Source organism: Streptomyces sp. NPDC048560 (assembly GCF_040650955.1).
Lineage (GTDB): Bacteria > Actinomycetota > Actinomycetes > Streptomycetales > Streptomycetaceae > Streptomyces.
In genome coordinates, this window is sequence record NZ_JBEZIJ010000001.1 from 553,759 (window position 1) to 611,281 (window position 57,523).

General features: G+C 71.3%; 48 protein-coding genes and 2 tRNA genes (1 of these 50 cut by a window edge). 16 read left to right on the plus strand and 34 right to left on the minus strand.

Annotation, left to right across the window (positions count from 1 at the left end):
• The 6 genes from AB0C82_RS02400 to AB0C82_RS02425 all read right to left on the minus strand — a co-directional run.
• Positions 1-784: the 5' portion of an HD domain-containing protein gene (locus AB0C82_RS02400; RefSeq protein WP_362835455.1), read on the minus strand. 482 nt of this gene lie to the left of the window's left edge; the window shows 784 of its 1,266 coding nt (coding positions 1-784); the start codon lies at positions 782-784; its stop codon lies off the left edge, out of view.
• Positions 781-2,346, minus strand: coding sequence for an HD-GYP domain-containing protein (locus AB0C82_RS02405; RefSeq protein WP_362835457.1), 1,566 nt, complete (start codon positions 2,344-2,346; stop codon positions 781-783). The genes AB0C82_RS02400 and AB0C82_RS02405 overlap by 4 nt, the downstream gene beginning before the upstream one ends.
• A 176-nt stretch (positions 2,347-2,522) precedes the next feature.
• Complete coding sequence (rsrA, locus tag AB0C82_RS02410; RefSeq protein ID WP_362835459.1) at positions 2,523-2,843, minus strand: mycothiol system anti-sigma-R factor; 321 nt, start codon at positions 2,841-2,843, stop codon at positions 2,523-2,525.
• Positions 2,840-3,496 carry a sigma-70 family RNA polymerase sigma factor gene (locus tag AB0C82_RS02415; protein WP_362835461.1) on the minus strand — a complete coding sequence of 219 codons (657 nt, stop codon included), beginning with the start codon at positions 3,494-3,496 and terminating at the stop codon, positions 2,840-2,842. Before AB0C82_RS02415 ends, rsrA begins: the two co-directional genes overlap by 4 nt.
• Before the next feature lie 273 nt (positions 3,497-3,769).
• A complete protein-coding gene (locus tag AB0C82_RS02420; RefSeq protein WP_362835463.1) occupies positions 3,770-4,411 on the minus strand; it encodes an alpha/beta family hydrolase in 642 nt (213 codons plus the stop codon).
• A 25-nt stretch (positions 4,412-4,436) separates the two neighbouring features.
• A complete protein-coding gene (locus tag AB0C82_RS02425) occupies positions 4,437-5,252 on the minus strand; it encodes an SOS response-associated peptidase (RefSeq protein ID WP_362835465.1) in 816 nt (271 codons plus the stop codon).
• A gap of 53 nt (positions 5,253-5,305) precedes the next feature.
• On the opposite strand from AB0C82_RS02425, the gene AB0C82_RS02430 reads away from it, so the two are divergent.
• From AB0C82_RS02430 to AB0C82_RS02445, 4 genes are all read left to right on the plus strand, one after another.
• On the plus strand, positions 5,306-6,019 hold the full coding sequence (locus AB0C82_RS02430) for a M50 family metallopeptidase (RefSeq protein ID WP_362835467.1): 714 nt from the start codon (positions 5,306-5,308) through the stop codon (positions 6,017-6,019).
• Positions 6,020-6,121: 102 nt separating this feature from the next.
• Positions 6,122-7,456 carry a 3-phosphoshikimate 1-carboxyvinyltransferase gene (gene aroA / locus AB0C82_RS02435; protein ID WP_362835469.1) on the plus strand — a complete coding sequence of 445 codons (1,335 nt, stop codon included), beginning with the start codon at positions 6,122-6,124 and terminating at the stop codon, positions 7,454-7,456.
• Positions 7,457-7,460: 4 nt separating this feature from the next.
• Positions 7,461-8,477 carry a ribosome small subunit-dependent GTPase A gene (gene rsgA / locus AB0C82_RS02440; protein WP_362835471.1) on the plus strand — a complete coding sequence of 339 codons (1,017 nt, stop codon included), beginning with the start codon at positions 7,461-7,463 and terminating at the stop codon, positions 8,475-8,477.
• A gap of 102 nt (positions 8,478-8,579) precedes the next feature.
• Positions 8,580-8,903, plus strand: coding sequence for a multidrug efflux SMR transporter (locus AB0C82_RS02445; protein ID WP_145803350.1), 324 nt, complete (start codon positions 8,580-8,582; stop codon positions 8,901-8,903).
• Here AB0C82_RS02445 and AB0C82_RS02450 read toward each other — a convergent pair.
• Positions 8,795-9,544: a TetR/AcrR family transcriptional regulator gene (locus tag AB0C82_RS02450; RefSeq protein ID WP_362835473.1), complete on the minus strand. Its 750-nt coding sequence runs from the start codon at positions 9,542-9,544 to the stop codon at positions 8,795-8,797. The genes AB0C82_RS02445 and AB0C82_RS02450 overlap by 109 nt on opposite strands.
• 141 nt (positions 9,545-9,685) lie before the next feature.
• On the opposite strand from AB0C82_RS02450, the gene hisN reads away from it, so the two are divergent.
• The gene (hisN, locus tag AB0C82_RS02455; RefSeq protein ID WP_362835475.1) at positions 9,686-10,486 is read left to right on the plus strand and encodes a histidinol-phosphatase; all 801 of its coding nucleotides are present in this window, start codon (positions 9,686-9,688) and stop codon (positions 10,484-10,486) included.
• Between the two features lie 211 nt (positions 10,487-10,697).
• A complete protein-coding gene (locus AB0C82_RS02460) occupies positions 10,698-11,099 on the plus strand; it encodes a CBS domain-containing protein (RefSeq protein WP_362835477.1) in 402 nt (133 codons plus the stop codon).
• A gap of 84 nt (positions 11,100-11,183) precedes the next feature.
• Here AB0C82_RS02460 and AB0C82_RS02465 read toward each other — a convergent pair whose 3' ends face one another.
• On the minus strand, positions 11,184-12,653 hold the full coding sequence (locus AB0C82_RS02465; protein WP_362835479.1) for a catalase: 1,470 nt from the start codon (positions 12,651-12,653) through the stop codon (positions 11,184-11,186).
• Positions 12,654-12,796: 143 nt separating this feature from the next.
• On the opposite strand from AB0C82_RS02465, the gene AB0C82_RS02470 reads away from it, so the two are divergent.
• Positions 12,797-13,216 (plus strand): Fur family transcriptional regulator, encoded by a 420-nt coding sequence (locus AB0C82_RS02470; protein ID WP_362835481.1) that lies wholly within the window; start codon positions 12,797-12,799, stop codon positions 13,214-13,216.
• Positions 13,217-13,349: 133 nt separating this feature from the next.
• Here the strand turns inward: AB0C82_RS02470 and AB0C82_RS02475 are convergent.
• The 4 genes from AB0C82_RS02475 to AB0C82_RS02490 form a co-directional block, all read right to left on the minus strand.
• Positions 13,350-13,423: transfer RNA gene (locus tag AB0C82_RS02475), tRNA-Met, on the minus strand.
• 89 nt (positions 13,424-13,512) lie between these two features.
• On the minus strand, positions 13,513-15,585 hold the full coding sequence (locus tag AB0C82_RS02480; protein ID WP_362835483.1) for a tetratricopeptide repeat protein: 2,073 nt from the start codon (positions 15,583-15,585) through the stop codon (positions 13,513-13,515).
• A 211-nt stretch (positions 15,586-15,796) separates the two neighbouring features.
• Positions 15,797-15,870 (minus strand) — tRNA-Met (locus AB0C82_RS02485).
• A 43-nt stretch (positions 15,871-15,913) separates the two neighbouring features.
• On the minus strand, positions 15,914-18,871 hold the full coding sequence (locus tag AB0C82_RS02490) for a UPF0182 family protein (protein WP_362836989.1): 2,958 nt from the start codon (positions 18,869-18,871) through the stop codon (positions 15,914-15,916).
• A gap of 135 nt (positions 18,872-19,006) precedes the next feature.
• On the opposite strand from AB0C82_RS02490, the gene AB0C82_RS02495 reads away from it, so the two are divergent.
• Complete coding sequence (locus AB0C82_RS02495) at positions 19,007-19,567, plus strand: PPA1309 family protein (RefSeq protein ID WP_362835485.1); 561 nt, start codon at positions 19,007-19,009, stop codon at positions 19,565-19,567.
• 94 nt (positions 19,568-19,661) lie between these two features.
• On the opposite strand, the gene AB0C82_RS02500 is transcribed toward AB0C82_RS02495, so the two are convergent.
• The 4 genes from AB0C82_RS02500 to AB0C82_RS02515 all read right to left on the minus strand — a co-directional run bounded on the left by AB0C82_RS02500 (position 19,662) and on the right by AB0C82_RS02515 (position 22,911).
• Positions 19,662-20,750 (minus strand): PDZ domain-containing protein, encoded by a 1,089-nt coding sequence (locus tag AB0C82_RS02500; protein WP_362835487.1) that lies wholly within the window; start codon positions 20,748-20,750, stop codon positions 19,662-19,664.
• Between the two features lie 101 nt (positions 20,751-20,851).
• Positions 20,852-21,022, minus strand: a complete 171-nt coding sequence (locus tag AB0C82_RS02505; protein WP_362835489.1) for a hypothetical protein — start codon at positions 21,020-21,022, stop codon at positions 20,852-20,854.
• Positions 21,023-21,150: 128 nt separating this feature from the next.
• Positions 21,151-21,612 carry a molybdenum cofactor biosynthesis protein MoaE gene (locus tag AB0C82_RS02510; protein WP_362835491.1) on the minus strand — a complete coding sequence of 154 codons (462 nt, stop codon included), beginning with the start codon at positions 21,610-21,612 and terminating at the stop codon, positions 21,151-21,153.
• Positions 21,613-21,768: 156 nt separating this feature from the next.
• Positions 21,769-22,911, minus strand: a complete 1,143-nt coding sequence (locus tag AB0C82_RS02515) for an SDR family oxidoreductase (protein WP_362835493.1) — start codon at positions 22,909-22,911, stop codon at positions 21,769-21,771.
• A gap of 190 nt (positions 22,912-23,101) precedes the next feature.
• Here AB0C82_RS02515 and AB0C82_RS02520 point away from each other — a divergent pair, with 190 nt between their 5' ends.
• Entirely contained in the window at positions 23,102-24,556 is a 1,455-nt protein-coding gene (locus tag AB0C82_RS02520) for a zinc-dependent metalloprotease (protein ID WP_362835495.1), read from the plus strand.
• Entirely contained in the window at positions 24,553-25,098 is a 546-nt protein-coding gene (locus tag AB0C82_RS02525; protein WP_362835497.1) for an NUDIX hydrolase, read from the plus strand. The genes AB0C82_RS02520 and AB0C82_RS02525 overlap by 4 nt, the downstream gene beginning before the upstream one ends.
• Positions 25,099-25,172: 74 nt before the next feature.
• On the opposite strand, the gene AB0C82_RS02530 is transcribed toward AB0C82_RS02525, so the two are convergent.
• The 4 genes from AB0C82_RS02530 to AB0C82_RS02545 form a co-directional block, all read right to left on the minus strand.
• Positions 25,173-25,928, minus strand: coding sequence for an AIM24 family protein (locus AB0C82_RS02530; RefSeq protein WP_362835499.1), 756 nt, complete (start codon positions 25,926-25,928; stop codon positions 25,173-25,175).
• An 18-nt stretch (positions 25,929-25,946) separates the two neighbouring features.
• The gene (locus tag AB0C82_RS02535) at positions 25,947-26,627 is read right to left on the minus strand and encodes an AIM24 family protein (protein ID WP_362835501.1); all 681 of its coding nucleotides are present in this window, start codon (positions 26,625-26,627) and stop codon (positions 25,947-25,949) included.
• Between the two features lie 11 nt (positions 26,628-26,638).
• Entirely contained in the window at positions 26,639-28,264 is a 1,626-nt protein-coding gene (locus AB0C82_RS02540; protein WP_362835503.1) for a TerD family protein, read from the minus strand.
• A gap of 107 nt (positions 28,265-28,371) precedes the next feature.
• A complete protein-coding gene (locus AB0C82_RS02545; protein WP_362835505.1) occupies positions 28,372-28,995 on the minus strand; it encodes a M48 family metallopeptidase in 624 nt (207 codons plus the stop codon).
• A 181-nt stretch (positions 28,996-29,176) separates the two neighbouring features.
• Between AB0C82_RS02545 and AB0C82_RS02550 the strand changes: the two genes are divergently transcribed.
• Positions 29,177-30,322 (plus strand): ThiF family adenylyltransferase, encoded by a 1,146-nt coding sequence (locus AB0C82_RS02550; protein ID WP_362835507.1) that lies wholly within the window; start codon positions 29,177-29,179, stop codon positions 30,320-30,322.
• A 59-nt stretch (positions 30,323-30,381) separates the two neighbouring features.
• Entirely contained in the window at positions 30,382-31,812 is a 1,431-nt protein-coding gene (locus AB0C82_RS02555) for an AarF/ABC1/UbiB kinase family protein (RefSeq protein ID WP_362836991.1), read from the plus strand.
• 65 nt (positions 31,813-31,877) lie between these two features.
• On the opposite strand, the gene AB0C82_RS02560 is transcribed toward AB0C82_RS02555, so the two are convergent.
• The 5 genes from AB0C82_RS02560 to AB0C82_RS02580 form a co-directional block, all read right to left on the minus strand.
• On the minus strand, positions 31,878-32,078 hold the full coding sequence (locus AB0C82_RS02560) for a hypothetical protein (RefSeq protein WP_362835509.1): 201 nt from the start codon (positions 32,076-32,078) through the stop codon (positions 31,878-31,880).
• Positions 32,079-32,247: 169 nt separating this feature from the next.
• Positions 32,248-32,607, minus strand: a complete 360-nt coding sequence (locus tag AB0C82_RS02565) for a hypothetical protein (RefSeq protein ID WP_362835511.1) — start codon at positions 32,605-32,607, stop codon at positions 32,248-32,250.
• Positions 32,604-32,972, minus strand: coding sequence for a WhiB family transcriptional regulator (locus AB0C82_RS02570; RefSeq protein WP_033298139.1), 369 nt, complete (start codon positions 32,970-32,972; stop codon positions 32,604-32,606). The genes AB0C82_RS02565 and AB0C82_RS02570 overlap by 4 nt, the downstream gene beginning before the upstream one ends.
• A gap of 167 nt (positions 32,973-33,139) precedes the next feature.
• A complete protein-coding gene (locus AB0C82_RS02575) occupies positions 33,140-33,484 on the minus strand; it encodes a hypothetical protein (protein WP_362835513.1) in 345 nt (114 codons plus the stop codon).
• 166 nt (positions 33,485-33,650) lie between these two features.
• Positions 33,651-35,879: an ATP-dependent DNA helicase UvrD2 gene (locus AB0C82_RS02580; RefSeq protein ID WP_362835515.1), complete on the minus strand. Its 2,229-nt coding sequence runs from the start codon at positions 35,877-35,879 to the stop codon at positions 33,651-33,653.
• A gap of 257 nt (positions 35,880-36,136) precedes the next feature.
• On the opposite strand from AB0C82_RS02580, the gene AB0C82_RS02585 reads away from it, so the two are divergent.
• Positions 36,137-36,379: a mycoredoxin gene (locus AB0C82_RS02585; RefSeq protein WP_362835517.1), complete on the plus strand. Its 243-nt coding sequence runs from the start codon at positions 36,137-36,139 to the stop codon at positions 36,377-36,379.
• A gap of 79 nt (positions 36,380-36,458) precedes the next feature.
• Here AB0C82_RS02585 and nudC read toward each other — a convergent pair whose 3' ends face one another.
• The 5 genes from nudC to AB0C82_RS02610 form a co-directional block, all read right to left on the minus strand.
• Positions 36,459-37,406 (minus strand): NAD(+) diphosphatase, encoded by a 948-nt coding sequence (gene nudC / locus AB0C82_RS02590; protein WP_362835519.1) that lies wholly within the window; start codon positions 37,404-37,406, stop codon positions 36,459-36,461.
• 44 nt (positions 37,407-37,450) lie between these two features.
• Positions 37,451-38,845 carry a dipeptidase gene (locus AB0C82_RS02595; protein ID WP_362835521.1) on the minus strand — a complete coding sequence of 465 codons (1,395 nt, stop codon included), beginning with the start codon at positions 38,843-38,845 and terminating at the stop codon, positions 37,451-37,453.
• Positions 38,842-42,420 carry an ATP-dependent DNA helicase gene (locus AB0C82_RS02600; RefSeq protein ID WP_362835523.1) on the minus strand — a complete coding sequence of 1,193 codons (3,579 nt, stop codon included), beginning with the start codon at positions 42,418-42,420 and terminating at the stop codon, positions 38,842-38,844. Before AB0C82_RS02600 ends, AB0C82_RS02595 begins: the two co-directional genes overlap by 4 nt.
• A 56-nt stretch (positions 42,421-42,476) precedes the next feature.
• Positions 42,477-45,836, minus strand: coding sequence for an ATP-dependent DNA helicase (locus AB0C82_RS02605; protein ID WP_362835525.1), 3,360 nt, complete (start codon positions 45,834-45,836; stop codon positions 42,477-42,479).
• A 251-nt stretch (positions 45,837-46,087) separates the two neighbouring features.
• Positions 46,088-46,489 carry an MGMT family protein gene (locus AB0C82_RS02610; protein WP_362835527.1) on the minus strand — a complete coding sequence of 134 codons (402 nt, stop codon included), beginning with the start codon at positions 46,487-46,489 and terminating at the stop codon, positions 46,088-46,090.
• 221 nt (positions 46,490-46,710) lie between these two features.
• Between AB0C82_RS02610 and AB0C82_RS02615 the strand changes: the two genes are divergently transcribed.
• The 3 genes from AB0C82_RS02615 to AB0C82_RS02625 all read left to right on the plus strand — a co-directional run bounded on the left by AB0C82_RS02615 (position 46,711) and on the right by AB0C82_RS02625 (position 52,862).
• A complete protein-coding gene (locus AB0C82_RS02615; RefSeq protein ID WP_362835529.1) occupies positions 46,711-49,467 on the plus strand; it encodes a lysylphosphatidylglycerol synthase transmembrane domain-containing protein in 2,757 nt (918 codons plus the stop codon).
• A 122-nt stretch (positions 49,468-49,589) separates the two neighbouring features.
• On the plus strand, positions 49,590-51,188 hold the full coding sequence (locus tag AB0C82_RS02620) for an alpha/beta hydrolase (RefSeq protein WP_362835531.1): 1,599 nt from the start codon (positions 49,590-49,592) through the stop codon (positions 51,186-51,188).
• A 105-nt stretch (positions 51,189-51,293) separates the two neighbouring features.
• A complete protein-coding gene (locus AB0C82_RS02625; protein ID WP_362835533.1) occupies positions 51,294-52,862 on the plus strand; it encodes an alpha/beta hydrolase in 1,569 nt (522 codons plus the stop codon).
• A gap of 67 nt (positions 52,863-52,929) precedes the next feature.
• On the opposite strand, the gene moeZ is transcribed toward AB0C82_RS02625, so the two are convergent.
• From moeZ to AB0C82_RS02645, 4 genes are all read right to left on the minus strand, one after another.
• Positions 52,930-54,108, minus strand: a complete 1,179-nt coding sequence (gene moeZ, locus AB0C82_RS02630) for an adenylyltransferase/sulfurtransferase MoeZ (RefSeq protein WP_362835535.1) — start codon at positions 54,106-54,108, stop codon at positions 52,930-52,932.
• Between the two features lie 85 nt (positions 54,109-54,193).
• A complete protein-coding gene (locus AB0C82_RS02635) occupies positions 54,194-55,078 on the minus strand; it encodes a spherulation-specific family 4 protein (protein WP_362835537.1) in 885 nt (294 codons plus the stop codon).
• Positions 55,066-56,031, minus strand: coding sequence for an NAD-dependent epimerase/dehydratase family protein (locus AB0C82_RS02640; RefSeq protein ID WP_185298628.1), 966 nt, complete (start codon positions 56,029-56,031; stop codon positions 55,066-55,068). The genes AB0C82_RS02635 and AB0C82_RS02640 overlap by 13 nt, the downstream gene beginning before the upstream one ends.
• Before the next feature lie 147 nt (positions 56,032-56,178).
• Positions 56,179-57,228 carry a hypothetical protein gene (locus tag AB0C82_RS02645; protein ID WP_362836993.1) on the minus strand — a complete coding sequence of 350 codons (1,050 nt, stop codon included), beginning with the start codon at positions 57,226-57,228 and terminating at the stop codon, positions 56,179-56,181.
• Positions 57,229-57,523: the final 295 nt, after the last annotated feature.

A 57,523-nucleotide genomic window follows, 5' to 3' on the forward strand; every position in this document is an offset into this window, starting at 1 on the left:
CGATCTCCGTGGAACGGGCCAGGGAGGCGATGGTCTGCCGGTAGGTCGTACGGACAGCGGCGTACCGCCGGTAGGACACCTGGGTCAGCAGCAGCGGTACGCACAGGACGGGGAGCGCCCACAGCCCGGCGACCGCGACCCCGATGGCCATGACCGCGCCGGTCGCGCAGACCGCGGAGCCGATGCCGATGAGGGCCCGCAGCTCGTCGCGGAGGAGCGGTCCGTACGGATAGCGGGTGCGGGAGTGCAGGAGGAGGGCGGCGAGTACGGCGTCGCACAGCGCGGTGAGGGCCAGCAGCAGGAGCAGGAAGAACACGAAGTACGGGCCCTCGCCGAACCACCGGCCGGACTGGCCCGAGTTGTACAGCGGCTGGAAGCACACGGCGGCGAACCCGACGGTCAGGACACGGCGGGCGGCCAGATCGGGCCCGGGTCCGCTGCCGCGCGCCACGTGGGGCACGGCGGCGAGCAACTGGGCGGCGACGACGACGGCTACCACCTGGAGGGCCCCGTGCGTGGTGGGTTCCCCGCCACTGCGCCCGAGGAGTGCGTACGCGAGGGCCCCGGCGGTACCGAGGGGGGCGGGCTCCCGCTCCCCTGGCAGGGCGCCCCAGCGCGCCAGCTCGCCGGTCACCACGACGGCGGCGAAGGCGAGGGCGTGCCCGGGCTCGGCGATCCCGTACCAGAGGGTGTGGACGAAGGCGGCGACGGTGAGCACGACCGCGGCGCCCCGGACCGCCACGACGGCGGACCGGGCACCGGACCAGCCCGCTGCCCCGCTCACCCGGGCCGCTCCACGGACTTCCGGAGCCGGCTCAGCTCCCCGGAGCCTCCGGCGTCCCCTTCGGGCCCGCCCACCGCTGCGGGCCCGGCCCCACGCGTTCCCCCGCCGGTCCCACCCGGCACCTCACCACCGCCGGCACCCGGACCGAGCCCGTCCGGCTGAGGGCCGGGCGTCCGCGGCCCGGCCCCGGCGCCCGCGTCCACGCCCCCGTCCACGCCCTGCGCCCGGGCAGCCGGCACCCGCGGCCCGACCGCGACCTCGTCCGCCGTCACCGCGGTGGCCGCCCCCGACCACCCGTGCCGTGCGAGCCCGCGCGCCAGCGCCCCGACCATCCGCGGATCGAACTGGCTTCCCGCGCACCGTTCCAGCTCCGCGACGGCGGCCGGCACGGGCCGGCCCCGCCGGTAGGACCGGGTGGAGGTCATCGCGTCGAAGGCGTCGGCGACGGCGACGACCCGCGCGAACTCGGGAATCTGCCGCCCGCTGAGCCCGTACGGATAGCCACTCCCGTCGAGCCGCTCGTGGTGGTGCAGGATCGCCGCCCGCGCTTCGTCCAGGAAGCCGATGCCCCGGACGATCTCGTGTCCGTACTCCGGGTGCAGTTCGATGACCCGCCGCTCCTCCGGCGTGAGCGGGCCGTCCTTGCGCAGGACCCGGGTGGGCACGCCCAGCTTGCCCACGTCGTGCAGGATCCCGGCGAACCGCAGCGCTTCGAGCCGGCCCTCCTCCATGCCCAGCTCGCGGGCGATCAGTACGGAGGCCCTGCCCACCCGCTCGCTGTGCCCGCGCGTGTACTTGTCCTTGATGTCGACGGCCTGCACCAGCGCCCTGATCGTCGCCCGGTGGGCGGCGTGCTCGCGGTGGTACTGGGCGAAGACCCAGCAGGAGATGTACATGGGCAGCAGCACGAAGAGCGCGGACACGGGGCCGTACGAGCTGCGCCACAGGACGGCCATCATCAGCCCGGCGAGCGCGTGCACGAGGTGCGGCCCCACCGAGTGCGGCAGGAGTCCCCGCCAGGCGTGCCGGGCCGGCTGCCGCTCCGCCGTCACGAGGATGCAGCCGTCCAGCGCCGTCAGGACGAGGCAGAAGGCGAGAGCCGCGGCGCAGGCCGGCGCCAGGGCGTACGGAAAGTCGGGCACCCCCCGGGCCCCGCTCCCGCCGAGCGCTCCGGGCCCGCCGAGCGCGGCGTGCGCGCACGAGGCGGCCCACACGGTGAGCGAGAGCTGCGCGGCCCGCCAGAGGCGGCGCGCCACGAAGGGCGGCTGCTCCACCCGGCCCGCCAGCGCGCCGGGAACCGCGACCAGCGCGGCGGCGGCCGGCGGCAGCAGGAACGCGGCGGCGAGCAGGAGTGGGAAGAACGACCCCGTGCTGATCGGCACGGAGCTGCCGAAGAACGGAAATCGGCCGGGGAGTTCGCAGACGAGGTACAGCCCGGCGAGCAGGGCGAGGGTGCCCCACGGCGTGCCGGCGTCAGGACTCCACGCGGGCAGGGAGGACAGGACGGCGCAGATGACCGCGCCGAGGATGCAGGCGCGTGCCGCTCCCGGTGTGCTCCTCACCCGTACCGCCCGCCCCCCGCGTGGTCAATGGAGGCGCCAGGCTAGCGAGTTGGACGGTCGGCCGAGCCCCGATGAGTCCGATTAGCACATTCGGGTGACGGGTGCGTGGCAGCGGTGATACGCCGAAGGGCACGCCGTGTGACGGCGTGCCCTTCGGATACGACGGCGGTGCGCGGCTACTCCGCGGCGGGTGTCGGCATACCCGCGCTGTCCATCGACACGTCCTGCTCGGGGACGACCTGACCCGAGCGGATCAGGTCGATCCGGCCCATCACCTTCGAGCGCAGGTCGGTCGGGACGTCGTCCTGACCGCAGCAGCGCTTCACCAGCTTCTTCACGGCCTGTTCGAGGCCGTACTTCTCCAGGCACGGGGAGCACTCCTCGAAGTGCACCTCGAACTTCGTGCAGTCGCCCTCGGGCATCTCATGGTCGAGGAACTCGTAGAGATGATCGAGAACCTCTGAGCAATCCGTCTCGTGCGGCTCTCCGCAGCTCATGAGGCCGAGCCTTTCAGATCGTCCGACTCACCGGCGCCGGCGGGGACGAGCCCGCGCTCACGGGCGTAGTCCTCCAGCATGCCGCGCAGTTGCCGGCGGCCGCGGTGCAGTCGGGACATCACCGTACCGATGGGAGTCCCCATGATGTCCGCGATCTCCTTGTAGGCAAAGCCCTCTACGTCCGCGAGATAGACGGCAATGCGGAACTCCTCGGGGATCGCCTGGAGCGCGGCCTTCACGTCCGAGTCCGGCAGATGGTCGAGAGCCTGGGACTCGGCGGAGCGCAGACCCGTCGACATGTGCGACTCGGCGCGCGCCAGCTGCCAGTCCTCGATCTCCTCGGCCGCACTGCGCTGGGGCTCGCGCTGCTTCTTGCGGTACGAGTTGATGAACGTGTTGGTAAGGATGCGGTACATCCACGCCTTGAGGTTCGTGCCCTCACGGAACTGGTGGAAGGAGCCGTACGCCTTCGCATACGTCTCCTGGACCAGGTCCTCCGCATCGGCCGGATTGCGCGTCATGCGCAGCGCGGCCGAGTACATCTGGTCGAGAAAACCGAGAGCGTCCCGCTCGAAACGCGCGTTGCGCTCGGCGGTCGTCTCCTCCGCGCGGCCGTCGTCGGTCCCTGTGTCGGTCCCAGTGACCGGACCCACCTCCTCCAACGATGTGGCGGAGCCGAAACCGGACCCGCTCGAATCGGAGAATAGTCGACCTTGCTTCGAGGCGGGCTGTCGATCCGATCCGCTCAGTGCCCGCTCGGGAGCGGTCTTGGCCGCGTGAAGCACCGTCCACTCCAGGTCAGCGGTGTTCGAGCGGCGCGGGCAGATGGTCGAACCCATGCGACGGACTCCCTCTCCACAAACGACGTTGTTGTACCGACGTCCCGAATAACAGCGCTCTCCCACGCATCATTCCCGGGACGCGGGTCACACCAGGGACCCCACCCAGCGGGTCACGGCACCGGTGATGACGGACATCACCTGGTCCTCACCCAGGCCCGACCGCTTGGGTACGGCGAAGCCGTGGTCCCCGTACTCCACCTCGGCGAGCTCGTACTCCCCCGGCGGGAATTCGGCGGGCCGCCCGAACGGGTCGTTGCCGCCCTGGACGACGAGCGTGGGCACGCCGGCGCCGAGGAGCTCCTGCGCCCGGGACTTCTCCGGCCTGCCCGGAGGGTGCAGCGGGAAGCTGAGCGCGAGGACGGCGTGCGCGCCGAGGCCGGACGCCGTACGGCAGGCGACCCGGGCACCGGCGCTGCGTCCCCCGGCGACGACCGGCAGTCCCGGGGCGGTCAGCGCGGGCCACAGCCCCCGCCATCCGGTGTCCAGGGTCTTCGGGGCGGGCGCGAGCTTCTTGCCGGCCACCCGCCACGGCTGCTCCACCAGGGCGACGCCCACCCCCTCACCGGGCAGCACGGCGGCGAGGGCACGCAGGTCGCGGGCCTCGATGCCACCGCCCGCGCCGTGGCCGAGGGCGACCACGAGGCGGGCCCGGGGCGGAAGCGTCCAGGTGATCCGGGCGGTCCCGGCGTCCGTCTCGACCGTTTGCACGTTCTCTGAGCGACTCACGGGGCCATCCAATCAATCCCGGCTCTCAGAACAGCGTCGCCACCTCCGGCGCCGCCAGTTCCTCCAGCAGTTCCGGCCCGTTGTTGCGGACGTTGCTGACCTCCGTGGCCACCGGGTAGGCCCGCATCAGACCGCCGGGCGGCGGCGTGAGCAGCCCCTTCAGCTCGTCGACCTCGGTCCGCGAGGGGTCGAGCCAGGCGTCCCACCGGTCCGGCGTCAGCATCAGCGGCATCCGGGGGTGGATGTCGGCGAGCGCGGAGGGGCCTTCGGCGGGGGCTACGGCGAGGGGGGACGTCTCCGCCTCGGTCGTGATCACCGAGCAGGTCACCCACCACGCCTGGGGGTGGTCGTCGGGAAGGGTCCGGTCACGCCAGAACTCGTACAGTCCGGCCATCGCGAAGACCGAGCCGTCGGCGGGCGTCACGAAGTACGGCTGCTTACGGGGCCGCTTCTTCCTGCCCTTCTCCTCCAGCTGCCGCTCCTCCACGCCGGTGACCCACTCGTAGTAGCCGTCGGCCGGCAGGATGCAGCGCCGCGAGGTGAAGGGGCGGCGGAAGGACGGCTTCTCGTGCACCGTCTCGGCGCGGGCGTTGATCATGCGGGCGGCGCCCTCGGGCGACTTCGCCCAGGAGGGCACGAGTCCCCATTTCAGTGTGCGGAGCTGGCGAACCGGACGCTGGTCATCCGCGTCCTTCACAGGACGCTCCAGCACGGCGTAGACCTCCTTGGTCGGCGCCACGTTCCAGTCGGGCTCCAGGGCCTCGGCCGGCTCCCACTTCTCGATTCCGAAGAGCCCGGTCAGATCCTCGGGCCGCCGACTCGCTGCATACCGTCCGCACATAAGTGCCAGACTGCCACGACCTCCCGTCACGAACGCAAGGAGCCGCCCGGCCTATGGACAGCACCGATCTGGGCGATCTGTGGGATCGCGTCTTCGGCACCCAGCCGCTGCCCGAGCAGTGGCTGGTCGTCGTGACCGCCACGGTCGCGCTCGTCGCCGTCGTACCCAATCTCATATGGCGGCTCTCGCGGAACGCGATCACGATCGCGCACGAGGGCGGCCACGGGCTGATCGCCCTCGTCACCGGGCGGCAGCTCGCCGGTATCCGGCTCCACTCGGACACCAGCGGACTGACCGTGAGCCGCGGCAAGCCCACCGGCATCGGCATGATCCTCACGGCCGCCGCGGGCTACACGGCCCCGCCGCTACTCGGGCTGGGAGGGGCGTGGCTGCTGGTCAACGGCAGGATCACCCTGCTGCTGTGGCTGGCGACGGCCCTGCTGACGGTCATGCTGGTGATGATCCGCAACGTATACGGCGCGCTGACGGTGATCCTCACCGGATCGACGTTCCTGCTGGTGTCCTGGCTGGCGTCTGCCGCCTGGCAGTCCCTCTTCGCGTACACCGCTGTCTGGTTCCTGCTGCTGGGCGGCGTCCGTCCCGCGTTCGAGCTGCAGTCCAAGCGGCGGCACGGCGGCGCGCCGGATTCCGACGCGGACCAGCTGGCCCGGCTCACCGACGCACCCGCCGCGCTGTGGCTGTTCCTCTTCCACGCGGTGTCCCTCTGTTCGCTGATCGGCGGCGGGCGCTGGCTGCTCGGCCTCTGACGGCCTCCGGGGCCGCACGGCCTTACCACTCTCACGTTACGGCCCGGTTTCGGTCGATTTGATCAGGATCTGGGTTTGCGGAGAGCCACTAAAGTGAGCGCCATGACCGAAAGTTCCGTGCACCCCGCCCTCTGGCCCGCCCCCCACGCGAGCGGAGCCGTCGACGCCACCGTCACCGTGCCCGGATCGAAGTCGGTCACCAACCGGGCGCTCGTGCTGGCCGCCCTCTCCTCCGAGCCCGGCTGGCTGCGGCGCCCGCTGCGCTCCCGCGACACCCTGCTGATGGCCCAGGCACTGCGCACGATGGGCGTCGGCATCGAGGAGGGCATCGGCCCGGACGGCTCCGGCGAGGCCTGGCGGGTCATCCCGGCCGGCCTGCACGGCCCGGCCGCCGTGGACGTCGGCAACGCCGGAACGGTCATGCGCTTCCTGCCGCCCGTCGCCACCCTCGCCGACGGCCCCGTCCGCTTCGACGGCGACGCCCGCTCCTACGAGCGCCCCCTCAACGGTGTGATCGACGCGCTGCGCACCCTGGGCGCCCGGATCGACGACGAGGCCCGCGGCGCACTGCCGCTGACCGTCCACGGCGCCGGTGCGCTGGAAGGCGGCCCGGTGGAGATCGACGCCTCCTCGTCCTCCCAGTTCATCTCGGCGCTCCTGCTGTCGGCCCCCCGCTTCAACCAGGGGGTCGAGGTACGGCACACCGGCTCGACGCTCCCCTCCATGCCGCACATCCGGATGACGGTGGACATGCTGCGGACGGTCGGCGCCCAGGTCGACGAGCCGGAGACCGGGGGCGAGCCCAACGTGTGGCGGGTCGCCCACTCGGCACTGCTCGGCCGCGACCTGACCGTCGAGCCGGACCTCTCCAACGCCCAGCCGTTCCTGGCGGCCGCGCTGGTCACCGGCGGCCGGGTCACGGTGCCCGACTGGCCACTGCGCACCACCCAGCCGGGTGACGCGCTGCGCGAGATCTTCACCGAGATGGGCGGCGGCTGCGAGCTGACCGAGCGCGGGCTCACCTTCACGGGAACGGGCCGCATCCACGGCATCGACGTGGACCTCGGCGAGGTCGGTGAGCTGACCCCCGGCATCGCCGCCGTCGCGGCCCTCGCCGACTCCCCCTCGACCCTGCGCGGCGTGGCCCATCTGCGGCTGCACGAGACGGACCGGCTCGCGGCCCTCACCAAGGAGATCAACGAGCTCGGCGGCGATGTCACCGAGACCGCCGACGGTCTGCACATCCGGCCGCGCCCGCTGCACGGCGGCACCTTCCACACGTACGACGACCACCGGATGGCGACGGCCGGTTCGATCATCGGCCTCGCCGTGCCGGGTGTGCGGATCGAGAACGTGGGCACGACCGCGAAGACCCTGCCGGACTTCCCGGAGATGTGGACCGCGATGCTCGCCTCCACCGGAACGGCCGGGGCCTGACGACATGAGGCGCTACGGCAAGAACCCCGACGAGGACGACATCCGCGTCCGCCCGAACCCCAAGGGCAACCGGCCGCGCACGCACACCCGGCCCAAGCACGAGGAGGCCCAGGACGGCATGGTCCTGACCGTCGACCGCGGCAGGCTCACCTGCCTCGTGGACGGTCGTACGGTGGTGGCGATGAAGGCCCGCGAACTGGGCCGCAAGGCCGCCGTGGTGGGCGACACCGTCTCCATCGTCGGTGACCTCTCCGGTGAGAAGGACACCCTGGCCCGCATCGTCCGCATCGGCGCGCGCCACTCGGTCCTGCGCCGCACGGCCGACGACGACGATCCGTTCGAGCGCGTGGTCGTCGCCAACGCGGACCAGCTGGCGATCGTCACCGCGCTCGCCGATCCCGAACCGCGCCCCCGCATGATCGACCGCTGTCTCGTCGCCGCGTACGACGGCGGGCTCACCCCGCTCCTCGTCCTCACGAAGTCGGACCTGGCCTCGCCGGACGCGCTGCTGGCCGCGTACACGCCGCTTGGCGTCCCGTACATCGTGACGAACCGTGAGGAACTGGCGAGCGGGGACGCCGCCGAGCGGGTGCGTGAGCAGCTGAACGACCGGATCACCGCCTTCGTCGGGCACTCCGGAGTCGGCAAGACGACCCTGGTGAACGCCCTGGTGCCGAAGGACAGACGGCGTACGACGGGAGTGGTCAACGCCGTCACGGGCCGGGGCAGGCACACCACCACCTCGGCGCTCGCGCTCCCTCTTCCGGACGCGCGCGGATGGGTGATCGACACCCCCGGTGTGCGCTCCTTCGGACTGCACCACGTCGACCCGTCCCGGGTGATCCTGGCCTTCCCCGACCTGGAGCCCGGCACCGAGAAGTGCCCGCGCGGCTGCACCCACGACGACCAGCAACCGGAGTGCGCGCTCGACGCCTGGGTGGCGGAGGGCCACGCCGATCCGGCACGGCTCGACTCGCTGCGGCGGCTGCTCGCCACCCGGGAGCGGCGCGAGGGCGACTGACAGACGCACCCGACTCGCGCACGTTTGCGAGCCCCCACGACTGGTAAGTGCATAATCGCACCCAAGCGAGACGAAGCAGTCACTACGTGGGAGGAAACGTCGATGGCGTGGCTGCTGGTGGTGGTGGCAGGTTTGTTGGAGACCGGGTTCGCCGTGTGTCTCAAGCTCTCGCACGGTTTCACCAGGCTCTGGCCGACGATCGCCTTCTGCGTGTTCGCCCTCGGCAGTTTCGGGCTGCTCACGCTCTCGCTGAAGAAGCTGGACGTGGGACCCGCCTACGCGGTGTGGACCGGGATCGGCGCGGCCGGTACCGCGATCTACGGGATGGTCTTCCTCGACGACGTGGTCTCCACCCTCAAGCTCGTCTCGATCTCCCTGGTGATCGTCGGCGTGATCGGCCTGCAGCTCTCGGGCTCCTCGCACTGACCGGTGCCCGAGCGCCCTCCGGGGTGCCGCGCCACCACGTCGCGGACCAGCGGCACCAGGTCGCCGGGCGCGCCCTCCGCGGGGTCCGTGCGGTCCATGGGCAACGCGCGTTCCGGCGGCACGAGGGCGTACGAGAGCGCGAGTCTGAGCGCCGTCTCGCAGGTCACCGCCAGTTCCGCGGTGTCGTTCGCGGGCCGTCCGTCGCTCAGGACGGCCACCGCGCGGTCCCGGACCAGGGCGAGCAGTTCGGCCGGGGTCGACAGGGCGGCGTCGGACCGGGCACGGCCCGGCACGGCCGAGGTCGGCGCGGACCGTGCGGGGCGAGGCAGCCGCTCGCCCCACAAGCCCGTCAGTAACGCCTTGACCAGTACGTCCGCCCGTGCGCTGCGGACCGTCCAGAGCGCCAGGGCGACCGGCCCCCGCCCCTCTCCCAGCACCGTGTCGATCCCCGCGAGATAGCGGTCGGCGGCCCGCCGGACGAGCGCGCGGGCCAGTCCGTCCTTGTTGCCGAACTCGTTGTAGAGGGTCTGCCGGGACACACCCGCGTCCGCCGCGACATCGACCATCCGCACCGCTGCCCAGTGCCTGGTGGCGAGCGCCGCGTGCGCGGCGTCCAGCAGGGCTTCGCGCGCTGTGGCCATCGCCGCCTCCCACACCCGGGACCCGCGACTCAGGGTCGACGCGCCGCCGCACCCTGTCAATGGCCCTCGCGGGCCCTCTCACCAGGTGCTGCCGACCGGGGCCCTGTAGCCCTGGTGGGTGGCGGTGGATACTGTGACGACATGCCCGATTACCACGATGACCTGCGTCTCGCCCATGTACTGGCGGACGCCGCCGACGCGGCGACGATGGCCCGGTTCAAGGCTCTCGACCTGAAGGTCGAGACCAAGCCGGACATGACTCCGGTGAGCGAGGCGGACAAACACGCCGAGGAACTGATCCGCGGCCATCTGCACCGGGCGCGCCCCCGGGACGCGATCCTCGGCGAGGAGTACGGCATCGAGGGCACGGGCCCCCGGCGCTGGGTCATCGACCCGATCGACGGCACGAAGAACTACGTACGCGGCGTGCCCGTGTGGGCGACGCTGATCTCGCTGATGGAGGCCGGCGAGAACGGCTTCCAGCCCGTCGTCGGCGTGGTGTCGGCCCCCGCGCTGAGCCGCCGCTGGTGGGCGGCGAAGGGTGCCGGGGCGTTCTCCGGCCGCAGTCTGACCTCCGCGACCCGTCTCCACGTGTCCAAGGTGGAGCGGATCGCGGACTCCTCGTTCGCGTACTCCTCCCTGAGCGGCTGGGAGGAGCAGGGGCGGCTGGACGGCTTCATGGACCTCACCCGGGCCTGCTGGCGGACACGCGGGTACGGGGACTTCTGGCCGTACATGATGGTCGCCGAGGGCTCGGTGGACATCTGCGCTGAGCCCGAGCTCTCCCTCTGGGACATGGCGGCGAACGCGATCATCGTCCAGGAGGCGGGCGGTCGGTTCACCGGCCTGGACGGTGTCCCGGGCCCCGGCGGCGGCAACGCGGCGGCGTCCAACGGACTGCTCCACGACGAGCTGCTCGGCTATCTCAACCAGCGCTACTAGGGAATCCCAGGGATTCAGCCGTGCCTCGCGCGCCCCGGCCCACCGTGCCGCCGGGGCGCGCGAGGCCTGTGTGCCGCGCTCTCGCACGCCCTCGGCTCTTCCCGCCCACCCCTTGTTGACTCCGCCCAAGGATGCAACTCTGAGAGTCCCCCCACTTGTGAACTTGTGAATCGGCTCACAGAGTCGGCTCACGAAGGAGGTGGCTCTTTTCATGCTCGTCCGTGACGCCATGAGCACGATGGTCCTGACCATCGGCCCGACCCACACCCTCCGCCAGGCAGCCCGTCTGATGTCGGCTCGCCGCGTCGGAGCAGCCGTCGTCCACGACCCGGACACCTGCGGGCTCGGAATCATCACCGAGCGCGACATCCTCGACGCGATCGGCTCGGGGCTGAACCCCGACCTGGAGACCGCGTCCACGCACACCACCACCGACGTGGTCTTCGCCGCCCCCACCTGGACCCTGGAAGAGGCCGCGGAAGCCATGACGCACGGAGGTTTCCGGCATCTCATCGTCCTGGACAACGACGGTCCGGTAGGGGTCGTCTCGGTGCGCGACATCATCCGGTGCTGGGCACCGGCGAGGCGCCACCCGGCGGAGCTGGTGATCTGAGCCCGCCCTGGTACGGACGATGCCGGGCCGGACCCCCGCAGGAGATCCGGCCCGGCATCGAGAATCTGCCCCGGGGACCCGCGATCAGCCGCGCAGCGCCTGGACCGCTGCCTGCAGCCGCTTGCCGAAGTCACCGTCCGCACGGCGGAAGTTGTCGATCGCACGCTCGGCGATGTCGTCGCGCGAGACCTTGGCGATGAACCCGGAGAGGTTGTCGATCAGGCGGGCCTTCTCTTCCTCGGAGTACAGCCGGTAGAGGTTTCCGGCCTGCACGAAGTCGTCGTCCTCGGCGTGCACCGGGGCCTCGTGGTTGCCGGTGGCGCCGGTGACCGGGACGGACTGCCACAGGGGCCTGTCCGTCTGGAACGGGCCGCCGAAGCTGTTCGGTTCGTAGTTCTTGGCGCCCTTGTGGCGACCGTCGTACAGATGCCCGTCACGGCTGTTGGTGCGCGCCTCGGTGGCGTGCGGACGGTTCACCGGCAGGTGGTCGGCGTTGATGCCGACGCGGTAGCGGTGGGCGTCGCCGTACGCGAACAGCCGGCCCTGGAGCATCTTGTCCGGGGAGGGACCGATGCCCGGCACGAAGTGCGCGGGGCTGAAGATGGACTGCTCGGTCTCCGCGAAGATGTTCTCCGGGTTGCGGTTGAGCTCCAGCTTCCCGATCTCGACCGGCGGGTAGTCCGCGTGCGGCCACACCTTGGTGAGGTCGAACGGGTTGAAGCGGTACGTGGCCGCGTCGGCCGCCGGCATGATCTGGACCTGCACCGTCCAGGACGGGAAGTCGCCGCGCTCGATGGCCTCACGCAGGTCTCGCTGGTGGGAGTCGGGGTCCTCACCGGCGAGCGTGTTGGCCTCGGCCTGCGTCAGGTTCCTGATGCCCTGGTCGGTCTTGAAGTGGTACTTGACCCAGAAGACCTCGCCGGCCTCGTTGTTCCACTGGTAGGTGTGCGAGCCGTACCCGTTCATGTGGCGCAGCGTGGCCGGGATGCCGCGGTCGCCGAAGAGCCAGGTCACCTGGTGTGTCGACTCGGGCGAGAGGCCCCAGAAGTCCCAGACGTTGTCCGCCTCCTGCGAGCCGGTGTACGGGTCGCGCTTCTGGGTGTGGATGAAGTCGGGGAACTTGATGGCGTCCTTGATGAAGAACACCGGGGTGTTGTTGCCGACGAGGTCGTAGTTGCCCTCTTCGGTGTAGAACTTCAGCGCGAACCCGCGGGGGTCGCGCACCGCGTCGGCGGACCCGAGGTTGCCGGCGACGGTGGAGAAGCGCAGGAACGTCTCGGTCTGCTTGCCGACCTCGGAGAGGAACTTCGCACGCGTCCACTGCGAGACGTCGCGGGTCAGCGTGAAGGTGCCGTAGGCACCGGCGCCACGTGCGTGCACGATGCGCTCCGGGATGCGCTCACGGTTGAAGTGCGCGAGCTTCTCCAGCAGCGCCTGGTCCTGAACGAGGACCGGCCCGCCGACGCCCGCGGTCTCGCTGTTCTGGTTGTCGGCCACCGGCGCGCCGGCCTCCGTTGTGAGCGGTCCCTGCGTCACGTGCGCCTCCTGCGTCATGTCCTGCACAGCATCGTTTTCCGCACAGCCTGTCCCTGGCGTATGCCGGTATCGATCCTACAATGGACATTGTCTAAGTCAAGTGAGCATCCAAAGTCACACCTGTTCGGGATACGACTCCCCCCACTGTTAGGCTGAGCCCCATGAGTGACCTGCTGGAACGACTCCGTGGACGCGGCTGGCGCATGACGGCGCAGCGGCGTGTCGTGGCCGAGGTCCTCGACGGCGACCATGTGCACCTGACGGCCGACGAGGTCCACGCGAGGGCTGTCGCCAGGCTGCCCGAGATCTCCAGGGCGACCGTCTACAACACGCTGGGCGAGATGGTGTCCCTCGGTGAGGTCATCGAGGTCTCCACCGACCGCCGGGCCAAGCGGTACGACCCCAACGCCCACCGCCCGCACCACCACCTGGTCTGCGCGCGCTGCGGCGCCATCCGCGACGTACACCCGTCGGGCAATCCGCTCGCGGACCTGCCGGACGCCGAGCGCTTCGGCTTCACGGTCTCCGACGTCGAGGTCACCTACCGCGGCGTCTGCCCGAACTGCGCCGCGGCGGCCTGAGCACCGCGGAACGGATGAAGGGCCGCGGCGCATGACGCGCCGCGGCCCTTCATCCGTTTAATGGTCATGCGTTCGCGCGCATGAAAACGACCGAGGCCCGGATCCTTTTCAGGATCCGGGCCTCGGTCTTCAGTAGCGGGGACAGGATTTGAACCTGCGACCTCTGGGTTATGAGCCCAGCGAGCTACCGAGCTGCTCCACCCCGCGTCGATGAATGAAACACTACGTGACCACGCCGACCAGTGCAAATTCATTCGGACGGCCGATCGGGGCCGCCCGGGGACGGCCCCGATCCGCTACGCGGTCAGTTCCTGGTGCAGCGCTTCGAGCAGCCGCGCGGCCCGCTCGGCCACCTCGGCCGGCCCCAGCTCGACCGCACGCGCACACCAGCGCTGGCCTTCCGTGAGCTCGCCACGGCGGGCGGCGAGCAGGGCGAGGCGCAGGGCCGCCCGGCCGTGCCCCTCGTTCGCCGCCCGGCTCCACCACAGCGCCGCCTCGCGCTCGCTGCCCTCGCGGGCGAGCAGAAGCCCCAGGTTGAACGCACCGTTGCGGCTGCCCGACTCGGCCGCCTCCCGGTACCAGTGCGCGGCGCTCTCCATGTCGCCGCGCGCCGCCGCGAGCATCCCGACCCGGACCTGGGCACGGCGGTGCCCCTGCTGGGCGGCCCGCTCGTACCACTCCTCGCACTCCGTCTTCTCCGGCATCGGCTCCCCGAGCGCGGGCGGACCGGGCGGCGGCTGCCGCGCGTCCAGCACACCGGCCAGCCGGAAGGCGGCCTCGGCGCTGCCGCCGCCCGCGGCGCAGCGCAGATGGCGCTCGGCCTCCTGGCCCTTGCCGTCGCGCAGCAGCGCCATGCCCACCTGGAGGGACGCGTCGGTGTGCCCCGCCGCCGCGGCACGCTCGTACCAGGCCAGCGCCGTACGGTCCTCGTCACGCCCCGCGTGCAGGATGCCGAGGTTGAAGGCGGCGTCGACGCTGCCCGCCTCGGCCGCCTTGGAGAACCAGGGTTCAGCGCCGGTGTGGTCCCCGGCCTGGAGCAGGAGCACCGCCAGCGCGTTGGCCGCCTCGCGGTGCCCCGCGTAGGCGGCGCGGCGGTACCACTGCTCGGCCTGCGGCGTACGGTCCTGGGCGGCGCAGAGCAGCCCGAGGTTGTACGCCCCGTTGACGTCACCCGCGTCCATGGCGGCGCGGTACCAGCGCTCGGCGGTCTGCTGCTCGCCCCGGGCCGCGTGCAGGGCTCCCAGGGCGTTGGCGGCGTTGCCGTCGCCGTCCTGGGCCGCACGCAGCCACCACACGGCCGCGCTCTCCTCGTCGCCCGCGTCACGCAGCAGGAAGCCGAGCGCGCAGGCCGCGCGCGACTCGCCCTCCTTCGCCGCGTTGAGGTACCACCTGCCGGCCTCCTTCAGCTCTCCGCGCTGCTCCAGGATGGCTCCCAGGTGCAGGGCCGCACGCCGGTGACCGCGCGCGGCGGCCTGGCGGTACCACTGCTCCGCCTCCCCCATGCGCCCGGCGGCCGGACCCGCCACGGGGCTGTCACCGTTGCGCGCACGCTCGCCGTCGGCCTTGCCGTCGCCGGGCCGGGCCTGCTTGACGATGCCCGTACGCGGCCCGCTCGCGGTCCGCCCGGTCTCCGGCGCCCCGACCGTCGCGGGCGCCCCCAGCACCCGGCCGGTGGAGTGGGAGCCCGTGGCCCGTCCGAGGCCGAAGGCGTCGTGCGGATCGTCGAGTGCCTTGCGCTCGAGGGCGCGGGCCAGGCGGTACGCGGCCTCGCGGTGCCCCTGCTCGGCGGCGGCCCGCAGCCAGCGCTCGGCGCCGACGTCGCTGCGGTGCTCCAGCAGGTCGGCCAGGGCGTAGGCGCCCAGCGCGTGGCCCTGCTCGGCGGACTGGCGCAGCCAGTATTCGGCGCCCGGCTCGTCTCCACGCTCGCGGAAGTGCCGGCCGAGGGCGTGGGCGGCGGCGGCGGAGCCCGCGACGGCGGCGATCCGCCACCATCCGGCGGCCTCGTCCGCGTAACCGCGCTGGTGCAGCAGGACGCCCAGGTTGTTCGCGGCGGCCCGGTCGCCTTCCGCGGTGGCCGCGCGCAGGTACCGCTCAGCGGCGTCCAGATCCCCTCGGCGCAGCAGCAGCGCGCCGAGGACGCTCATCGAGGCGGTGTCACCGGCGTCGGCGGCACGGCGGTGCCGCGCTTCGGCCTCGACGCCGTCCGAGGTCTCGGCGGCATAGGCGGTGTCGACCGTGCAGGCGGCGTCGGCGGTCTCGGCGACGGCTGCGACAAACGCCGCATCCGACATGCTTTCCGTCTTCTGGACGCGCCGCTGCACAAACCGCCCTGTCTCCAACAGAGTTGCCCTGTCCCCCATAAATACCATCGTCGCACCACCTGTAACCCGCGTACACCTGGTATATCGCGGCCAGTGAGGTCAATTCAGCGTTTTGTCGACATGCCCACAGAGAGATAAGTCAAACACGCCGGAGCTCAACTCATGCCCCGCAAACCGCACTTCACGCGGATGGCGCCGGAAAGACCGACAACATGACAAAGGCCCGAATCCTGTTGGATTCGGGCCTTTGTCTTTTCAGTAGCGGGGACAGGATTTGAACCTGCGACCTCTGGGTTATGAGCCCAGCGAGCTACCGAGCTGCTCCACCCCGCGTCGTTGTGTTCAAACAGTACCACGACGCGGGGGTGGATTTTTCTCAGCTGCCCTGGTCAGTGCCCTTGTCGTCGGCCTTGTCGGCCGTCTCGGCACCGTCCGCCTTGTCCGGTGCCTCGGCACCGTCCGCGGCGCCGCCCTGCTTCGGCTGAGCCGCGGCCGCCCTCCTGAGAGCGTCCTCCAGATCCGCCTGGGCCTTGCCGTAAGCGGTCCAGTCCTGCTTCTGCAGGGCCGCCTCGCCCTCCGTGTACGCCTTCTGGGCGTCCGCGATGGCCTTCTTCAGTGCGGCGTCCCCGGTGGCCGGAGGCTCCGTGGTGTCGTCCGGCGGCTCCCTGGGATCCGTGGGTTCGGCCGGAGCGGTCTCCTCTACCCCGAAGACCGCGTTGAGCGCCTCACCGAGGCTGTTCTCGAAGACGATCTTCGAGCCGTACGAGGCGGCCACCTTGCGAAGCAGCGGGTAGTTCTGCGTGCCACCGCGCGTGTACACCGGTTCGATGTAGAGGAAGCCTCCGTCGAGCGGCACGGTCAGCAGGTTGCCGTACTCGATGTCGGAGTCGGTGCCCTTCAGGTTGCGCACGAACTCGGCGACGTCGTCGTTGCCGTTGAGCTCACTCTGTACCTGGCCCGGGCCCTTCACCGTGGTGGTGACCCTCAGCAGCCTCATGGTGCCGTAGTCCTTGCTGGCCGCGTCCGCGTCCACCGCCATGAACGCCCCGAGGTCGGGCCGCCCCTTCGGTGTGAACGTCGTGGTCAGTGAGAACTTCTGCGCGTCCTGCCCCGGCATCTTCATGCTCAGGTAGTACGGCGGAACGGCCCCCGGCTCCTTGTTGGTGGGGTCGTCCGGGACCTGCCAGGCGTCACTCCCGCTGTAGAACTGCGCGGGGTCCTGGACGTGATAGCGCGTGAGCAGCTCGCGCTGGACCTTGAACAGGTCCTGCGGGTACCGCAGGTGGTCCATCAGCGCGGCGGGGATGTCCCCGCGGGACTTCACCGTCCCGGGGAACGCCTTGCGCCAGGTCTTCAGGACCGGGTCCTCGGTGTCCCACTCGTAGAGCTTGACCTTGCCGTCGTAGGCGTCGACGGTGGCCTTCACCGAGTTGCGGATGTAGTTGACCTGGTTCTGCTGGGCGACGACCGCGCGCTGGTTGGTGGTCAGCGAGTCGGCCGTGGTGTCGCCCAGCGTCGTACGCGAGGCGTACGGGTAGCCGTTGGTCGTGGTGTAGGCGTCGACGATCCACTGGATCCGCCCGTCGACGACCGCCGGGTAGGCGTCCCCGTCGATGGTCAGCCACGGGGCCACTGCTTCGACGCGCTCCTTGGGCGTGCGGTTGTACAGGATCCGCGAACCGTCGCCGATGGCTCCCGAGTACAGGATCTGCGGCTCGCTGAACGACACGGCGTAGGCGGCGCGGTTGAACGCGTTGCCGAGACTGACGCCGCTGTCGCCCTTGTAGCTGGTGGTCTTCTCGCCGTCCTCCTCGTAGTCGAGCTCCTTCTGGGGCCCGCCGACGATGGAGTACTGCGCGGTCTTCTCGCCGTAGTAGATCCGCTGCTCGTACTTGCCCAGCTGGCCGCTGGCCGGCAGCCCCGACTCGGTGAAGTCCGGGGAACCCGCCGGGTTCGTGCCCGTGGTGGTCCCCCGGGCCGCGATCGCGCCGTAGCCGTGGGTGTACGTGAAGTGGTCGTTGATCCAGTTCCGCTTGGGCAGACCTTCGAGGTTGAGCTCCCGAAGACCGATGACGGTGTCCTGCTCCTTGCCGTCCGGGCCCTTGTAGCGGTCGACGTCCAGCGTCTTGGGGAACTGGTAGTAGTTCCTCTTCTGCTGGAGCTGCTGGAAGGCCGGGGAGACGACGTTCGGGTCCATCACCCGGTAACTGGCCGCCGCGTCCGCGTCGGTGCGCAGCTTGGCGTCGTCGGTTTCCGTGCTCTTGCCCGTGTAGTCGTCGACCTGCGCGTCATCGATGTCGTACGCGTCGCGTGTGGCGTCGATGTTCTTCGCGATGAACGGCGCTTCCTTGGCCTGCTCGTTCGGCTGGACCTGGAACTTCTGCACGATGGCCGGGTAGAGCCCGCCGATCAGGATCGCCGAGAGCACCATCAGCCCGAAGCCGATCACCGGCAGCTGCCAGGTGCGGCGCCAGAGCGTCGCGAAGAACAGCACGGCACAGATAGCGGCGATGCAGAAGAGGATGGTCTTGGCCGGGAGGTAGGCGTTCGCGTCGACGTACCGCAGGCCCGTCCAGTTGTCCGTGGCCTTGAAGTCGCTCGACTTCACCGCCAGGCCGTACCGGTCCAGCCAGTAGGCCACGGCCTTCAGGGACACGAAGATGCCCAGGAGCACCGACAGATGGCCGGTGGCCGCGGCGGTCGCCCGCGCTCCGGGGCTGGTGATCCGCAGCCCGCCGTACAGGTAGTGCGTCAGCGCGGCGGCGATGAGCGACAGCACGGCCGCCGCGAACCCGAAGCCGAGCATGAAGCGGTACCACGGAAGGTCGAAGGCGTAGAAGGACACGTCCAGTTTGAACTGGGGGTCCTTCTGACCGAAGGGCACGCCGTTGACGTACATCAGCCACGTACGCCACTGGCCCGAGGCGGACGCTCCGGCGATCAGCCCGACGAGCGCGGTGATCGCGAGCAGCACCCACTTCTTGTACGGGGCGACGCTCATCCGGTAGCGGTCCAGGCTCTGCTGCTCCAGCGACATCGCGCTCAGCGGCGGCCGGAGCCGGTGCGCGAGCCAGATGTTCACGCCGACGGCGACCGCCATCAGCAGTCCGAAGACGAGGAACAGTCCGATCTTGGTCCACAGAGTGGTGGTGAAGACGGAGGAATACTCGACCGACCTGTACCAGAGCCAGTCCGTCCAGAACCCCGCGAACATGACGAAGGCCATGGCGAGGACCGCCAGGACACCCAAAGTCATGAGCAGGGTACGGACGCGCCGGGACGGGCGGCCGACTCTGATCCGTGGCCCGGTCGGGCCTCCGCCGCGGTCCGGCATCTGGAAAGCCAACGTGCGCACCTCGAAGTTCGCGGTCGTGTGGAGCAGGCCCAGCGATCGTAGAGCCCACCTATGCAACTTACTGAGGCTTTACCTAGTTCCCGTTACCGGGGCGGAAGGAGGCAGGATATTGCCATGCCCAACGTTTCCCCCTCCGGCCCTCCGATGGCCGCGAGCCCCCTGACTGTCGCCGTACTCGAAATCGACGCCTATGCCGCCAACCTCGGCTGGGACCAGCCGGCCAGGCTCTTCGCCCTGGTCGACACCGCCCGGCTGCGCGTCCAGGAGCCGGGCCTCGCCGCCCAGCTCGGTCTGGACGACACCGGTTCCACGACCGCGACCCTCACCCCGGTCGAGCAGGACGAACTCCCCGCCGGCACCGCGCTGGACGAGTTCCTCGCCACCATCGCCTGGCCCGACGCGGTGGTCGGATGCGCGATGACCGTGGAGCGGCTGATGCTGCCGCCGTCCGCCGAGGCCTCCGTGCCCGAGGGGCTGAGCGATGCCCAGCTGACCAAGTGGGTGGCCAAGCACCCCGACCGTCAGGAGGTCCGGATGACGGTGGCCGTCCTGCGCGACGGGTCGCGGGACTCCGCGGTCCGTCTCCGGGAGAAGGACTCCCCGACCGAGGTGCTGACCGGTGCGGGGCTCGTGCCCGGGCTGGCCGAGGCGCTCGCCGCGACCTTCGAGTCGTGACGTTCCGGTCCTGACAGGGACATTCCGACCCGGCTCCGGGTCTTCGCGTCCGGCCCCGCAGGTCCCGTGATCACGGGACCTGCGGGGCCGGACGTCAGCTCGCCGAGCAGCTCGGCAGGGCGGCGGTGTCCCCTGCCCGGATCTTCTCCACCGACTTCTTGGCGTCGTCGAGGGTCTTGACGCGCACCAGCGTGAGACCGCCGGGGATGTCGGACGCGGCGGCGGCGCAGTTGGCGTCGGGGGTGAGGAAGTAGCGGGCTCCCGCCTCGCGTGCGCCGACCAGCTTCATGTTGATCCCGCCGATCGGGCCGACCTTGCCGTCGTCGTCGATCGTGCCGGTACCCGCGATGAACTTCCCGCCCGTCAGGTTGCCGGGCGTCAGCTTGTCGATGATGCCGAGCGAGAACATCAGACCGGCGCTGGGGCCTCCGACGTCGGCGAGCTTGATGTCGATCTCGAACGGGAACGTGTGGTCCGTTCCGGCCTGGATGCCGACGATCGCCCGGTTCTCCTTCGGCGCCTTCTTCGTCGTGATGACGATCTTCTCGGTGGAACGGGGCTCCCTGCCGGCCTTCTCGGCGGCAGCGGCCTCCTTGGCGGGGACGACCGTGAAGGTGACGTCCTCACCCGGCTTGTGCTTCGTGACGAGCTTGGCGACGTCCTCGGGCTGCTGGACAGGGGTCCCGTCGACGGCCTTGATCACGTCGCCCGCGTGCAGCCGCCCCTGAGCCGGGCTGCCCTTGATGACCGTGGACACGACGATGCGGGACGAGACGGGGATGTCCAGCTCCTCCAGGGCGGCGACCTTGGCGCTCTCCTGGGACTGGCTGAACTCCTCGGCGTTCTCCTGCGTCGACTCCTCTTCCGTCTTGCCGTCCGGGTAGAGGGTGTCGTGCGGGACGACGACGCTGTCGTGAGCCAGCCAGCCGTAGACCGCTTCCACGATGTTCATGTCGTAGTCGGCGCCGGTGACGCGGACCGTCGTCATGTTCAGGTGCCCGGTGGTGGGGAAGGTCTTGCGTCCCTTGATCTGGAGGACCGGCTCGCCCCGGGCTTCGCCCAGCGTGTTCACGGTGGGTCCCGGTGACATCTCGGAATACCGCACGGGAATCAGCACGCCTGCGCAGAGCAGCGCGATGAGGATCAGGGTGGAGGCGAGCATCGTCGCGGTGCGGCGTGGCATGGAACGACAGTACGGGAATGGCCTGTCAGTGCACCGTCGGGGCCGGTCCGTACGAGGACACCGGCGGGGGGACGTGCAGCGTCACGCGGAGCGACGCGGGGTCATGCGGCATCGGAACCGGAGTGCGATTTCTCCATCGCGTCACGGAACCTCGCGTAGCCGGCGAGTTCGGAGACATCGCCGGTCGTGCGGTTACGCGCGGCCCAGCTTCCCCATATCGCAGCGCCGACAGCAGCGAGAAGTGGAATCAGCAACCAAGCGAGTGCCGCCATGACGACCTCCCTACCCCACGAGTGACCGCAAGTGACCGATCAGCAGATTAACCATCCGGAAGGCCAACGCTCACGGCAGGGGGGCGGTTACGCAAATCGGGGCTGATCCTCCCCGGGGCGGTTTGCGCTCAGCAGGCCCCCACCCACTCCTCGGTGCCGTCCGAGAAGCGCTGGTGCTTCCAGATCGGGACCTCGTGTTTCAGGTCGTCGATGAGCTTCCGGCAGGCGTCGAACGCCTCTCCCCGATGGGCGCAGGAGACGGCGACGACCACCGCCAGATCGCCTACGGCCAGTTCACCCACACGGTGGACAGCCGCCAGCGCCCGGACCGGGAAGTCGGCGACGACCTTCTCGGCCACCTTCCGCATCTCGTCCTGCGCCGAGGGATGGCAGGAGTAACCGAGCGCTCCGACGTCCTGCCCCTCGTCGTGATTGCGCACGGTGCCGACGAAGAGCGCGATCCCGCCCGCGGCGTCGTCCCCCACCGCCCGGAAGATCTCGTCGACGGACAGCGGCGTGTCACGGATCTCCAGCAACCTGATGGGGTCGGGTGCCGCCTGCTCGCCGGGGTGGTCATGGGTGGGTGCCATGGGGTCCATGGTGCCGCACGCCACTGACATCGCGGAATAGCGTTTTCGACCGGCGGCCCCCGGGCCCCGTTGGAGCCTCCTACAGGCGTCCTACGTGGCCCGGGGCCTTTCGTTCGGATCAGGCGGGTCCGGCATGATCCGAACGACAGGCCCTGGCTAGATGCGGCGGCGCGCCTTCCGGGCGCGCCGGACGAGGGCGGCGGTGCCGAGCAGGGCGACGGTCGCGCCGGCCGCACCGGCGGCCGTGGCGTCCTTGCGGCCGAGGCGGCGCCCGGCGACGGTGTGCCGGCCCTCCACCTCTTCGAGGAGCGCTCCGAGTACCTCCTCGTTGGTCCACTTGGGCCGCCACCCGATGTCGTGCAGCCGGCTCACGCTGACCACCCAGGGGTGCATCGTGTAGGCGAGGTCGCCGGCCGGGGACGGTGTGAGGCCGATCCGGTGGAGCCGCGCCGCCGCGCCGAGCGCGACCGCGGAGGGGAGCTCCATGCGACGCACACCGCTCAGCTCCTCGACCTCCGGCTGCTCCAGCCAGCCGTCGCAGCCCACGGCGAACTCGCCGTCGATCTTCTCCAGGGCGGCGTACTCCAGGGCCGTGACCAGGTCTTCGACGTGGCAGAACTGCCAGGTGGGGCGCGATCCCGCGACGACCAGGAGCCGCGGCGACTCGAAGTAGCGGGTCAGCGCCGTGTCCGTACCGCCGACCAGGACGGTGGGCCGCACGACGGTGACGTTGAGTCCGGGATGCGCACGCGGTGCGCGGCGTCCCAGGCGCTCGATCTCCAGCAGGTCCCCGACCCCGGTGGCCTCCGCCGTGGCGCGCAGTTCGGCGTCCTCGGAGAGGGGGACGTCGTTGTCGGGAAGAGCCCCGTAGACCATCGCCGAGGTGCACAGCACGACACGGTGGACGCCTACGGCCGCGGCGGCCGTCAGCACGGTCTGGGTCCCGCGCACGTTGTACGCCGTACGGGCGGCGGGGTCGGTCTCCAGGTCGAGGTCGAGTGCCAGGTGCACCACGACGTCCGCCCCGCGGAGCTTCTCCGCGATGGCGGGGTCCCGTACGTCCAGGATGTGCCAGGTCGCCTCGGAGACGTCTCCCCGGCGCTCGTCGATGGCGATGACCTGCTTGATCTCGTCGGATGCGACGAGGTGGGCGGTCAGAAGTTCACCGATGCCGCTCGCGGCGCCGGTGACCGCGACCACGGGGCCCCGGCTCCTGGAGGGTTTCTTTTCGGGCTTGCTCTCGGACGATGGGTCGGCCAGGTTTCGCGCTGCGCGAACCTGCGGATCTGGGGAACTCACCGGGCGTCTCCAGCGGTTGTCTTCAGTACGTACCCGAATGACGCGTACGTACCAGGTGGCGTCCATCCTGCCGCAGGCCGGGAGCCGGCGGAGCACTGAGGCCCTAAGCGGGCTCGGTGTCTACGCTGGATGGTGATGTCGGGCAGTCGCCGTCGGTTCGAGCCGGCGGCCCTACGAGCCGAGGAAACCCGTGAGTGACACCCCATTCGGATTCGGCCTTCCGCCGGAGGAGCCGGAGAACGGCGACGAAGGCAAGAAGAAGGACCCCACCGGAGGTGGCCAGGGTCCGGGCGGTCCGGGCAACCCCTTCGGCTTCGGTCCCGGCGCGGGCGGTGACAATCCGTTCGCAGCCATGTTCGGTTCGATGAACCCGAACGACCTGGGGGCGGCCTTCCAGCAGCTCGGCCAGATGCTCAGCTACGAGGGCGGTCCCGTGAACTGGGACATGGCCAAGCAGATCGCCCGCCAGACGGTCTCCCAGGGCACGCCGGACGGCACCAAGGACGCCAGCGTGGGTCCTGCGGAGCGCACGGCCGTGGATGAGGCCCTGCGGCTGGCCGACCTGTGGCTGGACGGCGTGACCTCCCTCCCCTCCGGCTCGGTCTCGACCGTGGCATGGAGCCGCGCGGAGTGGGTCGAGGCGTCCCTCCCCGCCTGGCAGCAGCTCGTCGACCCGGTGGCCGAGCGGGTCGGGCTGGCCATGGGCGATGTCCTGCCCGAGGAGATGCAGGCCATGGCGGGCCCGCTGATCGGCATGATGCGGTCGATGGGCGGCGCCATGTTCGGCCAGCAGATCGGGCAGGCCGTGGGCGTGCTCGCCGGTGAAGTGGTCGGTTCCACGGACATCGGCCTGCCGCTGGGCCCGGCCGGCAAGGCCGCGCTCCTTCCGCTGAACGTCGAGCTGTTCGGCAAGGACCTGGGCGTGTCCCAGGACGAGGTGCGGCTCTACCTCGCACTGCGCGAGGCCGCTCACCAGCGGCTCTTCGCGCACGTGCCGTGGCTGCGCTCGCACCTCTTCGGTGCGGTCGAGTCGTACGCACGCGGCATCAAGGTCGACACGAGCAAGCTGGAGGACGTGGTCGGCCAGTTCGACCCGTCGCAGCCCGAGCAGCTCCAGGACGCCCTCCAGCAGGGAATGTTCCAGCCGGAGGACACCCCGGAGCAGAAGGCCTCGCTGGCCCGCCTGGAGACGGCGCTCGCGCTGGTCGAGGGCTGGGTGGACGCGGTGGTCCACGAGGCCGCCAAGTCGCGGCTCACCTCGGCGGACGCCCTGCGCGAGACCCTGCGCAGGCGCCGGGCGTCCGGTGGCCCCGCGGAGCAGACCTTCGCCACGCTGATCGGGCTCCAGCTCCGGCCTCGCCGGCTGCGCGATGCCTCGCGGCTGTGGGCCTCGCTCACGGACGCACGCGGTGTCGACGGCCGTGACGGGCTCTGGGAGCACCCGGACATGCTGCCGACGGCCCATGACCTGGACGACCCGGACGGCTTCGTGCACCACGAGCAGCTGGACTTCTCGGAGCTGGACAAGATGCTCGGTGAGGCCGCCCAGGGACACCGGAAGTCCGCACCCGAGGCGGACGGCGCCGAGGCGCCGGACACCGACGACAAGGGCGGCAAGGACAGCAAGGACGACACCGACCAGTGAGCCTGCACGACGACGCCGTCCTCGTACTGAAGGGCTACGCCCCCGAGGACCTGGCGCAGGACGACCTGCGCCAGGTCTACCTGGACCATCTGGCACAGCACGCGGACGGCATGTGGAAGGCGTGCGAGGCGGGGCACGTCACGGCCAGTGCCCTGGTGATCGACGCAGGCAGCGGCAGGGTGCTGCTGACCCTGCACAGGAAGCTGCAGATGTGGCTGCAGATGGGCGGGCACTGCGAGCCGCAGGACTCGGCCCTGGCCGCCGCCGCACTGCGTGAGGCGACGGAGGAGTCCGGGATCGACGGACTGACCCTGCTCGCCGGAGGGCCCGTACGGCTGGACCGGCATCCGATCCCGGCGCCCTGCAACTGGCACCTCGACGTGCAGTACGCGGCGCTCGCTCCGGCCGGGGCGACCGAGCAGATCAGCGACGAGTCACTGGACCTGCGGTGGTACGCCTACGACGAGGTCGCCGCCGTGGCCGACGCCTCGGTCGTACGACTGCTGGAGGGGACGCTCGCGGCGCTGGAACAGCGCGCGTAGCCGCACCCCGGGACGGTACGGCGGAAGGGGCGGCCTCCGAGGAGGCCGCCCCTTCCGAGATGCCTGGGTCCGGATCAGTTCCAGGCGTTGTTCTGGTTCTGCGCGTGCGCGCCCTGCTGACCGACGCCGAACTGGGCGCGAGCGCCCTGCCCGATCTCGGCGTGCTGCGGGGGCATGACCTCACTCGGCTGGACGAGCGCGAAACCCTGTCCCAGGAAGCTGAGCTCCCAGCCCTCGCCGGTGTTGCCGCGCCGCCGCCTGATCCCGGAGGAGTGCGTCTGGGCCTGCATCTGCACACGCAGCGAGCTGGACCACGCCACGATCGCGTCGGCGTCGACGTTCACGTACTTGTCCGGCGTGACCTGCATCATCAGCGGCTGGCCGGAGGTCATCAGCGCGACCTTGCCGGTGCCGGTGATGTTGAGCTGGTACTTCCCGGTGCCCGAGAGGCCGTACTGGCTGTCCACCGCGATGACCTCGGTGTGCAGCGAGGAGTCGAGGGCGAGGACGTAGGCGCTGTCCACCGTCATGCCCTCGTGGCCGACGTCCACGACGTGGATGTACTGGGCGAGGTTGGCCAGATAGACCGTGCCCTGGCCCGTGCAGCGCATCAGGTCGAGGCCCTCACCCGTGTTGGCACGGGCCCGGCGCTGTCCCTGGGAGACGTACTCCCCGTCGAACTCCATCAGTCCCTGGTACGCGACCATGGCGCCCTTGCGGGCGAGGATGTCGTCGTGCCCGGTCAGCGAGACCCGCAGGAGCTGCGGGTTCTGGATGGTGTACCGGTCCTGGGACTGCTGCTCGGTGTGAGCGAAAAGCGGACTCTGCATGGTGTGTTCTCCTCCCCCTCAGTTCCGGACCCGCAGGCGGTCGGTACTGTCCTCGCTCGGCTGGACGACGACGATGCCCTGTCCCGAGAACGCCATCTGGTACGCCTCTCCGCTGCCCCGCCCGATGAGCGAGGAGGCCTTGAAGCTGCGCTTGCCCTTCACCTTGAGGTTCGGGGACCACGCGACCAGGGCGTCCGGATCGACGTACGTCTCGTCCTCGCCCCGGCCGCAGTCGACGACGATCGGGGTACCGCGGGAGGTGATGGCCACCCACCCGGTTCCCTGGATGCCGACGTTCCACAGGCCCTGGCCGGCGAACTTGGCGAGCCCCTTGACCTTCTCGACGCCCCAGGTGAGGTGGGCGTCGAACGCCAGGAGGTTGGTGCCGTTGACCGAGAGGGAGTCGTTGTCCAGGTTGATCACGACCACGTCGGCGCCGTAGTCGGCGAGGTAGAGCAGCCCGTCACCGGAGCACTTCATGACGGGCGTGCCCTCGCCGGTGACCCACTGGGATGCGGCCTGCCGGACGGCGGGCGGATTGGGTTCGTACTGGATGAAGCCCTCGTACGCCACCATCGAGCCGGTGCGCGCGTACAGGTCCTGGCCCGAGGCCATGGCGACCTTGAGCATCGTGCGGCCGTGATTCTCCATGCGGGCCGTTACGGGGGTCGGGGCGAAGCCCGCGAGTTGCTGGTTCATGACGGGCTCCCTCACACCTCGTAGGGCTGGACGACGATGAAGTTTCCGGGCGCTCCCCGGAACTGGAGGTTCACGGTCTCTCCGCTGTGTCCCGGATACGCGTTGCGGCGCAGCCTGACCTGGCTGGAGAGGATCACCTGGGACGCCGCCGACCAGGCCACGACGGCATTGCAGTCGGCGAACGTGGTCGGGGTGACCGGCAGGACGACCGGGACGCCGTGGGTCTTCACGACCACGGTGCCCGTTCCCTGGAACAGCATCGTGAACAGGGCGCCGCCGGGGATGCCGTGGCCCTCGATCCTGCGGACCTCGTACTGGAGCGACTCGTCGAAGGCGAGAACGCTCTCGGCGGAGACACAGATGCCGTCACCCTGCAGCTCGATCGGGTGCAGGTGCGAGCCTTCTTCCGCGAGGAAGACCTGGCCCCGGCCCGTACAGCGCATCAGCTGCATTTCCTGACCGGTGGCGTTACCGACCATCCGGCCGGCGAAGCCCGCGCTCTTGTAGCCGAAGTCGACCTTGCCCTGGTACATCACCATGCTGCCCTGGCGGGCCAGCACGGGGTTACCGCCCATGGTCAGGTCGACCCGCATGAGCTGCTGGTTCTGCGGGGTCCAGCGCTGGCCGGTCGGCGTCTCCTTGTAGAGCTGGAGAGCCGCCTGCAGGCCGGCACCGCCCTGCGGCACCCCCTGGGGTACGCCCTGCGGCGCACCGGGAGGCTGCTGGCCGTAGGCAGGAGGTGCCTGCTGGCCGAACGGGGCGGGGGGCTGCTGGCCGTAGGGCGCGGCGGGCGGCGCGGCCTGTCCGGGAACCTGCCCGAACTGCGGCTGCTGCGGCGCCTGGGGCTGCCCGTAGGGAGACGGGGCCTGCGGTGCCATGGGGGCCGCCATGGTCGGCGCGGCGTGCATCGGCTGCTGCGGCGGCGCGGGTGCCGCCGCGGCAGGGGCTCCGAAGGCCGGTGCCGGCTGTGCCTGCGGTGCCGGGGCTCCGAAGGCCGGGGGCGCGGTCGCCTGTGCGGGCGGGGCTCCGAAGGCCGGGGGCGCGGTCGCCTGTGCGGGCGGGGCGAACGACGGGGCGGCGGCCTGCGGCTGCGGAGCGGCCGGGGCTTCCTCCGCGACCTCGCCTCCGAAGTTCTTCAGGAGCGCGTCCAGGCCACCGTCGAACCCCTGTCCGACAGCGGCGAAGCGCCAGACGTCCTTGAGGTAGAAGTCGCCCAGCATGACGGCGCGCTCGGTGGTGAACTCCGAGCCGGTGAAGGCGTACTTCACGACCTCTTCGCCACCGGCCACGATCCGGATGTACCCGGGTCCGACCTGCGACATCTGTCCCGCACCGTCGAGAGTCGCGGTGAACGACAGCTTGTGGATGTTCGCCGGAATGCGGTCGAGCGTGACGCGGAACGACTCGGTGTCGCCGGCCTGGGCGCCGAGCAGCTGAATGGACTCCTCGGGCGACTTCGGCTGGTTGAAGAAGATGAAATACCGGTCGTCCGAGAGCTGCTCATTGGCGTCGAGCCCGAAGCAGCTGATGTCGAAGGTCAGTCCGGGTCCGGCAATCTGCACACCTACGTACAGGTCCGTCCCAGGCGTGAGGTCACTGATCTTGGCCTTGTGGCCGCGTTGGAATTCCCTGGCCATGCGTAACGACCGTCCCCCATCCCGAATGTAAATGCGTCGCGTCAGGCTAACCGCAAACGGCGCGATCGAGCTAAGTCGGTACACACCCGGTACAGAATCACCGGCCGTCACTCCTCCCGTGCGGCGGGCAGGTGCGGAAGCCGGTCCGCCGCCACGACACCTTCGAGATAGCCCCTGGCCCGCTCCGTACGGGGATAGGCCTCCAGCAGCCGCCAGAAGCGCGGCCCGTGACCGGGGACCAGGAGGTGGGCCAGTTCGTGGACGAGTACGTAGTCCACGACGTACTCCGGCATTCCCTGCAGCCGGTGCGACAGGCGGATGGACCCCTCGGCCGGGGTGCACGAGCCCCATCGGGTGTTCTGGTTGGTCACCCACCGGACGGAGGCGGGTCTCGCCCGGCCTTCGAAATACTGGGCGGACAACCGCTCGGCGCGCTCGGCGAGCTCACCGTCGCCGATGACGCGCTTGCGCTCCTGGGCGGCGAGCTTGTCGAGCATCACACCCACCCAGCGCTGCTCCTCCGCCTCCGACATGCGGGCGGGGATCAGCACGATGGTGCGGTCGCCCTCCCGGTACGCGGACACCGTCCTGTTACGCCGGGCACTCCTGCGGACCTCGACCGCGTTCGTCGCCGAAGCGCGGGACCGGCGGGCGGCCGCGCTGCGCTGATTACTTCCGGCGCTGCGCACGGGGATCCCCCCGGCGAGGCCAGGAGACGGTTCGGCGGGCACGATCCGACGTTACCCGCAGTCAGTGCCGGAAGTCCCGACCCCGGAACGGTTCGGCGTTGACCGGGTCGTCAGGGTGCACCATTTGAACGACTAATACCCCCTGCCTGTGGACAACTTCTCGCAGACTTCGCGCCGTCCCCGCATTCTGGCAAAGGATCTTCACGCCTACCGGGGAGAAGTCATGCATCCGATGCTCAAGCCCGCCCTGCGCCGCGCATGGCGCGGACGGAACACCGTTCAATTCGGGGTGACACCGGCCCATGCGGTGACGCTCGGCCCCGTGGATATCGCCACGGGAAGCTTTCTGGAACTCCTCGACGGCACGCGCGGTCTGCGGCTCCTGCGCGAAGAAGCCCGCGCGCTCGATCTGTCGGACCGTCATGTGGGCGTCCTGGTGCGGCGGCTGACGGAAGCCGGCCTGCTGGACGATTCCCGGGGAGGCGGCCCGGAGGCCGATGCGTTACGCGAACGGGCCGACGCCCTGGAGCGGCAGCGGCCTGATCTCGCGTCACTCTCCGTCGTGCATCCGGAGCCCGGCAGCGGGCTGCGACGGCTCGCGGCCCGCCGGGCCATGCGCGTGCAGGTACGGGGCGCGGGCCGGGTCGGTGCCGTGATCGCCGCCGTGTTGTCCGGGGCCGGGGTGGGCCGGGTCGAGGTGCTGGACGGCGGCCGCGCCGAGCCGTGGGACGTCGCTCCCGGCGGACTTCCGGCGTCCGCGGTCGGGGAGCGGAGGGACTCGGCCGCCCGTCAGCTCGTCCGCAGGTCCGCCGTGGGCGGCATCCCGCGGGCCACGGGGGCGACCGGGGCGCCGGCCGGGCACGAACCGGGGCTGTCCCTGATCGTGGTCGCCCCGAGGGACGGCCTCTCGGTGTACGCCCCCGAACCGGCCACCGCCGCCCCGTGGATCGCTTCGGGAACGCCGCACCTCTACGCGGGTGTGATCGAAGCCACTGGCGTGGTCGGCCCGCTGGTACTGCCGGGAGGCACGGGGTGCGCGGGCTGTCTGGCCCTGCACCGCGCCGAACGTGATCCGCAGTGGCCCCGGATGCTGGCGCAGTGGCGCTCGGGGCGCCGGAGTGCCGTCCCTGCCTGCGATGTGGGCCTGGCCACAGCGGTGGCGGGGCTTGCGGCAGCCCACGCGCTGTCCTTCATCGACGGGGAGTTGCCTGCCAGCACGGGCACCCGGTGGGAGGCCGCGATGCCTCTGCTCGACTGGCGGTCGGAGCGGTTGGGGCCGCATCGCGACTGCTCCTGCGGGGCGGCCGGGCACACTGAGGGGGAGCTCACCTCCGAGACGGGTGCCGCACACGACACAATGGCCGGGTGACCGCTGTCGACGGCAACGCCCGAGACTCACGCGGCACGGTCTGGGAACTGGAGGGGCACATGTCTGATCTTCCCCGGAAGGCGGTCACCCGTACCGCCAAGCTGGCCGCGCTACCGCTCGGCTTCGCGGGCCGTGCCACATGGGGCCTGGGTAAGCGGATCGGCGGGAAGTCCGCCGAACTGGTGGCACGTGAGGTACAGCAGCGAACGGCCGATCAGCTCTTCCGTGTGCTGGGAGAGTTGAAGGGCGGCGCCATGAAGCTCGGTCAGGCGCTGTCCGTCTTCGAGTCCGCGCTGCCCGAGGAGGTCGCGGGGCCCTACCGGGCCGCGCTCACCAAACTGCAGGAAGCCGCGCCGCCCATGCCCGCGCGCACGGTGCACGCGGTGCTGGAGGAGCGGCTGGGCGAGGACTGGCGGGACCTCTTCCTCTCCTTCGAGGACAAGCCGTCGGCCGCCGCGTCGATCGGGCAGGTGCACCGGGCGGTGTGGCACGACGGCCGGAACGTCGCGGTGAAGGTGCAGTACCCGGGCGCGGGCGAGGCACTGCTGTCCGACCTGACCCAGTTGAGCCGTTTCGCCCGGCTGTTCGGCCCGCTGGTTCCGGGCATGGATGTGAAGCCGCTCATCAAGGAACTGCGCGAGCGGGTCGAGGAAGAGCTGGACTACGCGCTGGAGGCGGAGTCCCAGCGCCTCCACGCGGAGGAGTTCGCGGACGATCCCGACGTGGTCGTCCCGGGTGTCGTCCACCAGTCCGAGCAGGTCCTGGTGTCGGAGTGGATCGACGGCATCCCGCTCGCCGACGTGATCGCCGACGGCACCGTGGAACAGCGGGACAGGGCAGGTCAGTTGCTGGCACGCTTCCTGTTCTCGGGTCCGGCGCGTACGGGTCTGCTGCACGCCGATCCGCATCCGGGCAATTTCCGGCTGCTGCCGGCCGCCGGGAGCGAGGACGGGGACGCGCCGGGAGGGGAGCCGGGGCAGTGGCGGCTCGGAGTGCTGGACTTCGGCACGGTGGACCGGCTGCCGGGCGGGCTCCCGCAGACCATCGGTGACTCGCTGCGGATGACGCTGGAGGGCAACGCCGAAGCGGTCTACGAGCTGCTGCGCGAAGCCGGCTTCGTGAAGGAGTCGATCGAGCTCGCGCCGGACGCGGTGCTCGACTACCTGCTGCCGATCATCGAGCCGGCCGAGGTCGACGAGTTCACCTTCACCCGCGGCTGGTTGCGCACCCAGGCGGCCCGCATAGCGGATCCGCGCTCCCCCGCCCATCAGCTGGGCAAGCAGCTGAACCTTCCGCCGTCCTACCTGCTCATACACCGTGTGACGCTTAGCACCATCGGTGTGCTGTGCCAGCTGGGTGCGACCGTGCGCCTGCGGGACGAACTCGAGTCCTGGCTCCCGGGATTCGTGGCCGAGGACGAGGGCGAGAGCGAGTCCGCGGAGTACGCGCAGGAGGAGGACGAGCAGGAGGGCGCCGCCGTCGACGCCTAGAACGGGCGGGCCTGACGGGGGCGGACCCGGACCGGGGGGCCGCCGCGGTCACCACCGGTCCGCGGTCACCACCAGTCGGGGTCGAGGCGGCTCTCGATAGCCCTGATGTGGGCGCGGGCGCAGTCGTCGCAGAGGTAGCGGCGTACGCCGTCCTCCAGGGAACAGCTCCAGGTAGGCGGTGCGGTCCGGCCGTTCGCTGCGGTCTCGCACTGTGCGCACACCACACGGTCGGCACCCGGCTGTCCGGCTTGCGTCTCCTCGTCCACCTGGTGACGATAACGCCGCGAAGGGTGTGCGGCACGGCTCAACGCACCGCGGGGCCGGCCTGTTCGGACCGGCCCCGCGGAGGGGTGGCTGCCCGGGCAGAGCGGTTGCCCGGGCAGCCTGTTGCTTTCGGGGCTCAGCCCCGGTGACTCCTGCACTCCTGCGGAGTCCTCAGTGCATGACCGCCATGGCCAGCGCACGGCGGGCACGCATCGAGGCGCGCTCCGCACGGCGGTGCATCCGCCGGGCGGCGACGAGGCGCACAGCCTGTCGGTCCGCCTCGGCCTCCCTCAGGCGGTCGTGCATATGCGCACGAGCCATGGCTTCTGGGATGAGTTGCATCTCGCGGGTCCTGTTCTGGCGTGAGTCGTTCGCGCCGGTGATGGTGACGTCGGGGGTTGCGGAGCCGATGGGCTCATTCGTGGGGGAGGTCATTGGTGCCTGATTCCGGGGGTCATGGGTGTGGGGACGGTCGATGGTTCCGATGCGCTTCAGCCGTGCGGGGGCGGGGACCCCCAGGCCGGCGGTCACGCCGCGACCGGGTTCTTGCGCGGGCGGCCACGGGGCCGCTTGCGGGCGACGACGACACCCTGGACGAACAGCTCGCCACCCCAGACACCCCACGGCTCACGCCGCTCCTTGGCGCCGGCGAGGCAGGCCTCGACGAGCGGGCAGGTGCGGCAGAGGGACTTGGCGTACTCGACGTCGGCAGGCGACTCGGCGAAGAAGACCTCGGGGTCGTACGAACGGCAGGGGACGGGCACACCGAGGTTCTCGATGGCGTCGTCGAGCGCGGTGAGCGCGGTGAGGGGGATCAAGGTGGAGTCCTCCGTGAGGCCGGGCGGGGAGATCGTGTCGGAAGGCGGTACGGACGGGGCGTGCGTTTCGAGTTGCACGGTGGGTGGTGTCCTCGTCTGGTCGTGCCGGCCTGTTGGCCGGTTGGCGGCTGGTACTGCTTGTCCCGAGGCTCCTTCGTCACGTCTCATCCCGTTCGGACAAAACAAAAGGGCCGCGGATCCCGAGTGGGGTTCCGCGGCCCTGAAGGCGCCGGCCTGATGCTGGATCAGGCTGGATCGCTCCAGGGTTCAGGCCCACGGAAGGCCCACATCGTGTGGTGCTGCGTCGTCTGGTGCTGCTTCGTCTGCTGCTTGGCTCCGGCACCGACGGCCGCAAAGGCATAGGCCGGGGCCTGTCCCTTCGCTACTGCTGCTGCCGGTGCCTCGATCGGTCGCTCATTGCGCTCCCGCATCACGGGCAGGAGAGCGGCCGGAGACAGCGGACGGGCGGCGGAGATGCCGGACAGACCGGTGCCACGAAGCACGGATTCCGAAGAGCAGGCGAGGCCGAGCGAGTAGGCGGAGACGACCGAGAGATCGGTCATTTTGCTGGTGCTGATGATGCTGATCACAGGAATCGCCTCCTCTCGGCGTCTAAGGGGACCGGCCGGGACCGGTCCTGCGTATTCGGATAAGTACAGCACGGAATCAGGGCTTCAGAGAAGTCGCTGTTCCCGTGGTTAAGAACCTATGGTGACGACTGGGGCGGGCGCAAACTATTTTTTCGACGAGTTTTTCTCACACCTCACCGTCGCCCTCCGCGGCCTCCTCACCCACCGGCTCACCTGCGCAGATGGCCAGGACGTCGGCGCCGAACCGGGTCAGCTTCCGGTTGCCGACGCCGGGGATGGTGACGAGTTCTCCCTCGGTGGCCGGTACGGCCTCGGCGATCGCCATCAGCGTCTTGTCCGTGAACACGCAGTAGGCGGGCTGCCCGACCTCCCGCGCCTGCACGGCCCGCCACTCCCGCAGCCGCCCGTACAGCGCCTCGTCCATGTCGGAGGGGCAGTCCTCGCAGCGCATCAGCTTCATCTCGCCGGCCTCGGTGAGCGTCCTGCCGCAGACCCTGCACCGCACCGGCCCTCGGCGCGTGCGCCTGGCCGCCGTGCCCGGGCCCGTGCCGACCGCTCCCGTGCCCGTACCGGAACCGCGGTCGATGCCACCGCCACCGCCCGCGCCGCCGCGGGCGGTGAGCGCCGCCGAGCCCGGCCGCAGGCCGTTCAGGAAGCGTGTGGGCCGTCGGCCGCCCCTGCCGCCGGGCGAACGGGAGAGCGCCCACGACAGCGTGAGGTGGAGGCGGGCCCTGGTCACTCCGACGTAGAGCAGCCGCCGCTCCTCCTCGACCTGCTCGTCGGTCTTGGCGTACGTGATCGGCATCATGCCCTCGGTCAGTCCGACCAGGAACACGGCGTCCCACTCCAGGCCCTTCGCCGAGTGCAGCGAGGCCAGCGTGACGCCCTGCACGGTGGGGGCGTGCTGCGCGGCTGCCCGTTCGTCGAGCTCCGCCACGAGGTCGGAGAGGGTCGCCCCCGGCTTGGCCTGTTCGAAGTCCTCGGCCAGCCGCACCAGCGCGGCCAGTGACTCCCAGCGGTCCCGGACCGCACCGGAGCCGGCCGGCGGCCTGCTGGTCCAGCCCTTGGTGGAGAGCACGGCCCGGACCTCGGACGGCAGGCCCTCCGCCTGGTCGAGCAGTGAGTCGTTGCCCCCGGCGCGGGCCGCGCCGCGCAGGGCCATGCCCGCCTCCCGCACCTCCGCGCGCTCGAAGAAGCGCTCCGCACCGCGCAGCTGGTAGGGGACGCCCGCGTCGGCGAGCGCCTGCTCGTAGACCTCGGACTGGGAGTTGACGCGGTAAAGCACGGCGATCTCACCGGCCGGGACACCCGCGGCGATCAGATCGCGGATTCGACGGGCGGTGCCCTCCGCCTCCGCCGGCTCGTCCGCGTACTCCGTGTAGGCGGGGGCGGGGCCCTTGTCGCGCTGCGAGACCAGTTCCAGCCGGTGCTCCGCGGCCTTGCCGCGGGCCTGGCTCAGCAGGCCGTTGGCCAGGTGGACGACCTGCGGCGTGGAGCGGTAGTCGCGGACCAGCTTGACCATCGTGGCGTTCGGATGACGGGTGCGGAAGTTCAGCAGGTGGTCGGGGGTGGCTCCGGTGAAGGAATAGATCGTCTGGCTGGCGTCGCCGACGACGCACAGGGTGTCCCGGTCCCCGAGCCAGAGGTCGAGCAGCCGCTGCTGGAGCGGGCTGACGTCCTGGTACTCGTCGACGACGAAGTGCTGGTACTGGCTGCGGACGTGGTCCGCGATGTCGTGCCGGTCCTGGAGGATGCCGACGGTGAGGAGCAGCACGTCCTCGAAGTCGATCACGGAGCGGTCGCGCTTGAGCTGCTCGTACATCCCGTAGATCTGGGAGAGCTCGGCCGGATCGCGCGGGGCGTCGCGCTGGGTCTTGGCGACCGCGGCCGGATAGTCGGCGGGCACGGTCTGGGTGACCTTCGCCCACTCGATCTCACTCGTGGCGTCCCGCAGCTCGGTGCGGTCGAGCTTGATCCCGCAGCGGGCAGCCGCCTCGGCGACCAGCTGGACCTTGCGTTCGACCAGTCGCGGGAGCTCGCCACCGACTGCTTTCGGCCAGAAGTACTGGAGCTGGCGCAGGGCCGCGGAGTGGAAGGTCCGCGCCTGCACCCCGGTGGCTCCGAGCTGGCGCAGGCGGCCGCGCATCTCTCCGGCCGCGCGGTTGGTGAAGGTGACAGCCAGCACCGTCGTCGGCTGGAGTATCCCCGCGCGCACCCCGTACGCGATGCGATGGGTGATCGCGCGCGTCTTGCCCGTACCGGCTCCGGCCAGCACGCACACGGGTCCGCTCAGAGCGGTCGCGACCTCGCGCTGCTCGGGGTCGAGCCCGTCGAGCACGGCGTCCGGGGAGTCGGGGACCTGTGGGAAGAGGGTGGAGTGCGTTGCTGCTGTCACCCCGCCATGCTGCCAGGTCGCAGGAGGCGGGCGCGGAAGTTGTCCACAGGGGTGAACGATCCGTCGTACTAATCCAGGCCCGGTCTCCGTCGTCCCTCGTGGTGGCCACGGCGGCCGACGGGCCCCGATCCCTGTGAGGGCCCCGATTTCGCGGGGTGCGGCGGGAATGGCGGGCGGGGTCCCGTACGTTCCCTTGCGTGCGGGAACGCACAATCTCGGCTTTACGGCGAGACGGACGAGACAGAGGAGCGCGAGACATGCAGGGCACTGTGACGATGTACAGCACCACCTGGTGCGGGTACTGCCGTCGGCTCAAGGGTCAGATGGACCGCGAGGGCATCGCCTACACCGAGATCAACATCGAGCTGGACCCGGATTCCGCGGCGTTCGTCGAGAAGGCGAATGGCGGAAACCAGACGGTCCCGACCGTGCTGTTCCCGGATGGTTCGACCCTGACGAACCCCTCGCTGGCCCAGGTCAAGCAGAAGGTCGGCGTCTGACCGCTGCACGTCCGCGCCGAAGAGCCCCCGCCATCGGTGGGGGCTCTTCGCTGCACCGTGCGGCACGTGCGTGAGCGCGTCAGATCGAGCTGCGCGGCCTCGGGAGCGGCTTCCCGTACCAGAGCTCGATGAGCCGGGCCGCGATCGAGATGCCGAACGGCGGCATGACCTCGCCCGACTCGAAGGCCGCCGTCAGGTCCTCGCGGGAGAACCAGCGGGCCTCCTCGATCTCCTCGCCGTCCACGTTGATCTCGTACGTCGTGGCCCGTGCCATGAAGCCGAGCATCAGGCTGGACGGGAAGGGCCAGGGCTGGCTGGCGATGTACTCGACCTCGCCGACCGTGATGCCCGCCTCCTCGAAGACCTCGCGCGCCACGGACTGCTCGATCGACTCCCCCGGCTCGACGAAACCGGCGAGCGTGGAGAAGCGGCCTTCGGGCCAGTGGACCTGGCGGCCCAGCAGGGCCCGGTCCTGGTCGTCGGTGACCAGCATGATCACCGCGGGGTCGGTGCGCGGGTAGTGCTCGGCGCCGCACGCCTGGCAGCGGCGGATGTGGCCGGCCGCCGCGATGACGGTGCGCTCACCGCAGCGCGAGCAGAAGCGGTGCAGACGCTGCCAGTTCTCCAGGGCGACCGCGTGGACCATCAGCCCGGCGTCTCGGGCACCGAGCAGGAGACCCGCCTCGCGCAGACCCGCCGGGCGGGCCGACTGGTCCATGCGGCCGGGCAGGGAGTCCTTCTGCAGCGCGAAGTAGCTGACGCCCTCCTCGTCGCTGCCGAGGAAGTAGCGGTGGGTCTCGGTGACCGGTGCCTCGAAGGCCTGGGTCATCACGATCTCGGTGCCGCCGTCGGCGGTGTCGTCGATCAGCACCTGGCCGCCGGAGACGACGAAGACCCTGGTCGTGGGGTGGCTCCAGGCTGCGGCCAGCCATGCCTCGTCGAGACGGTGGTGGGCGGCGCGGTCGATGCCGCTGGGTGCGGTGAGACCGATGGGTCGGTCTGCGGTCGCGTTGTCGAAGGTGCTCACAGGTGCTTCCTACTCCCCCGGAGTGGATCGGGTGCCATGAAGTCTCAGCGGAGTGCCGCGGCCAGCTCGCCCCACAGGTGGGCGGCGGTCTCCACACCCTTGAACAGGAGGTCGAGTTCGACCTTCTCGTCAGGGGCGTGCCAGCCGTCGGACGGTACGGAAATGCCCAGGAAGAGGACGGGGGCGCCGAGCACGTCCTGAAGGTCGGCGGCGGGTCCCGAACCCCCTTCGCGGGTGAAGAGGATCTTCTTCCCGAAGGCCCGGCCCATGGCACGGGTCACCGCCTGGAGGGCGGGGTGGTCCAGCGGCGTCAGACAGGGCCGGGTGGCGGGCGAGAACGTGATGCTGTGCCGGATGCCCGGGGGGATCTGCTCCTCGGCCCAGGTCCGTACGCGCTGCTGGACGTGGTCCGGGTCCTGGCCGGCGACCAGCCGGAAGCTGAGCTTCACCAGGGCCGACGACGGAATGATCGTCTTGCTGCCCGCGCCCTGGTAGCCGCCGCCGATGCCGTTGACCTCCGCGGTGGGGCGGGCCCAGATCCGCTCCAGGGTGGAGTAGCCCGCCTCGCCCGATGCCGCCTGTGACTTGGCGGTGTGCAGCCAGGTGTCCTCGTCGAAGGGCAGCTCGGCGAAGAGGGCCCGCTCGGTGTCGGTGAGTTCGGCCACGCCGTCGTAGAAGCCGGGGACCGTGACCCGCCCGTCCGCGTCGTGCAGTGCCGCCACGAGACGGGCCACCGCGGTCGCGGGGTTGGGGACCGCGCCGCCGAACGATCCGGAGTGGATGTCCTGCGCGGGGCCGTACAGCTGGATCTCGCACTCGGCGAGGCCGCGCATCCCGGTGCAGACGGTCGGGGTCGTCTCGTCCCACATGCCGGTGTCGGAGACGATCACCGCGTCGGCTGCGAGTCGGGCGGCGTGCTGCTCGGCCAGGGCGCGGAAGTTGGGGGAGCCGGACTCCTCCTCGCCCTCGATGAGGAGCTTGAGGTGGACGGCGGGGGTGGAGCGGCCGGTCGCGGCGAGATGGGCCCGGACGCCGAGGGTGTGGAAGAACACCTGGCCCTTGTCGTCGGCAGCGCCGCGTCCGTACATCCTGCCGTCACGGATCACCGGTTCGAACGGGTCGGTGTGCCAGCCGTCCTCGCGGGCCGCGGGCTGCACGTCGTGGTGGCCGTACACGAGGACCGTCGGGGCGTCCGGGTCCTCGCTCGGCCACTCGGCGAAGACGGCGGGGGCGCCGGGCGTCTCCCAGACCTCGGCGACGGGGAAGCCGGTCTCCTTGAGCTTGGCGGACAGCCACTCGGCACTGGCCCGTACGTCACCGTCGTGCTCCGGCTGTGCGGATACGGACGGGATGCGCAACCAGGCGGCGAGGTCCTCGAGGAAGGCCGCACGGTGCGTGTCTATGTACGTACGGACAGCGCTGTCCGGGGTGTCGCTCATGGCCTTGAGCCTAGTGCCTCGCCCGGGCGAGCCTTCCCGGGCGAGGCCCTGGGGGCCGGTGGGGGCGGCTCGTCCAGGAGGATGCGTTCCAGTTCCGCACGGCCCGGCAGGTCCTTGGGGTGGACGGTCTCTCCGCTGCGCACGTAGAGGAAGGTGGCCGTGACCGCGTCGAGCGGCAGCTCGTGGAGCTCCGCCCAGGCGAGGCGGTAGACGGCGAGCTGGAGCGGGTCGGCGGTCCTGTTGCGGCTGGTCTTCCAGTCGACGATCTCGTACGTGTCACCTGTGCGGTAGACGGCGTCGATCCGGCCCCGGATCACCCGGCCGGCGAGGCTTATCTGGAAGGGCGTCTCGACGCGGTACGGGGTGCGGCGGGCGTACTCCGTACGCTCGAAGGCCTCCTTGAGCTCGGCGAGGTCCTGCTCGTCCGCGATCTCGGCGTCGCTCCCCTCGCCGCCCGGGAGCTCGTCGGGGCCGAGCATGGGCAGCGGCAGCTCCTCGTAGCGGGACTCCACCCAGGCGTGGAAGCGCGTGCCCCGGCGGGCGGCGGGCTGGGGCGGCCTCGGCATGGGGCGGGCCAGCTCCTGGGCGAATCCGTCCGGGTCCTCGGCGAGACGCAGCAGCTGGGTGGCGGAGAGCGAGGCGGGGACGATCACGTCGCGCACGGTGGCGCGGGCACGGCGCAGCTCCCCGGCGAGCGTTTCGAGGTCGCGGTCCCAGGAGGCGAGGGTGCGGGACTCCTCCGGAGTGAGCAGGGGCGTGCGGCCTGGGTCCACGGGAGCGCGGGCCGCGGGGACGCGCGGTGCCTCCGGCGCCGGGGCGGGCGCAGTCGCGAGGGCCGTGGGCGGTTCGGTGGCCAGGGCGTCCCAGTCCGCGGCCTCGTCCGGGAACGGCTCACCGTCCGGGAAGGGGTCCTCGTCCGGGAACGCGTGATCGGGAGGGAACGCGCCGGCGTCCGGGAAATCGCCGTCGTCGAAGAACGCGCCCCCCGGGACGTCCGCCCCGCCGGGGACGTCGTGGTCCGCCGGCTGCCGGGCGTCGTACACGTCGGGTACGGGTCCCGTCGCGGCCAGGGCCTCCAGGTGGGCCAGCACCGTGTCCCGGGCGGCGCGGCGACGGGCCGTCGACGCCTCGTCCAGCGGCAGCGGCCACGCCTGGTCGGCGTCCCTCTCCTGGAGCGCGGGATTCTCCTCGTCCTCGGCCGGTTCGTCGGCCCAGACCTCGATGTCGCCGTACCCGGCGGCGCAGTGCTCGTACAGCGCGTCCAGGAAGTCGGACGGACCGCGCGTCTTCTTCTGGGAGGGCCCCCACCAGTGGCCCGAGCCGAGCAGCAGGGAGCGCGGGCGCGTGAAGGTGACGTATCCGAGGCGTAGCTCCTCGGTCCGCTGGTGCTCCTTCATCTCCTCCTTGAACGCCTTGAGTCCCTTGGCGTCCCAGGAGTGGACCACCGGGAGGGTGGCCGTGTCACCGCGCAGCGCGTGCGGCAGGACGTGGGACTGGGAGGTCCAGGAGTCCCGGGACCGGCCGCTGGGGAACTGGCCGGTGACCAGCCCGGGCACCGCGACGACATCCCATTCGAGACCCTTGGACTTGTGCGCGGTGAGGACCTTGACGGTGTTCTCGCCGCCCGGCAGCGCGTTGTCCAGCCCCTTCTCGTACTGCGCCGCGGTGCGCAGGTAACCGAGGAACGCCAGGAGAGTGGCTTCACCGTCGACCGAGGCGAAACCTGCCGCTATGTCCAGGAAGTTACTCAGGGTCTCCCGGCGTCGGGCGGCCAGGGCCTGCGGTGACGCGGAGAGTTCGACCTCCAGGCCCGTGGTGGCGAGGACCCTGTGCAGCACGTCCATGAGGGGGTCGGCGAGCGAGCGGCGCAGGTCGCGCAGTTCGGCGGCGAGCCGGGCGAAGCGCACGCGGGCCTCGGCGGAGAACGGCAGGCCGTCGTCCTCGGCTCCTCGCGATTCCAGGAAGGTGTCGAGGGCGTCGGCGAGGGAGATCACCTCGGCGGGGTCGGTGCCTTCGACGGCCTCGGCGAGCCGGCGGTCGGGATCGGCGTCCTCGTCGTCGTGGGAGGCGCGGTGCACGAGGAGGCGGGCCCGGCGTCCGAGGAGTGCGAGGTCGCGGGGGCCGATCCGCCAGCGCGGTCCGGTGAGGAGCCGGACCAGGGAGGCGTTGGCCCCGGGGTCCTGGAGGACTTCGCAGACGGCGACGAGGTCGGCGACCTCGGGAAGGTGCAGCAGTCCGGACAGGCCGACGACCTCCACGGGGACGTCACGGTCGACCAGCGCGGCCTGGATCTCGGCGAAGTCGCCCGCGGTGCGGCACAGGACGGCGATCTCGCCGGGCGCCCTTCCCGTCGCCACGAGGTGGGCGATCGAGTCGGCGAGCCAGGCCATCTCCTCCGTGTGGGTGCGGAGCAGGGCGCAGCGGACGGTGCCGTCGTGTTCGGCGCCCGGGGCGGGGCGCAGGGCCTCGACGCCTTCGTGCATGGCGCGCAGCGGGTCGGCGAGGCCGTTGGCCAGGTGGAGGAGACGCCCGCCGCTGCGCCGGTTCTCGCTGAGCGAGTAGCGGGTGGCGGGGGTGCCGTCGGCGTGCGGGAAGTGCTCGGGGAAGTCGTCGAGGTTGGCGACGGAGGCGCCGCGCCAGCCGTAGATCGCCTGGCAGGGGTCGCCGACAGCGGTCACCGCGTGGCCCGCGGCGCCCTCGTCGTGCCCGCCGAACAGGGCGGAGAGCAGCAGTCGCTGGGCGACGGAGGTGTCCTGGTACTCGTCGAGCAGGACGACCCGGAACTCGTCGCGCAGGATGGCGCCGACCTCGGGCCGGGTGAGGGCCAGCTCGGCGGAGAGGGCGATCTGGTCGCCGAAGTCGAGGAGGTCGCGGCTGCGCTTGGCGGCCCTGTAGCGCTCGGTCAGACCGAGCAGCTCACGACGGGCCTCGGCCGTCTCGGGGAGCTTGCGCAGCTCGGCGTTGCTGAGCTTGGCCGTTTCGAGTGTCCGGAGCAGCTCCGTGTCGTACTCGGCGAGCCGCTCGGGCCGTACGAGGTGCTCGGCGAGCTCGGAGTCGAGCGCCAGCAGATCGCTGACCAGGGTGGGGAACGACCGGGTCAGGGCCGGGTACGGCCCAGGGGCCTCGCGGAGCACACGGGCGGCGAGCTGGTAGCGCGTGGCGTCGGCGAGAAGGCGCGTGGTGGGTTCGAGGCCGATGCGCAGACCGTGCTCGGTGAGCAGCCGCCCGGCGAACGCGTGGTACGTCGAGATGCTGGGTTCGCCCGGGGGGTTGTCCGGGTCGATGACGTCCGGGTCGGTGACCCCGGCGGCCACCAGGGCCTTGCGGACCCGCTCGGCGAGCTCGCCCGCCGCCTTGTTGGTGAAGGTCAGGCCGAGAACCTGCTCGGGGGCGACCTGCCCGGTACCGACCAGCCACACCACGCGCGCCGCCATCACCGTGGTCTTCCCCGACCCGGCTCCGGCCACGATCACCTGCGGGGCCGGCGGCGCCGTGATGCAGGCCGTCTGCTCCGGGGTGAACGGAATCCCGAGCAGCTCCTTGAGCTCCTCGGGATCGCTGATACGTGAGGACACTCCAGAGAGGCTAACCGGACCCACTGACAACGTGCGGTGAGCACGTCGGTCCGCGCTCAGTCCACGACCTGGCGTCCCTCCGGCTGCGCACTGCACGAGGCACGGAACGTGCAGTGCGTGCAGTGCTGGCCGGTCGAAGGGGTGAAGCGTTCGTCCAGGACCCGTCCGGCCGCCGTCGCCAGCAGGTCGGAGACCCACTCGCCGGACAGGGGTTCCTGGGCCTGTACGCGGGGAAGGGCCTCGCCGCCCTCCTTCTTGGGGGCCGGCTGGCGCAGCTGTACGAGTTCGGCGCCGCCGGACTCCGGCCGCTGCCCGTCGAAGACCTCGTCGACCGCGCCTTCCCTGACGGCCAGCTGGTACACCGCGAGCTGCGGGTGGGCGGCCACCTCCTCCCTGGTCGGCGACGCCTTCCCGGTCTTGAAGTCGACGACGTACGCCCGGCCGTCGGCGTCCTGTTCGACGCGGTCCATGGAGCCCCGGATGCGTACCGCGTACTCCCCCGCTTCGAGCGTCACGTCGAAGTCGTGCTCGCTCGCGACGGGGGTGCGTCCGGTGCGGTCCATGACGTGCCAGCTCAGGAAGCGTTCGAGTGCGGCACGGGCGTGGTCCTTCTCCTGCTGGGACTTCCAGGGCGCGTCGAAGGCCAGGCCGTTCCAGACGGAGTCCAGGCGTTCCATCAGGACGGCCAGGTCGGCAGGGGTACGGCCGGAGGCGACCTCGTCCGCCAGGACGTGGACGACGTTGCCGAAGCCCTGTGCGGCGGTGGCCGGCGCGTCGGCCTTCACCTCGCGGCCCAGGAACCACTGGAGCGCGCAGGTGTTGGCCAGCTGGTCGAGCGCGCTGCCGGACAGCGCGACGGAGTGGTCACGGTCGCGCAGCGGGACGGCCGAGCGGGTCGGTTCGTCCAGCCCCCACCAGCGGTACGGGTGGGCCGCGGGTACGAGCGGCTGGCCCTCCTCGTCGGTCAGCGCGGCCAGGCGTGCGAGCCGGTGGGCCGCCGCCTCCCGCAGGGTGCCGGAGACGCCGGGGTCGACGGTGGTGGCCCGGAGTTCCGCGACCAGCGCGGCGACGGCCAGGGGGCGGCGGGGCCGTCCGGTGACGTCCCGGGGTTCGGCGCCGAGTTCGCCGAGGAAGCGGGACGGCTGGTCGCCGTCGTCGGCGGGGGCCTTGACCGCGGTCACCACGAGACGGTCCCGGGCGCGGGTCGCGGCGACGTAGAAGAGGCGGCGTTCCTCGGCGAGGAGCGCGCCCGGGGTGAGGGGTTCGGCGAGACCGTCACGGCCGATCCGGTCGGCTTCCAGAAGCGAGCCCCGGCGCCGCAGGTCGGGCCAGAGGCCCTCCTGGACACCGGTGACGACGACGAGGCGCCACTCCAGGCCCTTGGAGCGGTGCGCCGTCATCAGGCGGACCGCGTCGGGGCGCACCACACGCCTGGAGAGGGTGTCGGCTGCGATGTCCTGGGCGTCGATCTCCTCCAGGAAGTTGAGGGCGCCCCGCCCTCCGGTGCGCTCCTCCGCGCGGGCGGCGGTGTCGAAGAGGGCGCAGACGGCGTCGAGGTCCCGGTCGGCGTTACGTCCGGCGGCGCCGCCGCGCAGGGCGGACCGTTCGAGGCGGCCGGGCCACGGGGTGCCGTCCCAGAGCACCCAGAGGGCCTCTTCGGCGGTGCCGCCGCCTTCGAGGAGTTCCCGCGCCTTGCGCAGGAGTGCGCCCAGGCGCTGGGCGCCGCGCGCGTACGAGGGGTCGTGCGCGACCAGCCGTTCGGGCTCGGCGAGAGCCCGGGCCAGAAGGTCGCCGGAGGGTGGTGGCACGCGGTTCCCCCCGGCCCGCTCCTCGTCCCGCAGGGCGCGGCCGAGGCGGCGGAGGTCGGCCGCGTCCATGGAGCCGAGGGGTGAGGTGAGGAGGGTGAGAGCGGTCTCGGTGTCGAGCCAGTGCTGGGCGCCGGTTGCGGGGTCCTCGCTTCCTGCGGGCTCGTCCGAGGCACGTTCCGTGCCGTTCAGTGCGGCCGTGGCGATCGTGCGCAGCGCCGTCAGGAGCGGCGCGACCGCGGGTTCGTGGCGCAGGGGGAGGTCGTCGCCGTCGACCTCAAGGGGTACGCCGGCGGAGGTGAGGGCGCGGCGTACGGAGGGGATGGAGCGGCCTCCGGCCCGTACCAGCACCGCCATCTCGTTCCACGGCACCCCGTCCTCCAGGTGCGCACGGCGCAGCAGGTCCGCGATGTTGTCGAGCTCCGCCGAGGCGGTCGGGTAGGTGTACGTCTCCACCTTGCCGCCGTCCCGGGCAGCGGTGAGCTCCCGGTGGGCGCGCACCTTGTCCGAAGGCAGGCGGGTCAGCGGCATACGTCGGGTGAGCAGCCGGGTCGCCGCGAGCAGCTCGGCTCCGGAGCGGCGCGAGGTGGTCAGGACGGCGACGGGCGCGGGCGCCCCGTCGGCACGCGGGAAGGCGTCCGGGAAGTCGAGGATGCCGTTCACGTCGGCGCCGCGGAAGGTGTAGATCGACTGGTCCGGGTCACCGAACGCGACCAGCGTCCGCCCGCCCCCGGCCCCCGGGAGGCTCCCCCGGTTCCCGGCCAGCGCTCGCAGCAGCCGCACCTGGGAGGGGTCCGTGTCCTGGTACTCGTCGACGAACACCGCGTCGTAACGCTCCGCCAGCAGGGCCGACACCTCGGGGCGCTCCGCGAGCAGCACCGCCCGGTGCACCAGCTCCGCGTAGTCCAGGACCCCCTGCGCGTCCAGCACGTCCAGGTACTCGGCGAGGAACTCGGCGGCGGCGCTCCAGTCCGGACGGCCCGTACGCCGCGCGAAGGCCCCCAGGGCGTCCGGGCCGAGGCCGAGCTCCCGGCTGCGCGCCAGCACCGCCCGTACCTCGTCGGCGAACCCGCGCGTGGTGAGACAGGCCCTCAGTTCGTCGGGCCAGCGGACATGAGCGTGGCCCTGCCGCTCCAGGTCGACCTGGCCGGCGAGCAGCTCGCGGACGGTCACGTCCTGTTCCGGGCCCGAGAGCAGACGCAGTGGGTCGGCGAACAGGTCGGCGTCCTGGTGCGCGCGGACCAGTGCGTAGCAGTAGGAGTGGAAGGTGGTGGCCTGCGGCCCCCGGGCGGCGCCGAGACGGGCCGCCATCCGGTCGCGGAGTTCGACCGCGGCCTTGCGGCTGAAGGTGAGGACGAGGATGCGCGCCGGGTCGGTCCCCCCGGACACCTTCGCCGCGACGGCCTCGACGAGGGTCGTCGTCTTGCCCGTACCCGGTCCCGCGAGCACCAGGAGCGGGCCGCCCCGGTGATCAACCACGGCGCGCTGCCCTGCGTCCAGGAGAGGAGGACCCACCGATCCCGGCGGGGTACGCACCAGTCGGTACGCGCCCGGGGTCCGCCGCCTGGCCTGGCGGTGCGGACTGTGCCGGGTGGAAGAGGAGGAACTCACGTGGGTCGCCGGTCCTGGTGGGTACTCGGTGTACGGGTGCTTCATGCACGGGGGGCTTCGTGTACGGAAGATGGGAGCGGAGCGTGCCGCGCGTGAACGACGCTACGCCAGCCGTGGCCCGGGACGCAGCGAGTCCGTTGCGTCCCTCGTCACGTGTCCGGCGGGACAGGACGTGGCGGAACACCGTGGAACCGACGCGCGCCCGTTGCGGGCCCGGCGCCGCCCCCGGGACGCGCGGATGGCCGAAGCTGTCAGATGTGAGCCTTCTCGCCCCCGCCGTCGGCGGTCGCACCGCCGTCCCATCGCGCGCGCTTCATGTCCAGGCGCGGAAGGTGCCCCTCCGCGTTGCGCGCCGCCTCGCGCAGCGGGGTGTTCTCCTCGCGGTAGTGGTCCAGGGCCCGCAGCTCGTGGCCGGGCAGGAGCGCCCCGTCGGCCCGCACCACCCGCCACCAGGGCACCGCGGAGCCGTACAGCGCCATCACGCGCCCGACCTGGCGCGGCCCGCCCTCGCCGAGCCACTCCGCGACGTCCCCGTACGTCATGACGCGGCCGGGCGGGATCAGGTCGGCGACGTCGAGGACCCGCTCCGCGTACTCCGGCAGGGCCGTGCCCGTCGGCCCGTCGTCGCCGCCGCTCGTCCGGTTCTCGCTCATCCGCCCCATCCTGCCGTACGCCACCGACAGCGCGGCCCCGGTCGTGTTCCCTCGCTCACAGCGCGTGCGCGAGCGCGCAAAGGGGCGTATCTTGCGCTTCGCGCGCCCATGCGATGCACCCTGATGCCGCCCTCCATCCGCAGGCCGTGCCACCATCATGCGGGCGGTGACCGGTGATACGAGAACACGAAGACCAATCAGAGGCGACGAAGGAGCAGGGCGTGCAGCCACCGAAGGCGGCGGGCGCCTCCGATGCCGGATCCCGCCCGGACACGCCCGGCAGCAAGGGCTCGAAAGCGTCCGCCCCGGCACCCGTGCCGGTCGCCCCTGAGCACGGAGAGGGCGACCTCACCGGGTCCACTCTCTCGACCGCGAACGACGAGCTGACCGACCGTGTATCGGGTGACGAGCCTCTGCTCCCGGCCCGGGTGCACCGTCCCGCCGACCTCATGCGGCTCCTCGTCGGAGTGCTCGCGATCGTCCTGCTGTTCTCCGTCGCCGCGTTCGCCCAGGGCACGACGACGGGCCTCGAGGACGACATCACCAAGGGCACGGACCAGGCACCCGACCTCCTGATCAAACTCGCCGGACTCGTCTCCAGCATCGCCGTGCTGCTCGTGCCGGTCGCCTTCGCCATCGAGCGCCTCATCAAACGTGACGGGCTGCGCATCGCGGACGGTGTGCTCGCCGCCGTGCTGGCCCACGGCGTGACGCTCGCCACCGACCTCTGGGTGGCCCGCTCCGCCCCGGGCACCATCCAGGACGCGCTGACCCAGCCGCAGCCCGGGGACGCGCTGACCGATCCGGTGCACGGCTACCTCGCTCCCGTCATCGCCTACATGACGGCCGTCGGAATGGCACGGAGACCCCGCTGGCGGGTCGTGCTGTGGGTGGTGCTGCTCCTGGACGCGTTCGCGATGCTGGTGGGCGGCTACACCACTCCGTTCTCGATCATCCTCACCGTGCTGATCGGCTGGACCGTCGCGTACGGAACGGTGTACGCCGTCGGTTCGCCCAACGTCCGCCCGACCGGCCAGCACCTGATGGCCGGTCTGCGTCACGTCGGTTTCCGCCCGGTCGCCGCGATGCGCGCCGACGACGCCCCCGACAACCCGGACCACAACGACCGGGGCCGCAGGTATTTGGTCACCCTGGAGGACGGGCCGCCTCTGGATGTCACGGTCGTCGACCGCGAACAGCAGGCCCAGGGGTTCTTCTACCGGGCCTGGCGCAGACTCACCCTGCGGGGCATCACCCAGCGCCGCTCCATCCAGTCCCTGCGCCAGGCCCTGGAGCAGGAGGCGCTGCTCGCGTACGCGGCGATCGCCGCCGGGGCCAACGCGCCCAAGCTGATCGCCACCTCGGAGCTGGGCCCCGACGCGGTGATGCTCGTGTACGAGCACATCGGCGGACGCTCCCTGGACGCGATGGCGGACGAGGAGATCACCGACGACCTCGTGCGCGGCGCGTGGCGGCAGGTGAAGGCCCTCCAGTCGCGGCGGATCGCGCACCGCAGGCTCACCGGCGACGCGATTCTGGTGGATCGTTCCGGCAAGGTCTTCGTCACCGATCTGCGGGGCGGCGAGATCGCGGCCGGTGACCTCGTTCTGCGGATGGACGTCGCCCAGCTCCTCACCACCACCGGTCTGCGGGTCGGAGCGGAGCGGGCCGTGGCCGGCGCGCTCGCCGTGCTCGGCCCGGACGCCGTGGCCGACTCGCTGCCGCTGCTCCAGCCGATCGCGCTCAGCCGCTCCACCCGGGCGACGCTGCGCCGGATCGCCCGGGAGCGCTCGCAGCGCGAGCGCGAGGCGGTGCTGGAGGCTTCTCACGCGGCCAGGCACGCCAAGGAGCCGGAGGCCGAAGCGGCGGGCGGCGGAGACCGCAAGTCCGCCCGGAAGTCCCTGCGTACCGAGAAGCAGGCGGAGAAGAGGGCGATCGACGACGCGCTCGACGAGGCCCGCGAGGAGGACCTGCTCGCGCAGATCCGCCGCGAGGTGCTGCTGATCCGGCCGCAGGCACCGGTCGAGCCGGTCCAGCTGGAACGCATCAAGCCGCGCACCCTGCTCAGCTTCATCGCCGGTTCGATCGCCGCGTACTTCGTGATCTCGCAGGTCACCGAGGCCGACTTCGGCACGGTCGTCGAACAGGCCGAGTGGGGCTGGGTGGCCGCCGCGCTGGGCTTCTCGGCCCTCAGTTACGTCGCCGCCGCGATGAGCCTGCTGGGTTTCGTGCCCGAGCGGGTGCCGTTCGGCAAGACGGTGCTGGCGCAGGTCGCGGGGTCGTTCGTGAAGATCGTCGCCCCGGCCGCGGTCGGCGGCGTGGCGCTGAACACACGCTTCCTGCAACGCGCCGGGGTACGTCCCGGACTCGCCGTCGCGAGTGTCGGTGCCTCCCAGCTGTTCGGCCTCGGCTGCCACATCCTGCTGCTGGCCCTGTTCGGCTACGTGACCGGTACGGAGCGGACCCCGGACTCGCTCACGCCGTCCAGGACGGTGATCGCCGGGCTGCTGACGGTCGCGGTGCTGGTACTGGTGGTGACCGCGATCCCGTTCCTGCGGAAGTTCGTGGTGACCCGGGTGCGGTCGCTCTTCGCCGGGGTCGTCCCCCGGATGCTCGACGTGGTGCAGCGCCCGCAGAAGCTGCTCACCGGCATCGGCGGCATGGTGCTGCTGACCGGCCTCTTCGTGCTCTGTCTGGACGCCTCGATCCGGGCCTTCAGCGGCCCCGATGTCCCCCAGCTCAGCTACGCGAGCATCGCGGTGGTCTTCCTCGCCGGTAACGCGCTGGGTTCGGCGGCGCCGACCCCGGGCGGTATGGGCGCGGTCGAGCCCGCGCTGACGTTCGGGCTGATCGCGGTGGGTCTGCCGTCGGAGGTCGCGGCGCCCGCCGTCCTGCTGTACCGCGTGATGACGCTGTGGCTGCCGGTGCTTCCCGGCTGGATCTGCTTCAACCAGCTGACCCGCAAGGGCGAGCTCTGAGACGAGGCACGGGAAACCGGCACCCTGCTCCGACGAGCCCGGTGCCGGGCCGTGGCGGCCGTCCACCACCCGCTTGGACCGTGCCCCGCGCGTTCCCCGGCACACCGCAGCACGATGGGCTCATGAGGACTTCCCCTGCCCTTCGTGCCGCCGCCATCGCCGCCACCGCGACCGTGCTGCTGCCCCTGGCCGCCTGTTCGGACGGCGGGGACGACGACGGCTCGGAGCGGTCGAAGCCCTCCCCGGCCTCGACCGCCTCCCCCGCGTCCACGGCGGACGAGCTGTCCTCCCAGAAGCTCGACTGGAAGCCCTGTCAGGCCCCGAACGAGGCGCAGGGTGGCGGCGAATCGCCCTCCCCGCTGCCCGGCGGCGCCGTCTGGGAGTGCACGTTCATGGACGTCCCGCTCGACTACGAGAAGCCGGACGGCAGGACGATCGAGCTGGCGCTCATCCGGGCCAGGGCCCGCGAACAGGACAGGCGGATCGGCTCCCTCATCTTCAACTTCGGTGGCCCCGGGGCCTCCGGGATCGCCACCCTGCCCTCCTTCGGTACGGACTACGACACGCTCCGCAGCCGTTACGACCTGGTGAGTTTCGACCCGCGCGGCGTCGGCCGCAGCGAAGGCGTCGAGTGCTCGGACGACGCCCGGCTCGACGAGCTGTACGCGCAGGACGCCACCCCCGACGACGAGGCGGAGGAGAAGGAGTACGTCGACGGCCTGAAGTCGTACGTCGCCGACTGCGAGGAGAACTCCGGCGCGGAACTCCGCTACGTCGGTACGACGAACGCCGCCCGCGACCTGGACCTGATGCGCGAGGTGCTCGGCGACGACAAGCTGTACTACTTCGGCATCTCGTACGGCACCGAACTGGGCGGTGTCTACGCCCATCTGTTCCCCGAGAAGGTCGGCAGGGCGGTCCTGGACGCGGTCGTCGATCCGACCGAGAGCGCCCTGCGGTCCTCCCTCGGCCAGGCCGAGGGCTTCCAGCTCGCCCTGGACAACTTCACCGCGGACTGCGCCGAGCGTGACGACTGCAAGCTGCCCGGTGCCACGGGGAAGGAGGTCGAGCAGTGGATCGCCGACCTCCTCGACCAGCTGGACGAGGAACCCGTCGAGGGGCTCGGCGGGCGGCAGCTGACGCAGACCCAGGCCACCACAGGTATCGCGTCCTCCCTGTACTCCCAGGAGACCTGGCCGCTGCTCGAACAGGGCCTCGACGAGGCGGAGGGCGGCAACGGCGGGCTGCTCCTGGCGCTGGCCGACTCGCTGAACGGGCGCTCCGAGGAGGGCCGTTACGACAACTCCAACGCGGCGAACGCGGCCATCAACTGCGCCGACTCCAAGGCGCGCTTCACGATCGAGCAGACCAAGGCGGCGCTCCCCGACTTCCGCAAGGCGTCGCCCGTCTTCGGTGAGTATCTGGGCTGGGGACTGATGAGCTGCGACGGCTGGCCGGTCGCGGGCGCCTGGGACACCCCGGACGTCAGCGCGCCGGGAGCGCCCCCGATCCTCGTCATCGGCAACACAGGTGACCCGGCGACCCCTTACGAGGGGGCGAAGGCGATGGCCGAGGAACTGGGCGAGGGCGTGGGGATCGAACTGACCTACAAGGGCGAGGGTCATGGCGCGTACAACAGCGGCGACGCGTGCGTGCAGAAGGCCGTCAACGGCTACCTGCTGGACGGCAAGGTCCCCGCGTCGGGCACCGTCTGCGGCTGAGCGGGCGGGCCGCCGGGCTGTCGGTGCCGGCGACTAGCATGGCCGCACATCTGCACAGCCCGGCGTGCGTTCCCACGCCTTCGGGCATCGGGGAGGGAACGCACCATGCGCGTGAACGGACGGATGCGGCGGGCCGTCGCCCTGGCCGGGGCGGCCCTGCTGGCGACGGGAGTGCTCGCCGGATGCGATCTGAGCACGGAACCGGAGCCCACGGACCGGGCCGCCGGCCCCGCGCCGTCGGCCACCGGGACCAGCAAGGGCTCGCCGGGTCTGCCCGCCGCTCTCACCTCGCAGCGCCCTGACTGGAAGCGCTGTGATGCTCCCGAGGGCGGCACCGCCCCCAGCTCCGCCTGGCGGTGCGCCACGGTCGACGTGCCGCTCGACTACGCGAAGCCTGCCGGCGGGACGATCGGCATCGCGCTGATCCGCAAGGAGGCGCGGGACCGGGGGCGGCGGCTGGGCTCGATGCTCTTCAACTTCGGCGGGCCCGGTGGTTCGGGCGTCGACTTCCTGCCGCGCGCGGCCCCCTCGTACGAGAAGCTCAACTCCCGTTACGACCTGGTGGGCTTCGATCCGCGCGGGGTGGCGGCGAGCTCCGGGGTCAGGTGCCGCACCGACAAGGACCAGGAAACGACCCATCACACGGTCGACCTGACGCCCGACACCGCGGCGGAGGAGGCCGCGTTCGTGAACGACGCCGCGGCCTTCGGAGCCGGTTGCGGACGCCGCTCCGGCGCCCTCCTCCCGCACGTCGGCACGTCGAACGCGGCCCGCGACATGGACCTGATCCGGCAGGTGCTCGGCGACGCGAAGCTCTCCTACTTCGGCATCTCCTACGGTACGGAGCTGGGCGGGACCTACGCCCACCTCTTCCCCGGGAACGTGGGGCGCACAGTCCTGGACGCGGTCGTCGACCCGACGGCGGACTCGGTGGGCCACGCCCGGAACCAGACGACCGGCTTCCAGCGGGCGCTGGAGAACTACCTGAAGGACCGCGGCCAGGATCCCGGGGCGGGGACGCAGCGGATAGCGCGGCTGCTCCAGCGGATCGACGGCAGCCCGCTGCCGACCGATTCCGGGCGCGAGCTCAACGAGTCGCTGGCGATCACCGGAATCGTGACCCCGCTCTACTCCGAGAGCAGCTGGCCCGCCCTGACGGCGGCGCTGGACGAGGCCGAGGGGAGCGGCACGGGCAACAGGCTGCTCCAGCTCGCCGACGCCTACAACGGCCGCGACGCGGAGGGGCGTTACGACACCCAGAGCCACTCGCAGCGCGCCATCTCCTGCGCGGACACCTCGTCCCGGCCGACGCTCGACGAAGCCAGGGCGCTGCTGCCCGAATTCCGCAAGCTGTCCCCGGTGTTCGGACCGTTCCTGGCCTGGGACACGGCCGGCTGGTGTGCGCAGTGGCCGGTCGACGGCGAGCACGACACACCGGAGGCGAGTGCTCCGGGCGCGGGTCCGATCCTCGTCATAGGCACGACCGGTGACCCGGCCACGCCGTACGAGGGTGCGCAGAAGATGGCGGACGAGCTGGGCAAGGGCGTCGGCGTCATGATCACCAACAAGGGTGAGGGGCATGGCGCGTACGGCGAGAGCGCCTGCGTGACCTCGACGGTCGACGACTACTTCCTGGACGGCGAGATCCCGGCGGACGGCAAGACCTGCTCGTAACGGCGAACGCGTACGAGAAGGGGGCCGGTCCGCTGATGCGGACCGGCCCCCTTTCCGTGCTGCGGGTCTAGTAGACCGGCTTCTCGGGCTCGATCTGGTGGACCCAGCCGATCACGCCGCCGCCCACGTGCACGGCGTCGGCGAAGCCCGCGGACTTGAGGACCGCGAGGACCTCTGCGCTGCGGACACCGGTCTTGCAGTGCAGGACGATGCGCTTGTCCTGCGGAAGGTCCTGGAGGGCGTTGCCCATCAGGAACTCGTTCTTCGGGATCAGCTTGGCACCCGGGATCGAGACGATCTCGTACTCGTTCGGCTCGCGAACGTCGATGATCTCGATCTTCTCGTCTCCGTCGATCCACTCCTTGAGCTGCTTCGGAGTGATCGTGGAGCCGAGCGCCGCCTCCTGGGCCTCCTCGGACACGACGCCGCAGAAGGCCTCGTAGTCGATGAGCTCGGTGACGGTCGGGTTCTCGCCGCAGACCGCGCAGTTGGGGTCCTTGCGGACCTTCACCTGGCGGTACTGCATCTCCAGCGCGTCGTAGATCATCAGCCGGCCGACGAGCGGGTCACCGATACCGGCGAGCAGCTTGATGGCCTCGTTGACCTGGATGGAGCCGATGGACGCGCAGAGCACGCCCAGGACACCGCCCTCGGCGCAGGAGGGAACCATGCCGGGGGGCGGCGGCTCCGGGTAGAGGCAGCGGTAGCAGGGACCGTGCTCGGACCAGAAGACGGACGCCTGTCCGTCGAACCGGTAGATCGAGCCCCATACGTACGGCTTGTTCAGAAGAACGGCCGCGTCGTTGACGAGATAGCGGGTGGCGAAGTTGTCCGTGCCGTCCACGATCAGGTCGTACTGGGCGAAGATGTCCATCACGTTGTCGGCTTCGAGCCGCTCTTCGTGGAGGACGACCTTCACGTACGGGTTGATGCCAAGCACCGAGTCCTTGGCGGACTGGGCCTTGGAGCGGCCGATGTCGGCCTGGCTGTGAATGATCTGGCGCTGCAGGTTCGACTCGTCGACCTCGTCGAACTCCACGATGCCGAGCGTGCCGACACCGGCTGCGGCCAGGTACATCAGGGCCGGCGAGCCGAGGCCTCCGGCGCCCACACACAGCACCTTCGCGTTCTTCAGCCGCTTCTGTCCGTCCATCCCGACATCCGGGATGATCAGGTGGCGGGAGTACCTGCGGACCTCGTCGACGGTGAGCTCAGCAGCTGGCTCGACCAAGGGTGGCAGCGACACAGGAACCTCAACAATGCAGGTGGTCGGTTTCTACGTACTTCGGCTACGTACGGTTGTTCTTGCGGTAACACTGCCACGCCCCCTCTCATTCCGAGATACCTGGTCCGATCCGCGAGACGATTTCGTCCCAGTAACTGGGCAGCGCCGTGAATGGATCGGTTTGTCCGCCTTCACGCACCTGAGCGGTCCGGTCCGTGAAGAAGATCGTCCCCGCACCCTGCCAGCGGGCGATGCGCATGGCCTCGTCGAGGTGGGTGCGCGGGACGCCGTGCACGAAGTGCGCGAAGCGGCCGGGCGGGTAGGCGGCGGTCCACTCCGCCACCTGCGACCAGCGGTAGTCGGTCCACGGCCCCCGGAAGGTGACGAGTTGGTCGGCCGTCTCGGCGTAGCCCGGATACGGGTGGGTGTCGTGCCCCAGGACGAGTCTGCCCCGGCCGCCCGCGCTGCCGCCGCCCGAGCCGTCGCCGTCCGCGCTGTCGTGGTCCGCGCTGTCGGTGCCGGCGTCGGCCAGGAGGGCGGTCAGTGTGCTGGTGAGTCTCCTGACGGCCGGGAGGTCGGCGCGTCCGTCGGGGCACCGGTCGAGGTAGAAACCCCCGACGCGGTACCAGCTGACGAAGGACCGGGCATCGGCGACGATCTCGTCGAAGGGCCGTGCCCCGTGGGCGAGATCGAGGTGGCCGAGCAGCCGGCCCCCGGCTGCCCGGACGGCGTCGCCCGGGGCCTCACCCCGAAGGGCCCGCTCCCTGGCGTTGCGGAGCCGGCCCGCGGCTTCCAGACAGTGCGGGTCGGGCCGGGCGCCCGGCCCGTTGTCGATATTGAGGACGGCCCAGTGCAGCGGGGTGCCGGGCCGGGTCAGTTCGGCCCATTCGGTGGGGGCGAGCAGGGGGTGCGCGTAGCCGGGAACGCCGAATCCGAGCCGGTCGCCGCCGCTGGTCCGCCGGGCCGTACCCGTGGTGGTCAGATGCGGCACGCCGCCTCCATCCAGATGTCCGCGAGGGACTCCTCCAGGTTGATGCGGGGGCGCCAGCCGAGCCGGTCGCGGGCGGTGCGGACGTCGGCCTGCTGCCAGGCGCCGCAGCCGTCGGGGTAAGGGGACGGGGTCGCCGAGAGGTGTTCGACGACGGTCTCGACGGAGGCGCGGGGGGCGCCGATCGGGAGCCTGGACGGTGGGGTGTCCAGCTCGTGGAGCGCGCCCGCGTAACCGGCGACCCGGGCGAGGACGGCTGCGGCGTCGCGGAGCCGGACAGCCCTGCCGGTACCGATGTTGACGACGCCCTGGGCGGCGGAGAGCGAGGCGGCGTGGACGGCACGCGCCACGTCGCGTACGTCGACGAAGTCACGCTGCACCCCGAGTCCGCTGAGCTTGAGCTCACCGTCGCCGGACTGCATGGCCCGGCGCATCGCCTCGGCGAGGCGCCCGAGCGGGGAGCCGGCGGGGGTGCCGGGGCCGACGGGTGAGAAGACCCGCAGCACGACCGCGTCGAGGTCGGAGCCGAGCACGAGTTCGGTGGCGGCGAGCTTACTGACGCCGTACGGGCCGCCGGGCCGGGGCACGGCGTCCTCGGCCGTCGACGAGCCGGGCTGCGAGGGCCCGTACTCGGCGGAACAGCCGACCTGGACGAGCCGGGCGCCGCAGCCGCTGCGGCGCAGGGCCTCGCAGACGGTGGCGACGGCGACGGTGTTGTGGCGGGTCAGGTCGCGGGCACCGCCGCGGGTGGCGCCCGCGCAGTTGACGACGACTCCCGGGTGGACGGCGTCCAGGAAGCGGGTGAGCGCCCCCGGGCTGCCGCCCGCGAGGTCGAACCGCACGTCGGCGTCGTCACCCCGGCCGAGCGCCGTGAGGTGGACGGCCGGATCGGCGAGCAGGCGGTCGGCGACGAAACGGCCGAGGAATCCGTTGGCTCCTAGCAGCAGCACCCTCATCGTGCGCCCCCTGAGTGCCGACGGCGGGCTGCCGGTGCGGGGGATTGGCGGGTCATGTCCGGTTTCTCCTTGAGACTGTTGTCGATATGGGCGGTGTGTGCGGGACCCGTGGCGTCGGCTCCACGGGAGTGCGGTGGTCGATCGGTGTCACTTCGTTTCCGCTCGCGCCGTGGCGTGAGCGGACGCCCTGGAAAGGGCGACCGCGGCGTGGATCAGCAGCCCGAGGGCCGCCGCGCCGCAGGCGAGGGTCGGTACGGCTCCGGTGCCGGCTGCCGCGACGAAGGCGTCGACGGGCCGGGCCAGGGAGTCGAGACCGGGCAGACGCCCGGCCAGGATCAGGGCGGGCGCCGCCGCTTCGACGGCGCAGGCGGCGGCGAGGCCCGTGGTGGCCTGCTCGGGAAAGCCGTGCACGGTGAGCAGGCGGGCCAGGAAGAACAGGACCCCGAGCGCGGTCGCCGCGACGGGCACACCGCCGCCGTACGCGAGACCGGCGAGGGCCAGCAGGACGAGGAGCGCGCACAGGAAGAGCGCGACGGTTCCGAGGAGTACCGGGCGCACGCCCGCACCGAACTCCTCCAGCGCGTGGCTTCCGGCGAGTTTGCGGTGGGCGTGTACGGAGAAGAGGTGCGCGCACCAGGCGGCCGGGGCGACGGCGAGCGCGAGGCCGAGCAGCGGGGCGGGGTCACCGGCCCAGCTGCCGTCCGGGCCGCCGCTCATGACCTGGGCGAGCAGGCCCTCGCCGTACATGGCGTAGCCGATCAGCCAGCAGCCGTACACGGTGGCCGCCCCGATGGGGCGGCTCTCGGCGCGCAGCGGGCCCCGGCGCAGACAGGCCCGCAGCGCGAGGACGACCAGGAGTGCTCCGGCGCCCGTCACCACGGACCGCGCGCTCCCGCCGAGCACCCCCTCGGTGGCCCGGAGCAGGCCCACGGTCGCGAGGCAGGCGGCGCCCGGCAGCAGCGCGAGCAGCGTCCACCCCGCCCTTGCCTCCGTGTCGCGCCCGGGGCGCGGGGGCGGCGGATCGACGGGCCGGCGCACGCTGCCGGGGACTCTGGCGTACAGCTCCTCGGCGAGCGAGAAGACGTCACGGTGGCGGTAGCGGGCGGCGGTCCGGTCGGTGAGCCCGTGCGCTTCGAGCCCTGCGGCGATCTCCAGCGGGTCCACGGCCCGCTCACAGAGCTCGCGGTGCCGGTGCATGAGCGACTTCACCGGGTCGGCGGGTCCGCGCCGGGCCGCGGGTTTGCGCGCGGCGGCGGGGACGATCTCGGGCGCCCGGTGCAGCGGCACGGGAGCGGGAGCCGGGGCGGAAGCCGGGGAGGGCGTCTGCCGCCCGGCTTCGGGACTCACTGCGGGCACGTCGGATTCGGTCGGGTCGGCGGCTGAGGTCGGGGCGGCGTAGGCGTTCGGGTCGGCGGCTGAGGTCGGGTCGGCGGGGGCGTTCGGCTCGGCGGTTTCCGAGGGGGTGGCGATCTCCGATGAGGCGGCCGTCTGC

Coding starts and splice junctions, on each gene's coding strand:
- rsrA (WP_362835459.1), bottom strand. CDS start 2,843: ATGAGCTGCGGAGAGCCGCACGAGACGGATTGCTCAGAGGTTCTCGAT.
- AB0C82_RS02425 (WP_362835465.1), bottom strand. CDS start 5,252: ATGTGCGGACGGTATGCAGCGAGTCGGCGGCCCGAGGATCTGACCGGG.
- AB0C82_RS02430 (WP_362835467.1), top strand. CDS start 5,306: ATGGACAGCACCGATCTGGGCGATCTGTGGGATCGCGTCTTCGGCACC.
- aroA (WP_362835469.1), top strand. CDS start 6,122: ATGACCGAAAGTTCCGTGCACCCCGCCCTCTGGCCCGCCCCCCACGCG.
- rsgA (WP_362835471.1), top strand. CDS start 7,461: ATGAGGCGCTACGGCAAGAACCCCGACGAGGACGACATCCGCGTCCGC.
- AB0C82_RS02445 (WP_145803350.1), top strand. CDS start 8,580: ATGGCGTGGCTGCTGGTGGTGGTGGCAGGTTTGTTGGAGACCGGGTTC.
- AB0C82_RS02450 (WP_362835473.1), bottom strand. CDS start 9,544: ATGGCCACAGCGCGCGAAGCCCTGCTGGACGCCGCGCACGCGGCGCTC.
- hisN (WP_362835475.1), top strand. CDS start 9,686: ATGCCCGATTACCACGATGACCTGCGTCTCGCCCATGTACTGGCGGAC.
- AB0C82_RS02460 (WP_362835477.1), top strand. CDS start 10,698: ATGCTCGTCCGTGACGCCATGAGCACGATGGTCCTGACCATCGGCCCG.
- AB0C82_RS02465 (WP_362835479.1), bottom strand. CDS start 12,653: ATGACGCAGGAGGCGCACGTGACGCAGGGACCGCTCACAACGGAGGCC.
- AB0C82_RS02470 (WP_362835481.1), top strand. CDS start 12,797: ATGAGTGACCTGCTGGAACGACTCCGTGGACGCGGCTGGCGCATGACG.
- AB0C82_RS02480 (WP_362835483.1), bottom strand. CDS start 15,585: ATGGTATTTATGGGGGACAGGGCAACTCTGTTGGAGACAGGGCGGTTT.
- AB0C82_RS02490 (WP_362836989.1), bottom strand. CDS start 18,871: ATGCCGGACCGCGGCGGAGGCCCGACCGGGCCACGGATCAGAGTCGGC.
- AB0C82_RS02495 (WP_362835485.1), top strand. CDS start 19,007: ATGCCCAACGTTTCCCCCTCCGGCCCTCCGATGGCCGCGAGCCCCCTG.
- AB0C82_RS02500 (WP_362835487.1), bottom strand. CDS start 20,750: ATGCCACGCCGCACCGCGACGATGCTCGCCTCCACCCTGATCCTCATC.
- AB0C82_RS02505 (WP_362835489.1), bottom strand. CDS start 21,022: ATGGCGGCACTCGCTTGGTTGCTGATTCCACTTCTCGCTGCTGTCGGC.
- AB0C82_RS02510 (WP_362835491.1), bottom strand. CDS start 21,612: ATGGCACCCACCCATGACCACCCCGGCGAGCAGGCGGCACCCGACCCC.
- AB0C82_RS02530 (WP_362835499.1), bottom strand. CDS start 25,928: ATGCAGAGTCCGCTTTTCGCTCACACCGAGCAGCAGTCCCAGGACCGG.
- AB0C82_RS02535 (WP_362835501.1), bottom strand. CDS start 26,627: ATGAACCAGCAACTCGCGGGCTTCGCCCCGACCCCCGTAACGGCCCGC.
- AB0C82_RS02540 (WP_362835503.1), bottom strand. CDS start 28,264: ATGGCCAGGGAATTCCAACGCGGCCACAAGGCCAAGATCAGTGACCTC.
- AB0C82_RS02550 (WP_362835507.1), top strand. CDS start 29,177: ATGCATCCGATGCTCAAGCCCGCCCTGCGCCGCGCATGGCGCGGACGG.
- AB0C82_RS02555 (WP_362836991.1), top strand. CDS start 30,382: ATGTCTGATCTTCCCCGGAAGGCGGTCACCCGTACCGCCAAGCTGGCC.
- AB0C82_RS02585 (WP_362835517.1), top strand. CDS start 36,137: ATGCAGGGCACTGTGACGATGTACAGCACCACCTGGTGCGGGTACTGC.
- AB0C82_RS02595 (WP_362835521.1), bottom strand. CDS start 38,845: ATGAGCGACACCCCGGACAGCGCTGTCCGTACGTACATAGACACGCAC.
- AB0C82_RS02610 (WP_362835527.1), bottom strand. CDS start 46,489: ATGAGCGAGAACCGGACGAGCGGCGGCGACGACGGGCCGACGGGCACG.
- AB0C82_RS02620 (WP_362835531.1), top strand. CDS start 49,590: ATGAGGACTTCCCCTGCCCTTCGTGCCGCCGCCATCGCCGCCACCGCG.
- AB0C82_RS02625 (WP_362835533.1), top strand. CDS start 51,294: ATGCGCGTGAACGGACGGATGCGGCGGGCCGTCGCCCTGGCCGGGGCG.
- AB0C82_RS02640 (WP_185298628.1), bottom strand. CDS start 56,031: ATGAGGGTGCTGCTGCTAGGAGCCAACGGATTCCTCGGCCGTTTCGTC.
- AB0C82_RS02645 (WP_362836993.1), bottom strand. CDS start 57,228: ATGCACCGGCACCGCGAGCTCTGTGAGCGGGCCGTGGACCCGCTGGAG.